We start from the raw sequence: 57,671 nt of genomic DNA on the forward strand, positions 1-57,671 counted from the left end.
CATTCATTCTTGATATGGGGTGGCGGATGCTGACGCATCGGCATATCGAAGTGTTCCGCTCGGTGATGATCGCCGGTAGCGTGACCCGGGCGGCCGAGCTCTTAAGCACCTCGCAGCCCACCGTCAGCCGTGAGCTTGCGCGCATGGAGCAGGGCATCGGCTTTGCGCTGTTCGAGCGCGTGCATGGGCGGCTGCGCCCCACCATGCCGGCGCTGGCGCTCTACGATGAGATCCGGCAGTCCTATGCCGGTCTGGAGCGCGTGGCGTCGGCCGCCGCCCGGCTGCGCGCGTTCCGGGGCGGGCAGTTGTCGGTGATCGCCTTGCCGGCGTTTTCGCATTCCATCCTGCCGGACGCGTTTCGGCGCTTTCATGACCGGCATCCCGGCGTCAGCCTGTCGCTCGAGGCGCAGGAGTCGCCGTTTCTGGAGGAATGGCTGACCGCGCAGCGATACGACCTGGGCTTGACCGAACATGACGCCGCGCCCGCCGGCACGCGCGTGCAACTGCTGTTGCAGGTGGATGAAGTCTGCGTGCTGCCTGACGGGCATGCGCTATTGGCTAAACCGGAAATCGAGTTGGCCGATTTCAACGGGCAGGCCTTCGTCAGCCTGTCGTCCAGCGACCCCTACCGGATCCAGATAGACGAAGCCTTCGCCGAGGCAGGGGTGCTGCGGCGGTCCATTGTGGAAACGCCCACCGCCGTGTCTGTGTGCACGTTCGTGCGTCAGGGCCTGGGCCTGGCGATCGTGAATCCGCTGACGGCGCTGGATTTCGCGGGCCGAGGCTTGCAGATCCGTCCGTTGCGGCGGTCGTTCCCGTTCCGCGTCAACGTGGTCTTTCCCGAACATCGCCCCGCGAATCCGCTGGTGGACGCGTTCATGGCGTCATTGGCCGCGGCGGCCGACGCCATCAAGGGCCGGTTGGCATCTGGCATGGCGCAAGGCGCCGCGTAGGCCGGAGGCTTTGACGCCGACGGTCTACTGTCTTGGTCGTGTTTCGAGCAGGCAACAAAAAAGGATGCCCTGGGGCATCCTTCTTCATTTGCCGTATTCATGACGCCCCAAAAAGCAGGGGCGGCAGAATCTTAGGCCAGCGCCTTGATAGCGGCAGCCAGGCGGCTCTTGTGGCGAGCGGCCTTGTTCTTGTGGATGATGTTCTTGTCAGCCACGCGATCGATCACGCTCGAGGCCTTCTGGAACACTTCGCCAGCCGAAGCCTTGTCGCCAGCGGCGATGGATTGGCGAACGCGCTTGATGGCGGTGCGCAGCATCGAGCGCAGGCTGGAATTGTGCTTGTTGCGCTCAACGGATTGGCGAGCGCGCTTGCGGGCTTGGGCGGTATTGGCCATGTTGCTATATAAGTTGAATTCGGCAAAGTCGAACATTGTAGCAAGTCCCTGCGGGATTGCAAGCTTTTAATGTTTGATCTGTCGATGAAGCGCCCGTCAACCGGGCGGGGGGCGCTAAGGGTTAAGGTTCCTGGGCCGGAGAACCCGTCGCTGGAAAATATTCCAAGCTGGAGCACTCTTAGCTGGACAACCCTGGCGGATGGTCCTCAAAAAGCCTTGAGGAAAAACCCGCGGCGCCTACTGGATAAAAACACGGTACTGAGTATACAACGAAGCGGGCCGCAGGCACAGGCCTGGGGCATGGCGTTGTCAGGCGGCGACGTTGATTGACACGAACCACGGCGTAAAGCGCCGCACGCTGATCGGCATCATGTCTTCAAGCGTGTCGAGCGCGGCATTGGTGTCGTCCAGCGGGAAATGGCCCGACACGGGCAAACCGCCGGCGGCCATCGAAAGGCGCAGCGTGCCGGTGCGGTAAGGCCGCAGCGCCGCGATCACCTCGGCCAGCGGTCGGCCGCGGGCATCGACCCAGCCGGATTCCCAGGCGGCTTCCGCCATGAGTTCGGCGCGAGGCGTATCCATTCGGGACGCATCAAAACGGGCGCCGGTGCCGGCGCGCACGGTACCGTGCGCGCCCGACATGGTTTCCACTTCGACTTCATGTTCGTGCACCACGACGACGGTGCGCTGCGCCTGTTGGCGCACCATGTAACGGGTGCCCAGGGCGCGCACGGTGCCTTCGGCGGTCTGCACCAGGAACGGGCGGCGCGCGTCGGGCGCGACGGAGACCGTCACGGCGCCATCCAGCAGTCGGACTTGGCGGTACGCGGGCGTGAAGTCCAGATTGACGCGGCTGCGCGCATCCAGCAGCAACTGGCTGCCGTCCGACAGCACATACCGGCGCCGCTCGCCCGTGGCCGTGGCGGCATCCGCCGCGACATTATTCAGGGGGTAGAAGGCATTGCCGACATAGGCAGCGCAAGCGCCGGTACTGGCGAGCGCCAGCGCGCCGGTCAAAAAGCGGCGGCGGGCCGGCATGATGGCCGGGGGCGGAGGGATCAGGGGCTGCGCGGACGATCCGGCGGCGTACCCGGCAGGGTAGGCATCGCCAAGCCGGCCGAACGACGATCCTGAAAGCGTGCCTGTCAGTTGCTGCCAGGCATTTTCATGGACGGGATCGGCCGCCCGCCACGCCAGGAAGTCGTTGTAGTCCTGCGCAGTCGCTTTGCCGGACCGCAGCAGCAGCAACCAATTGATCACTTGGTCCGCCATGGGTTGTCCTTGGGCGTACTTCACTTCATCATCCCGCATGTGGTGCTGGCGGGGATCCTTTCGATGGCAATTTGTAAATAATAAAGGTTTTTTACCAAAGATTACGGCCTGATTGTCAATTCTTGACGAATCTACGGCAAAAAAGCCGGCGGAAGCCGGCTTTTTGATGGGGAGGGTGCCCGAAGGCCTGAATTTATCGGGTGGGGCGTCGTCCAAAGTCCTTAAGGCGGAAGCCAAAGAGTAACAACGTTCCGAAGTAGACCAGCCCGCTGGCAGCCAGAACACCGCCCAGCCATGCCGCCCGCAGGCCCGCATGGGCCTGCATGGCGATCCAGTCGATCCGCCCGTCCGCGTACCAAAGCAGCGCCGACAGCGCGGCCAGCGCCGGGATCAGACGCAGCACAAACACCGCCCAGCCGGGGGCCGGCTGATACATGCCACGGCGTCGCAGGCCGATCAGCAGCGCCAGCGCGTTCAGGCAGGCACCCAGCCCAATGGCCAGGGCCAGGCCGGCATGGGCCATGAGCGGCACCAGCGCCACGTTCATCAACTGCGTCAAAACCAGCACGCCGATGGCGATCTTGACCGGCGTCCGGATGTCCTGCTTGGCGTAAAAGCCGGGTGCCAGGATCTTCACCGACAGCAGGCCGATCAGCCCAACGGAATAGGAAATCACGGCCAGGCGGGTCTGCAGCACGTCCTGGGCAGCGAAGGCGCCGTAGTGAAACAGCGTGGCGACCAAGCCGTCCGACAGCAGCGCCATGCCCACGGCGGCGGGCAGGCCCAGCAGCAGGACCAGTCGCAGGCCCCAGTCCAGCAGGGCGCTATAGCCGCCGTGGTCGTCTCGCGCGTGGGCGGCCGACAGGCTGGGCAGCAGCACCGTGCCCAAGGCAACGCCCAGCAGCGCGGTGGGGAACTCCATCAGGCGGTCGGCGAATGACAGCCAGGTCACGCTGCCCGGTGTCAGCCAGGTGGCGATGTTGGTGTTGATCAGCAGGGAAATCTGCGCGACCGACACACCAAGCGTGGCAGGGGCCATCTGCTTGAGAATGCGCTGGACGGTGGGATCGGCCCACGCCTCGCGAAAGCGGAGCGAGAAGCGCGGTGTCAGGCCCAGCCGCGACAGGGCGACCCATTGCACCGCCAGCTGCGCCACGCCGCCGATCATGACGCCGATGGCCAACGCGTAAACGGGGACGTCCATGCGGGGCGCCAGCCAGATGCAGGCGCCGATCATGGCCAGGTTCAGCAGCACCGGCGTGAACGCCGGCACGGCGAAACGGCGCCAGGTGTTCAGCACGCCCGAGGCGAAGGCGATTAGCGACATGCAGAAGATGTAGGGAAACATCACCCGCGTCATCCAGACGGCGGCGCCAAATTCGGTATCGCGGGCGGCGCCACGCAGGCCGCTGGCCATGGCGGACACGACCCAGGGGGCGGCCACGATGCCGATCAGCGTGATCAGCATCAATGTGGCCGTCAACAGCAGGGCCACGCGGTCCAACAGCGTGCGCACCTCTTCTTCGGAACGATTGTTGCGCGCGCTGCCCAAAATGGGCACGAAGGCCTGGGCGAAAGCGCCTTCGGCGAACAACCGCCGCAACAGATTGGGAATGCGGAACGCGACCCAGAAGGCGTCGGTGATGGGGCCGGCGCCAAAGGCGCGGGCAACCAGGATGTCGCGGATCAGGCCGGAAATGCGGGACAGCAGCGTGAAGCTGCTGACAGTGGCCGCCGAACGGAACAGGCTCATGGATGGACTACGTAAAAAAGGGGCCAACTGGCCCCACAAACACAATGCCCGTTGAAAGGGACCATGCCCCGCCACACACCACTTCAAACAAAAATGCCTTTTCCCCGCCGGGCCGCCCCAAGGGGAAAAGCGCCCCCCCGGGGGGCAGCAAGCGTGCGAAGCATGCGCGGCGTGGGGGCATCACTTCGGCGGCATGCGGATGGCGCCGTCCAGGCGGATGGTCTCGCCATTCAGCATATCGTTCGTGACGATGCTGTAGACCAGTTTGGCGTAGTCTTCCGGGCGGCCCAGGCGGGCGGGGAAGGGGATGCTGGCGGCCAGCGAATCCTGCACTTCCTGGGGCATGCCGAAAATCATCGGCGTGCCGAAGATCCCCGGGGCGATGGTCATGCAGCGGATGCCGGTCTTGGCCAGGTCGCGGGCGATCGGCAGAGTCATGCCGGCCACGCCGGCCTTGGACGCGGCATAGGCCGCCTGGCCGATCTGGCCGTCGAACGCAGCGACCGATGCCGTGTTGATCATCACGCCGCGCTCGCCCGTGGGTTCGGGCGTGTTGGCGCTCATGGCTTCGGCGGCCAGGCGCATCATGTTGAAGCTGCCGATCAGGTTGATCGATACGACTTTCTGGAACAGGTCCAGCGGATGCGCGCCGTTCTTGCCGACGATCTTGGCGGCGGGCGCGACGCCCGCGCAGTTCACCAGCCCAAACAGGGCGCCCAGTTCAAGGGCGGCGGCCACGGCGCTCTTGCCGTCGGCTTCTTGCGTCACGTCGCAATGGACGTAGCGCTGGCCGAGTTCCTTGGCCAAGGCCTGGCCCGGCTCGTCCTGGACGTCGGCGATGACGACCTTGGCGCCATTTTCCACCAGCATGCGCACGGTGCCTGCACCCAGGCCGGATGCGCCGCCCGTAACGATGAATACCTTGCTTGCGATTTCCATGTCTCTACCACCAGATCAGTTCAAGGGGATGAATGCGGCGCGGCGGGCGCCGAATGTGACAAGGCCTTCGGGCCGGTGCCGGAACGCGTTGCGTCCAGCCGGCGCCGAAGGCCTGCAAGCCATCAAGGCGCCAATCAGCTCTTGACGGCCTCGAAGAGGCGCGACTTGATTTCGTCGACGGCGCCCACGCCCGAGATCTTGCGGTACTTCGGGGCTTCGGCGGCGTTTTGCTGCGCCCAGGTCGAGTAGTAGTCGACGAGGGGGCGCGTCTGTTCGCGGTACACGGACAGGCGGTGGCGAACGGTCTCTTCGCGATCATCGTCGCGCTGGATCAGTTCTTCGCCGGTGATGTCGTCGCGGCCTTCCACTTTGGGCGGATTGAAGCGCACGTGGTAGCTGCGGCCGCTGGGCTGGTGCACGCGGCGGCCGCTCATGCGTTCGATGATGTCTTCTTCGGGGACTTCGATTTCCACCACGTAGTCCAGCTTGACGCCGGCGCTTTTCAGCGCGTCGGCTTGCGGGATGGTGCGGGGGAAGCCGTCGAACAGGTAGCCGCTGGCGCAGTCGGGCTGCTTCAGGCGGTCCTGGACCAGGCCGATGATGATCTCGTCGGAAACCAGACCGCCGGCATCCATGACCTTTTTGGCTTCAATACCCAACGGCGTGCCCGCCTTCACCGCGGCTCGCAGCATGTCGCCGGTGGAGATCTGGGGGATGCCGAAGTGCTGGGTGAGAAACGCGGCCTGGGTGCCTTTGCCGGCGCCGGGAGGTCCGAGCAAGATAAGACGCATGAGTGCTCCTGATGGGGTTTATTTTTTGTGATCCGGGGGATTATGCCGCAACGCAGCAGCCAATGCGGGGCTGCGCCATGGGAAATAACCCTTATATCTGTTTGCTGTAGACCAACCGGACGCGCTCCAGGTCCGCCGGGGTGTCTACCCCTGCGGCAGGAGGGCTGAATGCCCGGTGTACGACGATGTTGTGGCCATGTTCCATGGCGCGTAGCTGTTCCAGCGACTCGAACCGTTCCAGCACGCCTTGCGGCAGGGTCGGGAAGCGGCGCAGGAAGGACACGCGATAGGCGTACAGGCCGATGTGGTGCCAAGCGGGCAGCCCTTCGGCCAGCACGCGTTCGCCCGTGGCCAGCGCATCGCGGGCCCAGGGAATGGGCGCGCGCGAAAAATACAGCGCGCGGTCGTTGGCGGCGCAGACCAGCTTGACGACACTTGGGTTGAACAGCGCTTCGGCGTCGGCCAGCGGGCAGGCGCAGGTGGCGATGTCCGTGTCGGGGTTGGCTTGCAGCTTGGCCGCGACGGCGTCAATGAGTTCGGGTTCGATCAGCGGTTCGTCGCCCTGGACGTTCACGACAATGGCGTCGTCGGGCAGGCCCAGCTGATCCACCGCTTCCGCCAGGCGGTCGGTGCCGGTGAGGTGGTCGCCGCGCGTCATCAGGGCAATCAGGCCGTGTTCGCGCGCGGCAGCCTGGACGCGGACGTCGTCTGTTGCGATGTAGAGCTGCGACGCGCCCGACTGGGCGGCACGTTCGGCCGTGCGCACGACCATCGGCTTGCCGGCGATGTCGGCAAGCGGTTTGTCGGGCAGGCGGGTCGAGGCGGTCCGCGCCGGAATCAGGGCGATGAAGCTCACGGTGGGGCGCGTCAGGTGGCGGTGGGGGTGTCGTCCAGCGCGCGGGCTTCCGACTCCAGCATGACGGGGATGCCGTCGCGCAGCGGAAAGGCCAGGCGGTCGGCGCGGCAGACCAGTTCGGCTTGTTGCCGGTCGTGTTCTAGGCGGCCCTTGCACAGGGGGCAGACGAGGATGTCGAGAAGTCGGGATTCCATGACCACGATTCTAAAACAGTTTTGGGCACGGGCACGGGGGGGTCCGCCCGGGCGCCCACCGTCTTCTAGCCGGGGGCACGCTGGCGCAGGGCCTCGGCCAGCCAATCGAACAGTTGCGGGTCCGAGAACGCGGCTTGCACCGGGACCTCCCACAAGCGGGTGTCGCGCAAGGCGGAGCACTTGATCGCGTCCTTTGACGTGACGAGGATCGCGTCGGCCGTCATCGCCCGGAAGGGCGAATCGGCGTAGTCGTGGTGGTCGGGCAGGGGAAGCGTCGCGGCCAGCGTGATGCCGGCGGCGCGCAATGTGGTGAAAAACCGTTCGGGGTTGCCGATGCCGGCCGCGGCAGCGATGCGGGGCTGCCCGGCATAGGCGGACAGCGGGCGCGTGGCGCCGCCTTCGATCTGGCGCGCGGCTCCCGGCTCGAGCCACATCCGCACCTGGCGTGGGCGTGCGGCGCCAATGGCGGGCGGGCGGCCGTCGGGCGTGCCGATATTGGTGACCACCGCGTCCACGTCGTGCAGGCGGCTGGCAGGTTCCCGCAAGGGGCCGGCGGGCAGCAGGCGGCCATTGCCCACGCCGCGTTCATCTTGCACCACGATTTCGATGTCGCGCGCCAGCGCCAGGTGCTGCAGGCCGTCGTCGGACACAATCACGTCCACCTCGGGGTGGGACTGCAGCAAGGCCTGGGCTGCCAGGGCGCGTTTCGGGTGCACCGAAACGGGGGCGCCGGTGGCGCGAGCGATCAGGGCGGGTTCGTCGCCGTACCGGGCGGCCTCAAGCGCACCGGTTCCGACGCGCGCGGCCGGGCCGATTTTCACGCCGTAACCGCGGCTGACCACGCCCGGCGTGTAGCCGCGCGCGCGCAGGCCTTCGACCGTGGCGATCACCATTGGCGTCTTGCCCGTGCCGCCCACGTAGACATTGCCGATCACCACCACCGGCACGGGGGCGCGGTAAGCGGGCCGGGAGCCATCCAGGTATTGCCTGCGCTTGCGCGCCACCGCCCACGCGGTCAGCGCGGACAGGGGCAGCAGCAGGCTCGAAAGCCAACCGCCATGCTGCCACTGGCGAGCCAGCAGCGACGCAGAAGGGCGCGTTGTGGTCACCGGGAGGTTTGGGCGGCGAAGTTGACGCGGCCGATGCCGGCCAGCCGGGCGGCCTCCATGATGTTGATCACGGATTGGTGGGTGGCTTGGGCGTCGGCGTTGATGACGACGAGGGGTTCGGGTTTGCCGGCCGCGGCCTGACGCAGGGCGTCCGCGATTTCAGGCGGCGTGGAAACGTCGATCAGGGTGCCGTTCAGGGCGTAGCGCCCGTCCTGGCTGACGGCGACTTCCAGCGCCGGCGGCGTGTCTTGTTCGGACGAGGCCTGGGGCAACGTCACCTTCAGCTGCGTGAAACGTGCAAACGACGTGGTGGCCGCCAGGAAAATCAAAATGACCAGCAGGACGTCGATGAGCGGAATCAGGTTGATGTCCAGCTCATCGCGGTCGCCCCGGGAGCCTCGGAAATTCATGAACGGCCCTCGCGAGGGGCCGGCGCCGAGGACACCGCGCGAACCAGGCGCGACGCGGACTGCTCCATGGAACTCAGGTAGCCGTCGACGCGGCTGCGCAGGTAGCGGTGCGCGATCATGGCGGGAATGGCGATCAGGATGCCGAAACCGGTGTTGTACAGCGCGATCGAGATGCCGCGCGCCAATTGCGCCGGGTCGCCGCCGCCAGGCGTGTAGGAACCGAAAATCTCGATCATGCCGACCACGGTGCCGAACAGGCCCATCAGGGGGGCTACGACGGCGATGGTGCCGATAGCGGGAATGTAGCGGCTGAGGTCATGGGCGACCGCGCGGCCGGCGTCTTCGACCACGTTGCGCAGTTCTTCGCGCGGCAGGTGACGGTGCCGCATCACTTCTGCCAGCACGCGGCCCAGCGGCGAGTTGCGTTCAAGCCGATTGATCGCTTCGGGGGTGTCCTGGTGATTGCGCAGCATGTCGGCCACTTGCTCGTTCAGGCCGCGGGGCAGGATCAGGCTGCGGCGCAGGGAGAGAAAGCGCTCGAAAATCAGCGCCAGACCCAGCACGGATGTCGCCAGCAAGGGCCAGATAGGCCAGCCGGCCTCGCGCAAAATGGAAAGCAAAGCGTTCAACTCCCGGGGGAAGCCAAGGCGCGCGGGATGGTGCGCATCGGCATCTGATCAAGCCGAAACTGTAACGGTGCGGCGGGGTTGTGGCAAGGCGGGTTGACCCCGGAATTATCCACAGAAATTGTGGATAATTCTGTGCAAAACTCTGCCGGAAGGCTTGTGGGCACAGGGCTTGCGCTTGTTTGCTTCAAATTAGCGCAGCGGCGCTTGTGTAAAAATCTCATATAAATCAACGGATTGCACGGAGATTGCTGGCTGTCTGGGCCGTTGCTGCAAAAAATGGTGGACGCGGTATCATTGCGCCCCGCTACGTATGCCCTGTGGACAGGTACGCATCGGAAAGCCTTATGACAATTGAACTTGCAGTCACAAACAACGTATTTACGCGGGATATCCTGACAGTTGCCCAGCTGAACCAAGCAGTAGGGCAGTTGTTGGAGCGCAGCATTCCGGCGATATGGGTTCGCGGAGAGATTTCCAACTTCACCGCGGCGGCTTCCGGGCATTGGTACTTCACGCTCAAGGACAGCCGGGCCTCGGTGCGTGCTGTCATGTTCCGCAGCCGCGCCAGCGCTGTAGGCTTCGTGCCCCGGGCGGGGGACCAGGTCGAAATCCGGGCCCGGGTTTCCCTATACGAGCCCCGCGGCGACTACCAGTTGCAGGCTGACGCGATGCGCCGGGCCGGGCTGGGCAACCTATATGAAGCGTTTCTGCGCCTGAAAGAGCAATTGGCCTCCGAAGGGCTGTTCGACCCCGCCCGCAAGCGCGATCCGGTCCGTTTGCCGCGCGCCATCGGCGTGGTGACCTCGTTGCACGCGGCGGCCCTGCGGGACGTCTTGTCAGCGCTTGCCCGGCGCGCGCCGCAGGTGCCCGTCATCATCTATCCGGCCCCGGTTCAGGGCGCCGATGCCGCCAGCCGGCTGGCGGCCCAGGTCCGCATTGCTAACGAGCGCGCCGAGGTCGATACCCTGCTGCTGGTGCGCGGCGGGGGCAGTATCGAAGACCTTTGGAGCTTCAACGACGAAGATCTGGCGCGTCAGGTCGCGGTCAGCGAGATTCCCGTGATCAGCGGCGTCGGGCACGAGACCGACTTCACCATCGTGGACTTCGTGGCCGACGTGCGCGCGCCGACCCCCACCGCAGCCGCCGAACTGGCTTGCGTCCCCCGTTCCGAATTGTTGGGCCGCGTCATGCAGACCGCCCAGGCGATGGCGCGCGGCCAGCAGCGCCGCCTGGAACGCGCCGCCCAACGCCTGGACCGCGCGGCGGGCCAGTTGGTGTCGCCGGCGCAGCGCCTGGAACATCAGCGGGAACGTTTGAACAGCTTGCGCTTCCGCCTGGCCTCGGCCTGGTCCGGTCCGCAAGGCAGGCGCGCCGCGCGGGTCAACCTGCTGGCCCAGCGCTTGACGCACCGCGTGCCCGATACCGGCCGCGCCGCCGACCGTCTGGCAGGGGCCATGCGTCAACTGGGCCAGGCGCATGCGCGTCTGCTGGTCCAGAACCGCAACCGAGTGGCTGCGGCCACGGCGCAATTGCGGGCGCTGGACCCGGGCAACACGTTGTCGCGCGGCTATGCCATCGCCCGCGACGCCGACGGCCGTATCGTGCGCGACGCGGCGGCTTTGGCGGCCGGACAGCCATTGGACCTGAGCTTTGCGCAAGGCGGCGCCCAGGTCGCCGTCCTGCAAACCCGCAAGACGCGCGACGTCAACTGACGTGAATGCCGGCCGGCGATCCGGCCGCCCGGCCAGGAAGGAGGGCGGTGCGGACTCCTTCGCCGCAATCCCAGGTGATGCAACCCAAGGCGAGGCAATGCGGCACTACAAAAGCGTGGACTGGATGGCGGGCGTGCTGGCCGGAATGGCGATCGCGTCGGGGCATGTGGCGGTGGCGCAGACCGCGCCAGCCGTGGCGGCCGTGGAATCGGAAGGCGTGAAGGCCGACCCGACGCGGGTCGAACCCAGTCCAGCGGAAAAGGCGGTACGCCAGGCGCCCAATGCCTGCGATTGCGATTCGCCTTATCGGGAATACAAAGACGCCGATACGCCGCCGACCGCAGCGCTTTTCTCCGCGGTTGGCGCCAGCGACGAGACAGCATTCCTGGCGGCCCTGGCTCAGGTGGACCGCCCGGGCGACTACGCTTTGGACGGCGTGCCGTTGCTGCATGCGTTGCTGATGCCGCCCCGCGCATTGCGTGCCCCGGACGTCTACTGGAGCATTACGGCGGAAGACGCCGCGCGCATCCGCAAGGCTCACCAGGCGATCCTGCCGGCCCGCATCCGCATGCTGGCTGCGTTGCTGGCGACGAAGCCGGCGCTGGATGACGTGACCTACTCGTCGCGCCGTCCGCCGTTGCACCTGGCCCTGCTGTACGGCACGCCCGCCATCATGGACCTGCTGTTGGCGGCGGGCGCCAAGCCGGATCAGCACGGGGACGAAAACCGCACGCCGCTGGAGTTCCTGCTGAACCGCGATTTCGAGTTCGCGGTGCGGATGACTTATCTGCCTCGCCTGGTGGATCGCGCGTCCATGACGCAGATGGTGCTGGCCTTGTTCAAGGCGGGCGCGGCCAAGCCCTATGCGGGTGTCGAGCCCGACGTCGCGGATTACCTGGCCTGGGGCCCCATGGTGGAAATGACCGAGGGCGCGGAGCCGTTGCGCGCGCTGGCTGCCACGGGCACCAAGCCGGCATACGAAGACGGCCTGACCGCGTTGGCGCTGGCGGGCTATCTGGGCAACAGCGGCGCCGTGCCGGTGCTGATGGCGCTGGGCCCGCGCCATATTCCCGCAACGGGTTACGGCCAGAGCGGCGAGCGCGACGTGTGGCTGGATGCGGCGCAAGCCGCCGTGGAAGGCGGCCACCCCGAAATTGCGACGCAATTGCTGCGCGCCGGCATGCCGTTCGCGCAGAGCGGCCCGCAGACCGGGTCGAGGGACCTGATTTTTGGCAAACTGGAAACGACGATGCGGCCCATCATGAACCTTGCCGCGCTGCGCGGAGACGTGCGGACGCTGCAACGCTTATTGGCGCTGGGCGCGCCGGTCAACGGCGATCCGCAGGAGCAATACGGCAATACGCCGCTGGCCGATGCGGTTCAGGCTCGCCAGACCGCCGCCGTGACGATGCTGCTGGCGGCAGGCGCGGATCCCATGGCCAAGCGCGAAGGCTACGACGCGAAGTCGGCGGTCGACGTCGCGGTGCAAGCAGGTGACGCGGCAACGCTGCGGCAATTCGCCGATGCCGGGTTCGACTTGAAGACGTTGGGGGCGGGCGCGATCCGGCAGGCGTTGGAAAACCGCGACGGGGCATTGGCCTTGATGTTGATCGAGGCCGGCGTGCCGGTTGATTCCAAGGCCGGACAGGCTGGCAAGACGGACGCCGCTGGCGAGGCGCGCGGCCGCGCCGAGCCGCCGCTGTTGCTGGCCGTAACGTCGGGTCAGGCGCCGGTCGTCGATGCGCTGCTGGCCAAGGGAGCAGACCCCGCAGGGCTTGCGGCCGACGGTGAAAGCGCCTTGTATTGGCTGATCGGCAGGCAGGACACCGCGATGCTGGATCGTTTGCTGCGCGCGGGCGCCAGGCTGGACGATCCACGGTTGCCGCGCGCGCCGGCGCCGTATGCCTTGTTGAACGCCGCCGTGGCCTCGGGCGATATGGCGCTAGTCCGGCGAATCAGTCAGGCCACGGGCCAAGCCGTGGCGGATGCCTGCTTGCCCGAGGGCGGCGAATTCAACCTGTTGGACAAGCCGGGATACTTCGCCCAACTGCAAGCAGCAGGTTTCACCGGCACGCCGAATGCGTGCGCGCGCGACGCCGCGCCGTTGCCGCAACGCATCGTGTCGCAGTTGCTGCACGACCGCCAATTGATCGTAGCGCGCCACGCGACGGTGGTGCAGTTGCTGCGGCAATTGAAGGCGTCGGGCGCGGATCTGGATGCGCCGCAGGACGATGGCGATACGCCGTTGAACGTGGCGATACAGCTAGGTCGCCGGGATCTGGCCGATGCGTTGCTGTCGGCGGGTGCTCGTCCGGATTCGGCGGATGCCGCGGGCCGAACGCCGGCCGGGGTTGCGAGGGAAACTGGACAACCTGGCATGCGGGCGTTGCTGGAGCGCTATGGCGCGCGCTTTGACGACACCGCCACGCCAGCCGTGCCCGACAAGCGCGGCGGCGCCAAGGCGTCCAGCAAAGCCGCCGCCGGCCTGCCCGGGCACTACTGGCTGCGCGGCATGCGGGAAGTGGGCAGTGAAATCCTGTTGTCGGAAGATGGCCGTTTTGATTACATGATGACGTATGGCGCGGTCGATATCGTGGCTCGCGGCACCTGGCGCAGCGATGGCCGGAAGGTATTCCTGGATACGCCGCCGATCGCGCCGTTCACCGCGATCGCTGGCGTGCGCGCCGATACGCGGCCGGCCGAGCCCGGCCAGTTGACGGTGCGCGTCTACTACCGCGACCGCCCCGTGAAGATCGATGTGGCAATGTCCTCGGCCGACGAAGACTTTGGCGGCGGTCCGCGCCAGTCGGAAGGCTTGGATGGTGTCAGCGCGCCGATCGCGCCAGGGGCCTTGAAGGCCTTGGCTGTATTCGTGCCGCTGCCTTCGGGCGCGCGTTGGCACGAGGTGGACGTCAGCAAGATCGATGCCGCCACGCGGGCTATCCGCGTGGATGTCACGGTGCCCGAATCCGCTGCGGGAACGCCGCTGCACAAAACGTTCACGCTGCACAAAGACGGCGCGCTGGTCGAGTCGGACGGCGGTCGGGAATTGCGATACGAGAAAGAGTAGCGTTTACAAAAACAAGACACGCCAAAGTCATTAGCTCATGTGTCCGTTAACCCCGCGCAGGCACGGGTTTAACAAGGTATCCTCATTAGTTGCCGATACAATTGAACGGCTTGATCGTGCACTCAACAGAAGGAACCAACACATGGCACATACTCTTCCCCCCCTGCCTTACGAACTGGACGCGCTGGCTCCGCACATCTCCAAGGAAACGCTGGAGTTCCACTACGGTAAGCACCACCAGACGTACGTCACGAACCTGAATAACCTGATCCCGGGTACGGAATTCGAAACGCTGTCGCTGGAAGACATCGTGAAGAAATCCTCGGGTGGCATTTTCAACAACGCCGCTCAAATCTGGAACCACACGTTCTACTGGAACAGCCTGGCTCCCAAGGCCGGCGGTGCACCGTCGGGCAAGCTGGCTGATGCCATCAACGCCAAGTGGGGCAGCTTTGATGCTTTCAAGGAAGCGTTCAACAAGTCGGCAGCCGGCAATTTCGGTTCGGGCTGGACGTGGCTGGTCAAGAAGGCCGACGGTTCGGTCGACATCGTCAACACCAGCAACGCCGCCACTCCGCTGACCACGGCCGACAAGCCGCTGATCACCTGTGATGTCTGGGAACACGCCTACTACATCGACTACCGCAACGCGCGTCCCAAGTACCTGGAAAACTTCTGGGCGCTGGTGAACTGGGAGTTCGCCGCCAAGAACTTTGCCTGATCGGTAAAGTTGCCAGATTCCGCGGAGCAAGCTCCGCGGCGCTTGAAGAGAAACCCCTCGCCCGCCCGAGGGGTTTTTCTTTTTTGTTCAGGAGAAATTCAGCTTTCAAAATCCTGTCGATTGTCGAATTCATTGTGGGGAAATGACGAGAAAACATCCTTTTCTTTAGGGTTTTCCCTAGAATCCCGTGCCGCTATTGTTGCCACCAGTCTGCGGCTGAACCCCGGCGCCGACGACCGCGGCCTGCCGCCCATAAACCGGGGTATCTATAGGGAAGGGAAGCATGTTGCGGTTATTTTCGGGCTTGCGCATCGGGGCGCGCCTATCGGGCGCGTTCTTGCTCGTCGCGTTGATCGGCGGCGCCATCGGGGCCTTTGGCGTGTGGGGACTGTCACGCATCAATGAAATGAACGACCGGCTTTACGACACCGAGCTGCGCGGCATCTCGGACTTGAAGGAAGCCAATCTCAACCTGATCTACGCGGGCCGCGCTCGCAGCGGCTATCTGGCCGCCACAAGCGATCAGGACCGCCAGGCGTTGAAGAAGCAATTCGACAATGCCGTCAAGACCATGGACGTGTTGCGCGACAAAGCGGCTGCCAATTTCCATGCGGAAGAGGGCAAGCGCTTGTTGGCCCAATTCACGGAAACCGAGCAGGTTTGGAAGCGCGAGTCGGAGGCGTTCTTTGCCGCCGCGCAATCGCAATCGCTGACGCAGACGGATCCGCGCGTGGCGGAAATCGAGAAGCGCGTGATCGCGTCGTCGCAGAAGCTGGACGACTTGATGACCGACCTGGCGGTGGGCAAGGAGAAGACCGCGGCGCAATCCGTACAGGAGGGCACGGATCTGTACGGCGCGGTGCGCGCGGTCATGATCGGGCTGGCGGTGGCCGGCGTGGCTATCGGCATGCTGCTGGGCTGGCTCGTGACACGGGGTATCGTGCGCCCGCTGGAGCAGGCCGTCAACGCGGCGCGCCAAGTCGCCGCAGGCGACCTGACGACGAACATTCAAGTGTCCACCCGGGATGAAACCGGCGACCTGATGAGCGCGCTGAAGGCGATGAACGACAGCCTGGCGCGCATCGTCGCGGATGTGCGCGATGGCTGTGAGAGCATCGCCTCGGCTTCGTCGCAGATCGCGCAGGGCAACTCCGACCTGTCGCAGCGCACGGAAGAACAGGCGTCGTCGCTGGAAGAAACCGCGGCGTCGATGGAAGAACTGACTAGCACCGTGCAGCAAAACGCGAACAACGCCAGCGAAGCCGACCGCCTTGTCAACCAGGCATCGACGGTTGCGGTGCGCGGCGGCGAAGTGGTCGAAGGCGTGGTGCAGACCATGAGCGCCATTTCCGACAGTTCACGCCGTATCGCCGATATCACGGGCGTGATCGACGGCATTGCGTTCCAGACCAACATTCTGGCGCTCAACGCTGCCGTTGAGGCGGCGCGCGCCGGCGAGCAGGGCCGCGGTTTTGCGGTGGTGGCTGGCGAAGTGCGCACGTTGGCGCAACGTTCCGCCGTGGCGGCCAAGGAAATCAAGGCCTTGATCGACGAGTCCGTCACGCGTGTCGAAGGCGGCACGCGCCAGGTCGATGAAGCCGGCCGCACCATGCGCGAAGTAGTCGATAGCGTGCGCCAAGTCGCCGTTCTGGTGCGAGAGATTGCCAGCGCGTCGGAAGAACAGTCCTCGGGCATCGGCCAGGTCAACCAGGCCGTGGCGCAGATGGACACGGTCACGCAGCAGAACGCCGCGCTGGTGGAAGAGGCCGCCGCGGCCGCGGCCAGCATGCAAGAGCAGGCGTCCCGTTTGGCGCAGGAAGTGCGCCGATTCAAGGTGGACGCAGGCGGCGCGCCAGTGCGTCAAGCGCAAGCCCGGCTGGTGCAGGCCGTGCCGGCCACGGCGAGAAAGCCGGTGTCATCGGCGGCGCGCCCGGCGCTGGCGCAATCGTCCGACGACGACTGGTCGACGTTCTAAGCGCGCCGCCGCGCAATGCGGCGACGGTTGTCCTGCCCGGCGCCATGCCGGTTGTGGGCTGCGGGTCAGGTTGGAATGGTAAGGTTAGCCACCTTCTGCCGCCTGCCCGCAGCCCATGAGCCTGACTGATTCATTTCGCCGGATCTCCGCCGGCGTTCGCCGCCTGATGCGCCGCAAAGTGCGCCAAGCCAATCGCCTGTCGCGCAAGAGTCTCCAAATGCTCTTGTTGCTGGGGGGCGCGGGCCTGGTGGCCCTGATGTCGTTGGGCTTTGCCTATCTTGCCGACAAGGCGCTGGACTGGAATCGGGAGTGGGTTGGCCATAGCGGTTGGCTCGCGTTGCTGGTGCTGCCGTTCAGCCTGGCCGGTTTGCGCTGGCTGACCCTGCGCTTCGCACCCAATGCGTCGGGCAGCGGCATTCCCCAAGTCATCGGCGCGTTGTCATTACCGCCCGGCGCCAGCCAAAGCAGCCTGGTGTCTTTGGCGCAAGCCCTGTGGAAGATCCCGCTGGCGTTCTTCGGCATGCTGGCCGGCGCGTCGATCGGCCGCGAAGGCCCGTCGGTGCAAGTCGGCGCCGCGCTGATGCTGGCCTGGGGCGACTTCTGGAAGCGACGCGGCGTGCAGCTGCGCGGCTTTCACGCCAACGAGCTGATCGCCGCAGGCGCCGCGGGCGGGCTTGCCGCGGCGTTCAATGCGCCGCTGGCCGGCGTCATTTTCGCCATCGAAGAACTGGGCCGGGGCACGGTGCTGCGCTGGCAGCGGCTGGTGTTGATCGGCGTGCTGGCCGCGGGGTTTCTGGTGGTGGCGGTGCAGGGCAATAACCCGTATTTCGGCGTGTTCGGTGGTGCGCCGCTGGCGCATGGCATGGTCATGTGGATCATTGTCTGCGGCACCATCAACGGTGCGCTGGGCGGCATCTTCGCGCGCCTGCTGGGCAAGGGTGCGGCGGGCGCCGCGCCCGCCGCATGGCGCGCCTGGATTCGCGCGCATCCCATCTGGACCGCCTTCGTCATGGGGCTGATCCTGGCCGTGATCGGGCTGTGTACCGCCGGCAGCGTCTACGGCACGGGCTACGGCGTGGCGGCCGACCTGCTGTCGGGCCACGATACGGCGCCCGTCGGCTTTGGCCTGGCCAAGATGGCGGCCACCGTGGCCTCGTACTGGGCGGGCATTCCCGGCGGCATTTTCACGCCGGCCCTGACCACCGGCGCCGGCATCGGCCAGCACATCTGGGAATTGGCGGGCGAGGGCGTCGACCAGCGCGTGCTGGTGCTGGTGTCGATGGCCGCCTTCCTGGCCGCCGCCACGCAGGCGCCGTTGACGGCCAGCGTGGTGGTCATGGAAATGACGGGCAGCCAACCCATGCTGTTCTGGCTGCTGGTGGGTTCGCTGCTGGCCTCGGGCGTGTCGCGCCAGTTCTGCCCGCAACCTTTCTATCACCTGGCGGCGGGGCGTTTTCGCCGGCAGGCCATCGTAGACGCCGGACGCGCCGTGAAAGCCGACATGGAAGCGAGTCCCGCGGGCGCAAAATCGCGTACGCCGTAATCGCCATGCACCGGAACCGTGCGTCCATGATGCACGATCAGGGTGAACACCTACTGGACATTGTCCATGTAGCGGACATGATCGGCTTGCACCAATTTGGCGCGAAAATCGCTGCGTTAACATCGGGCGATCCCGTTTTTCTCACTTCACTCCGAGCTTCTCATGACCGTGAATGCCTTTATTTGTGATGCGATCCGCACCCCCTTCGGCCGCTACGGCGGCGCGCTGGCAAGCGTGCGCCCCGACGATCTGGCTGCCGTCGCTATCAAGGCGCTGGTGGCGCGCAACCCCGGCGTGCGCTGGGAAGAGCTGGACGACGCGATCATGGGTTGCGCGAACCAGGCCGGTGAAGACAACCGCAACGTTGCCCGCATGGCGACCCTGCTGGCCGGTCTGCCGATCGAAGTCCCCGGCGCCACCGTCAACCGCCTGTGCGGTTCGGGGCTGGATGCCATCGGTACTGCCGCCCGCGCCATCCGCGCCGGCGAAGCCGGCCTGATGCTCGCGGGCGGCGTTGAAAGCATGAGCCGTGCGCCGTTCGTCATGGGCAAGGCCGACAGCGCGTTCTCGCGCAATGCCGCCATCTTCGATACGACCATCGGCTGGCGCTTCATCAACAAGCTGATGAAGGCGCAATACGGCGTGGACTCCATGCCCGAGACCGCCGAGAACGTCGCCGACGATTTCAAGATCAGCCGCGAAGACCAGGACTTGTTCGCGCTGGCCAGCCAGCAAAAGACGGCCCGCGCGCAAAAGGAAGGCGTGTTCGACGCCGAGATCGTGCCGGTATCGATTGCCCAGAAAAAGGGCGATGCCATCATCGTCGCCAAAGACGAGCACCCGCGCGAGACCAGCCTGGAATCGCTGGCCAAGCTGAAGGGCGTGGTTCGTGAAGGCGGCACCGTCACGGCCGGCAATGCGTCGGGCGTGAACGACGGCGCTGCCGCGCTGCTCCTGGCCGACGAAAAGGCCGCTGCCCGTCACGGCCTGACCCCGCGCGCCCGCGTGGTCGGCATGGCCACTGCTGGCGTCGCGCCGCGCATCATGGGCATCGGCCCGGCGCCCGCCACGCTGAAGGTGCTGGCCCAGACCGGCCTGACGCTCGACCAGATGGACGTGATCGAATTGAACGAAGCCTTCGCCGCCCAAGGCCTGGCCGTGATGCGCCAGTTGGGCTTGGCCGACAACGATCCGCGCGTGAACCCCAATGGCGGCGCAATCGCCCTGGGCCATCCGCTGGGCGCCAGCGGCGCGCGTTTGGCCACCACCGCGATCAACCAGCTGCACCGCACCGGTGGCCGCTACGCGCTGTGCACGATGTGCATCGGCGTGGGCCAGGGCATCGCGCTGATCATCGAGCGCGTCTAACGCAAAAGTGTTGTTTTTTCCCGCCGTTTTTCAGGCAGGGAATGAAAAGGGAGCCCCGCGGGGCTCCCTTGTTGCTTCCGGGCGGGGGCTGCCGCCTCGGGATGGCGCCGCTCAGGGCAGGCCGTCGATTTTCCGTCCCGCCTTGATGCCATGCTCGGCGAACCAGCCTTGGGCCATTTCCAGGGCGTAGCGCACGGGTTTCTTCGCGCAGTGCGGGTCTTCGGTCTGGGGCGCCATGTCGTCGATATTGACGATCGTGCCGTCGTCGGCGATAAAGGCTATCGAAAGCGGCAGAAGCGTGTTGCGCATCCAGAAACACTGCACGTCGGGCTGTTCGAACACGAACAGCATGCCTTCGTTGCCGGGGAGTTCTTTGCGGAACATGAGTCCGTCGCGGCGCGTGGCATCCGTATTGGCGACTTCTGCGCGGATAATATGGATACCCGCCGAAAGCTGGGTGGTCGGCAACGGCGCCTGGGGCCCGGTCTGTGCTTGCGCGCCGGCGCTCAAGGCCAGCGCGGTCGCGGCGATTGCCGAAGCAGATAACGCTTTCCGTACTGCTGACTTAAAGAACGCTGTCTTGAACAACGTGCGACTGACAGGGAACAACACAGCATTCTTCAGCATGGCCTGGCTTGGTATTAGGGAAAATAACAAGGCGGGGCTCGAAAGCCCCGCCTGAATTAATGGCGCAACCTTACCGTTGCACTTTAAGGGTAACTCAGGCAGCAGTGATATTAAGCGCCTGTTTGCCTTTGGGCCCCTGAATGATCTCGAAGGCCACTTTCTGGCCTTCTTTCAGGGTTTTAAAACCATTCATCTGGATGGACGAAAAGTGGGCGAACAAATCTTCACCGCCGTCGTCGGGCGTAATGAAGCCGAACCCCTTTGCATCGTTGAACCATTTGACGGTGCCCGTCGATTTGGGATTGTCCCCTTGGACGGCGGTTGCGGTCGTATCAGACATGCGGACTGCCTCATTGAATCGTATGTTGACAGAAGGGCATCGCGGTCAAGACCCCTGTCCCCCCTCCGGCTTCCTGGCAGATTTTCGATGAGTTGAAAACCCCAGAATGCGCTGATAATGCGCTGCTTTTCTTCGCCTCGTCAAGTATGGAAACTACGTATTTCTGCGTGTAATTTTGCGTAAGTTACACGTTAGGCGTCCCCAGTTTAAATAGAATAGCCGCCCTATGAGTTCTACCTTGGATACCCAGCATGATTTGGCCGTCGAGAAGGCACCGGCACGCGCCGCGCCGCCTCCGATGTATCAGGTCCTGTTGCTGAATGACGACTACACGCCGATGGAATTCGTCGTGAAAGTCCTGCAAAAGTTCTTCAATAAGAATCACGAAGAGGCCACGCGGATCATGCTGCAAGTGCACCACGAAGGGCGCGGAGTATGCGGGGTGTATCCCCGCGATCTCGCCGCGACCCGCATTGCCCAAGTCGGGCAGTATGCGCGGGCGCGCCAGCATCCCCTTCAATGCGTGATGGAACCCGTTTAATAACTAAAGAAGCGCCGCCAGCGATGGCGGCGTTGTGCTGTCCGCAATTTGCAGGAAAGTAGTATCCGCGTACCGGGAAGCGCGCGGACTTGTTGGTCGGCAGCTCCGCCGCAAAGGAGCATTGAATTTGAGTAGGCGGAGGGGTTTGCCGTGAGTGGAAAGATAAGCAAGACCTGGCTGGCGGTAGCCGGCGTTGTGGTGCTGGCTGGCGCCATCGGCGCGGGCTGGTGGATGGGTAAGGACCGCCAGGCGGTCGCACCGGCCCCCGCGCCCGCCGCATCCTCCCCTGCGGCCAATCCGGCGGCCGCGCCCGCTTCGGGCGATAAACCCGCGCTGCCGGCCAGCGCGACGGTCGGGTCGGCCGACCCCTTTGCCGCGCTGACGTGCCAACCGCGCCAATATAACGACGCGCTGTCGCTGTCCGTCACGTTCACGCAGCCGGTGGATGGCAAGGCCAATCTGGATGCCTTCCTTCAGGTAACCGATGTCGGCGCCATCTCCGGCAAGGAAGATCAGGATAGCGAATCGTCCGCGTCCCCCAATGATCAGCCTGCCTCGGTCAAGCCGGGCGACTCCGCGCCCAAGGGCAAGATCGTGAAGGGCAACTGGATCGTGGGCGACAACCCGCGCATGGTGTACTTCCCCTACGTTCAACCGCAGCGCAAATACGCGATCACGGTGCGCTCGGGCCTGCCCGGCGTGGGCGACAAGGTCGTGCTGGCTGAAGCGTCGAATTGCGAAGTCAACACGCAGGCCATGCCGCCGTCGTTCTATTTCGCCAGCCGTGGCGTCGTGCTGCCGGCCGGCCAGAATGGCGGTTTGCCCGTGGCAACGGTCAACGTGTCCGAAGTTGACGTGCAATTCCTGCGCGTGGCGCCGGACCGCGTGCCGGAACTGTTTGAATCTGTCCTGGGCATCGGCCGCAACACGGCTGCAGAGGCCGACGACGACGATGGCGGCCAATACGACGAGGAAGACGGCTGGCGCTATTCCGACAATCGCAGCCTGAAGGGCTCGGTCAGCAATTGGGACCTGGACCGTCTGAATTCGTTGACGACCAGCGTCTACCAAGGTCGGTTCCTGACGGACGACAAGCCCAACCGCCGCCATGTGACGTTCCTGCCCGTTGAAGGCGTGAAGGAACTGCAAGAGCCCGGCATCTATATCGCGGTGATGAGCCAGCCTGGCCGTTTCCGCTACGAATACCAGGTCACGTACTTCTACGTTAGCGATATCGGCTTGCATGCCCGCCGCTACACCGATCGCATTGAAGCCTATTCCGTGTCGTTGAAAACCGGCCAGGCCATTTCGGGCGCCACGTTCGAACTGGTGGACGGTGCCGGCAAATCGTTGGCCAAAGCCGCTGCCGATGCGCAAGGCCACGTCCGTTTCGAAGGCAGTTTCACCAATGCGCGCGTCATCCGCGCCTCGCGCGACAAGGAAATGACCGTGCTGGCGCTGGCGGAACCGGCGCTGGATCTGTCGGAGTTCGACACGGGCGGCCATGTTTCGCGCCCGAACAATCTGTTTGTCTATGCAGGCCGCAACCTGTACCGCCCGGGCGAAACGTTCAACGTGTCGGTGCTGCCGCGCGACCTGGACGGCCGCATGCTGACGCCGGCGCCGCTGACCGCCACGATCAAACGCCCCGACGGCCGCGTGGTGCAGACGACCCTGTGGCAGCCCAAGAAAGATCTGGTGGGCTATGTTGAACGCGCGATCGATCTGCCGCTGGATGCGCAGACCGGTTCGTGGCTGCTTGAACTGCGCGTGGACCCCACCTCGCGCGCGCCTGACGCGTCGTGGAAATTCCAGGTTGAGGAATTTCTGCCCGAGCGCATGAAAATGGCGCTGACTTCCGATCAGGAGGTACTGTCGCCCGATGAAGAACTGACCGTGAATGTGCAGGGCGACTATCTGTATGGCGCGCCCGCCGCGGGCAACCGCCTGCTGTCGACCTTCCAGGTCAAGCGCGACCGCTTCGCCCTGGCGCAGCAATTGCCGGGCTTTATCTTCGGCGATGTGGCCGACGATTCGCGTCGCACCTTTGGCGAATTGCCCGAGGCGGCGCTGGACGACAAGGGTTATGCCCAGGTCGAGGTCAACCCGAACACGTCCGGCACGCATTCGCCCATGAAGGTTCGCGTGTCGGCCAGCCTGCTGGAATCCGGCGGCCGCCCGGTGGTGCGCTCTATCGAGCGCAGCGTCTGGCCTGCCGACAAGCTGATCGGCGTGCGTCCGCAATTTGATCGTGACGTGGCCCGCGAAGGCGCGCCGGCCGGTTTTGAGGTGATCCGGGCAAATGCGCAAGGCAAGATCGAACCGCTGGCCCAGGCCCAGATGCGCTTGTTCCGCGAAGAGCGCCAGTATTACTGGCGGTTTGACGACCAGCGCGGCTGGAACAGCGGCTATACCGAAACCGATGAGCTGGTCGATTCGCGCGAGATCGCGCTGAACGACCGCGCTCAACTGACCGTTCCGGTCAAGTGGGGGCGCTACCGTCTGGAACTGAGCGATCCGGAAACGGGCCAGACGATGCGCTACCGCTTCTATGCGGGCTGGAACGCGCAGGACGCCGATGCGATGGGCAACCGCCCGGACCGCGTGCAGATGAAGCTTGAAGGCGTGCCGGCCAAGCCGGGCGACACCGTCAAAGTCACGCTGACCCCGCCGCACGATGGCCAGGCACTGGTCACTGTTGAAGGCGACCGCATGTTGTGGTCCACGTGGGTGGCCGTGAAGGCGACCGGCACGCAGATCGAGATCCCCATCAACAAGGATTGGAAGCGTCACGACCTGTACGTGGCCGCTGCCGTGTTCCGTCCTGGCAGTGAAGGGGACCGCGTGACGCCGGCGCGCGCGCTGGGCCTGGCGTTCCTGCCGATCGCCAGTGCAGATCGCAAACTGGACGTCAAACTGTCCGCGCCGCCCAAGGCCGTGCCCGAGAACAAGACGACTGTGCGCGTCAAGGTGGACGGCGCCCAGGGCAAGCAGGCCACGGTGACCCTGTCCGCGGTGGACGTGGGTATCCTGAATATCAACCAGTACGCCACGCCGGATCCGCTGGACTTCTTCTTCGGCAAGCACCGTTACGCGCCCGAATTGCTGGACATGTACGGCAAGCTGATTGAAAAGATGGACGGCACCAAGGGCAAGCTGAAGTGGGGCGGCGACGCCGCCATGCGCGGCGACAGCAAGAGCCTGCCGAAGAAGGTCAAGCTGGTCGACCTGTTCTCCGGCCCGGTGACGCTGAACGCGCAAGGCGAAGCGGATATCCCGCTGGACCTGCCCGATTTCAACGGCACGCTGCGCCTGATGGCCGTGGCGTTCACGGCTGACAACTACGGCAGCACCGACACCGAAATGGTGGTGGCGGCGCCAATCGTGGCCGAGCTGAACACGCCGCGTTTCATCACCCCGGGCGACCAGGCCGCGATTGCGCTGGACGTGACCAACCTGAGCGGGGCTGAACAGAAGATCACGGTCAAGCTGGAAGCGCTGGACCCGTTGGCGATTCCTGATGGCGTTCGCACGCTGACGCTGAAGGACAAGCAACGCACGACCTTGCGCTTCAATGCGACCACCACGGGTTCCTACGGCCTGGGCCTGATGCGCCTGACCGTCGACGGGCAGGGCGCTGGCAAGCCCGTGCACATCGTGCGCGAGTCCGTGCTGCAAGTGCAGCCGGCCTATGCCGGCGAACGGCAAGTGCGCCGTGTAAGGCTGAACCCGGGCGAATCCAATTCGCCGCAGGCGTCGTGGGTGTCTTCATACTATCCGGACTCGGCCTTGATCAGCATGACGGTGTCGAACCGTCCGCCGTTCAATGTGAACCGCCTGGTCGAAGGCCTGCTCGCCTATCCGTATGGCTGCACCGAGCAGACCATCAGCCGCGCTTTGCCGTGGGTGCTGATCGACGAAGATGTCGCCAAGCAGTTCGGTTTGAAGCCGCGCACGCAAGTCGAGCGCGCGACTCAGGTCTCGGGCGCCATTGCCCGCCTGTCGGGCATGCGCAACGCGGTGGGCTCCTACAACTTGTGGAGCGGTTCTACCTCGCGTGATGTCTGGCTGACGGCCTATGCGGTCGGTTTCCTGCAGGACGCGCGCGACAAGGGCTTTGAAGTGCCCGAAGCCACGCTGGACCGGTCGCGCCAGTGGCTGCTGGAGCAAGTGCAACAGACGTCGAACGGTTTCGGCACGTGGTCCGTGAACCTGCGCCGCAACGTCGAGGCTGGCCGCATCGACGGCAGCGACGCCAACATCCTGCGTGAAGACCATCGGCGCTTTGCCGGCCTGTCGACCGCGGTGCTGGCGCTGGCGCGCGACAAGAAGGCGCCGCTGTCGACCGTGCGCCAGCTGTTCGACAACTACCAGGAGCGCGCGCGTTCGCCGCTGCCGCTGATCCAGCTGGCTGCCGCGTTCAAGCTGATGGGCGACGAAGGGCGCATGAAGTCCGCGCTGGACGCCGCGATGACGCGTGAATACGGGTTCCCGCGCCGTAACTACAACGCCTACTACGACGAATGGCTGGGCGACTACGGCAGCAGCGTGCGCGACTACGCGTTGGCGTATGCGCTGGCGAACCAGTACGGCTTGAAGCACGACCGCCTTGAAAACTTGATGACGCAATTGACGGCGCGTCTGGGCAATCGCTCGTACCTGTCGACGCAGGAACGGATGGCGCTGTTGCTGGCCGCCCGTGCGGTCGGCGGCGACAAGGGCACGCCGTGGGAAGCCTCGCTGACCGTCAATGGCGCGCGCAAGCCGCTGGACGGCGGCAAGAGCGACCAGATGGTGGCGCTGTCGGCAGCGGATCTGGCGAATACGCAGCTGGTCAACACCGGTTCGCAATCGCTGTTCGTGGAATACGACATCCAGGGCAGCCCGACCGTTGCGCCCAAGCCGCGCAACGACGTCATCCAGTTGAAGCGTGGCTGGTACCGTCCGGACGGCAAGCCGTGGGACGGCGGCACGTTGCAGACCGGCGACATGCTGGTGGTGTGGGTGCAGGCCTCGGCCAACCAGAGCATCCCTGATGCCCTGATCGAGGACCGCGTGCCCGCGGGCTTCGAAGTCGAGAACCTGAACCTGTCGCAGAGCCCCGAGATGCAGGAATGGACGATCGGCGGACGCCGCGTGGCGGAAGCCATGGCGGATTCCAACATCAAGCATCGCGAGTTCCGCGACGACCGCTATGTGGCTGCCGTGTCCCTGGGCCGCAGCAAGGTTGACGTGTTCTATCTGGTGCGTGTCGTGACCCCGGGCCGCTATGCGGTGCCGTCGACGGTGGCCGAAGACATGTACCGTCCCGAAATCCGGGGCGTGGGCGAGCAATGGAGCACGGTCGAAATCCGCGACCGCGGCGCCAAGCGTCCTTGACCGCCGCCGCCACCCCCGCGACGGGCGCCCAGCGCGCTCGTCGCTGGCGGCGGCGCGGCATCATCGCGGCCAGCGTGTTGTTTGCGCTGGCCGCGTTGTTATTCGTGCTGGACCGCCTGTATCCGCTTCCCGCCATTGACTCGGGCGGGGCGGCCGTCGTCGTCGCCGCCGACGGCACGCCGCTGCGCAACTATCCCAGCCGGGACGGCATCTGGCGCTACCCCGTCAAGCCGGCTCAGGTGTCGCCCAGCTATCTGGACACCTTGCTGACTTATGAGGATCGCTGGTTCTACTGGCACCCGGGTGTGAACCCGGTGGCGCTTGCGCGCGCGGGCTGGCAATGGGCCACCAACCGCCGCATTGTGTCGGGCGGATCCACGTTGACGATGCAGGTCGCGCGGCTGATTGATCCGCAGCTGGCGGGCAAGCCGTCGCGGTCGATGTCGGCAAAATTGCGCCAAGCCTGGCGCGCCGTGCAGTTGGAAATGCACTACAGCAAGGACGAGATCCTGTCGCTGTATCTGACGCATGCGCCGATGGGCGGGATCGTTGAGGGCGTGGAAATGGGGTCGCGGCTGTGGCTGGGCAAGCCGGCCCGCGACCTGAGTCCGGCCGAGGCCGCCATGCTGACCGCCTTGCCGCAGGCGCCGTCCCGCTTGCGGCCCGACCGGCATCCCGAAGCCGCCCAGGCCGCCCGCGACAAAGTGCTGGACCGGATGGCCGAACTGGGCCGTTGGACGCCTGCCGAGGTGGCCGACGCCAAGATCGAGACCGTGATCGCGCCGCCGTTGCGGTCGCGTTGGCTGGCGCCGCTTGCCGCGCAGCGGCTACTGCAAGAGGCGGGCGGCCGGTCGGCCAAGCGCCGTCCGGGAGATCGCCCGCCGCTGGTGGCTTCCACGCTGGACGCGGATATGCAGGCATCGGTGGAACGTATGTTGCTGGATCGCGTCGATAGCCTCCCGCCCAAGGTGTCGATGGCTGTTCTGGTCATGGACAACGACACGCTGGAGGTTAAGGCTTACGCAGGATCGGCAGATTTTTCCGACGATACCCGTTATTCCCATGTGGATATGGTGCGCGGCGTGCGTTCGCCGGGTTCTACTCTGAAGCCGTTTTTGTATGCGCAGGCGCTGGATGAAGGCCTGATCCATTCCGAAAGCCTGCTGATCGACGCCCCCATGTCGTTCGGCGGCTACGCGCCGGGCAACTTCCAGGCGGCTTTTTCGGGCCCGATCAGTGTGTCGCAAGCGCTGCAGCGGTCGTTGAATGTGCCGGCCGTGGACTTGCTGGACCGCGTCGGACCCGTCAGTTTCGCCTCGGTGATGGCAGCGGGCGGTGTCCGGTTACGTTTGCCTGCCGGTGCGGCACCGAATTTAAGCTTGATTTTGGGCGGGGGTGGCACCACATTGGAAGAACTGGTCGGCGCTTATCGGGCGCTGGCCCGGGACGGAATCTCCGGCCGGCCGCGTCTGCGGGCGGAGCAGCCTCGGATCGAGTCCCGTATGATGAGCGCTGGAGCCGCCTGGATCGTCCGCGATATCCTGGAGGGCGGCGGGCATCCCGACCGGCCTTTCTACCAGTCGGGTAGCCCGGCCCGTCGGCTGGCCTGGAAAACCGGGACCAGCTTCGGATTCCGGGACGCCTGGGCGATTGGAGTGACCGACAGATGGACGCTTGGCGTCTGGGTCGGTCGCCCGGATGGCACGCCGAACCCCGGATTTTTCGGGGCGAATGTGGCGGCGCCGCTACTGCAGGATATTGTGGCGGCGTTACCGGAAGGGGCGCAGCAGGTGCGCAGCCGGCCCGAAACGGTGCAGGCGGCAGTCACATGTTGGCCATTGGGTTACCGGCTGGGCAGCGTGCCCGGGGGCGAATGCCCTGAACAGCGCGCGGCCTGGCTGCTGAATGATACGGCGCCGCCGTCATTTGCCGGCTATACCGATGCCACGCAGGGGCCTTTGCGCCTGGGTGGCGTGGCGAACGGTTCGGTATTGCGGCCCGTGCCCGGTAGCAAGCAGGTGGCGCTGGATGTAGATGTGCAGGGCGCCGAAGGCGAAGTATGGTGGATGCTTGACGGGCGCGTGGTGAATCACGGCGCGTCGAGTCATCCGTTTAAATTGGTGCTGGCGCAAGACGGCCGGTATACGCTTACCGTCATGGATACACAAGGCCGCCACGATAGAGTGGTTTTTGAAATCGCTGGCGTTACGCCATGATCGGCATAGAATATGAATCGTGTATTTGACCGCTTCGATGCAATACGGAGGAAGCGTGATTTCTCAAGAGCTTGAAGTCAGCCTGCATATGGCTTTCGTCGAGGCCCGTTCGGCCCGACATGAATTTATTACCGTCGAGCACCTGCTGTTGGCACTGCTCGATAACGCTTCGGCTGTCGAGGTTCTGCGCGCTTGCGCGGCGAACCTGGACGACTTGCGCCGCAACCTGCGCCAGTTCGTCTCGGAGAACACACCCGTGATCCCCAGTGGCGCCGAAGTCGACACACAGCCGACGCTAGGTTTCCAGCGCGTGATCCAGCGCGCCATCATGCACGTTTCCGCAGGGGGCACCGGCAAGAAACCGGTCACTGGCGCGAATGTGCTGGTGGCCATATTCGGCGAAAAGGACTCCCACGCTGTGTATTACCTGCAACAGCAGGGCGTGACACGGCTGGATGTGGTCAATTTCCTGTCGCATGGCATTACCAAACAGCCCCAGGTGGAGTCCGCCGCCGTGCAGAAAGAGCAGCAGACCAATGGTGAAGAGCAGGGCGAATCGCGTCAGTCGCCACTGGACCAGTACGCCACCGACTTGAACGCCGCTGCGCTGGCGGGCCGCATCGATCCCCTCATCGGGCGCGAGCACGAAGTCGAGCGCGTGATCCAGGTGTTGTGCCGCCGCCGCAAAAACAACCCGCTGCTGGTTGGCGAGGCCGGCGTGGGCAAGACCGCCATCGCCGAAGGCCTGGCCTGGCGCATCACGCGTGGCGAAGTGCCCGAAATCCTGCAGGCGGCCCAGGTCTTTTCGCTGGACATGGGCGCGCTGCTGGCCGGCACCAAGTACCGCGGCGATTTCGAACAGCGTCTGAAGGGCGTGCTCAAGCAGATCCGCGGCAACCCCGATGCGATCCTGTTCATCGATGAGATCCACACGCTGATCGGCGCCGGTTCGGCGTCGGGCGGCACGCTGGACGCGTCCAACCTGCTGAAGCCGGCCCTGTCTTCCGGGCAGCTCAAGTGCATTGGCGCGACCACGTACACCGAATATCGCGGCGTGTTCGAAAAGGACCACGCGCTGTCGCGCCGGTTCCAGAAAATCGACGTGCCGGAGCCCAGCGTCGAGCAAACCGTGCAGATCCTGCGCGGGCTGAAGAGCCGCTTTGAAGAACACCACAGCGTGCGCTACTCGGCTGCGGCCTTGTCGGCGGCCGCCGAACTGTCCGCGCGCTTCATCAATGACCGTCATCTGCCCGACAAGGCCATCGACGTGATCGACGAGGCCGGCGCCGCACAGCGCCTGCTGCCGCGTTCGCGTCAGAAAAAGGTGATCGGCAAGGTGGACATCGAAAACATCGTGTCCAAGATCGCCCGCATTCCGCCGCAGTCCGTTTCCAACGACGACCGCAGCAAGCTGGCCACGCTGGACCGCGACCTGAAAACGGTCGTGTTCGGCCAGGACGGCGCGATCGATGCGCTGGCCGCCGCCATCAAGATGGCGCGTTCGGGCCTGGGCAAGCCGGAAAAGCCGATCGGCGCGTTCCTGCTGTCGGGTCCCACCGGGGTGGGCAAGACCGAAGTGGCACGCCAACTGGCGTTCACGCTTGGGGTCGAGCTGCTGCGTTTCGACATGTCGGAATACATGGAACGCCATGCGGTATCGCGCCTGATCGGCGCGCCGCCGGGATATGTCGGGTTCGACCAGGGCGGCCTCTTGACCGAAGCCATCACCAAGCAGCCGCATTGCGTGCTGCTGCTGGACGAAATCGAAAAGGCCCACCCGGATGTGTTCAACATCCTGCTGCAGGTCATGGACCACGGCACGCTGACCGACAACAACGGCCGCAAGGCGGACTTCCGCAACGTCATCCTGATCATGACGACGAACGCGGGCGCCGAAACCTTGAACCGTCCGTCGATCGGGTTTGCCAATTCGCGGATGCTGGGCGACGAAATGGCGGAAATCCGCCGTATGTTCACGCCTGAATTCCGCAACCGCCTTGATGCGATCATTCCGTTCGCCGCGCTGGACCGCGAGGTCATCCTGCGCGTGGTGGACAAGTTCCTCATGCAGCTGGAAGACCAATTGCATGAGCGCCGCGTGGAAGCCGTGTTCACCACGAAACTGCGCGAACACCTTGCCAAGGAGGGGTTCGACCCGCTCATGGGCGCGCGTCCCATGCAACGTCTCATCCAGGACACCATTCGCCGCGCGTTGGCCGACGAGCTGCTGTTCGGCAAGCTGGTCGATGGCGGTTCGGTCACGGTCGACCTGGACGATGCGGGCAAGGTGACGCTGGACTTCGACGACAGCGGCAAGCCGCCTTCGTCGGATGCGCCGGATAAGCAGGAAGTTGAACTGATCGACTGATGACCGCGGACCGCCAGCCGCTGATCGAGTGCGAACACTGCGCAAGCGTTTATCGCCGACATCAGCTTGAACCTGGAGAGACTGCCAATTGCGCCCGCTGCGGAGCCACACTCTGGCGATACAGCGGGCTTACTTTGTCCAATTGGCTGGCCCTCGCCATCACCGCCCTGATTATCTTCGGGGTGGCCAACGCCTATCCGGTCGCTTCCATGTCCGTTCAGGGCATGGTGCAGCAAGCATCGCTGCTGGACGCGATTTCCATCACCTGGCGCCAAGGCCATTGGGTGGTCGCCGTCATGACGGGGCTGGCCGGCTTTGCGTTGCCTCTGCTGCAACTGACCGTGTTGCTCTGGGTGCTGGGCCCCTTGTCGCAAGGCCGCGAACCTGCCGCCTTCCGGGGGGCGATGCGCCTGTTGGGCGTGCTGCGGCCGTGGTGCATGGTGCCCGTGTTCCTGCTGGGCGTGCTGGTCGCGGTGGTGAAACTGGCCGGGATGGCCGCGGTGTCGCCGGGCATCGGGCTGGGCGCATTTGGCGTGCTGACCATTCTTCTGACCATGCTGGGACGGCTGTCGCCGCATGTGCTGTGGCGTTTCGCGGAATCTTCGGGCGTGGCGCCCGTGCACATTCCTGAAAGTGCGCCCGATACGGTGCTGGCCGGCTGCCATGTCTGCGGCCAAGTGCAGGCGCTGCCGCGCGACGCGGACCCCGAAGAAGAACACCATTGCGTGCGCTGCGACGCGATGGTGCATTATCGCAAGCCGGATCATTTGGCCCGCACGTGGGCGCTGCTGTTGGCGGCGGTCGTGTTCTACATTCCCGCCAACGTGCTGCCGGTCATGCAGGTCAGTTCGGTGCTGGGCGACAGTGCCCATACTATTCTGGGCGGTGTGGTCGAGCTTTGGGAAATGGGCTCCTGGGACATCGCGCTGATTGTCTTCATCGCCAGCGTCGCCGTGCCGTTGACCAAATTGCTGGCGCTGATACTGCTGTTGTTGACCGAGCAATGGCGCAGCACGACCAATTTGCGTCCGCGTACCCGCTTGTATCAAATGGTCGAGTTCATCGGCCAGTGGTCGATGCTGGACGTTTTTGTCGTTATATTGCTGGCGGCGCTGGCCGATTTTCAGGGACTGATGGAAATCAGCGCCGGCGCGGGCGCCGCGGCCTTTGGCGTGGTGGTGATCCTGACCATGCTGGCCGCCATGAGCTTTGATTTACGGCGCAGTTGGGATCTTGAAGGCGAGAGCGAGATCGAGGCGCCTGAGGTCGCGGGTAGGGCTTCCCGGGCCCAGGCGCAGCCGCACACGCGGGGGCCAGTGGCGCCCGTCGCAAGTAAAGAAGTGGGCTAGCAATAACCGGGGTTCCCCGCTTAAGAAGAAAAAGGAAAATTGATGTCCGACCAAGCTCCTGGATCCGGTGAGGAAAAGCAGTACCAATCGCCGACCATTTCGCGCAAGCAGAAGAGCCGGATCTCATGGATCTGGCTAGTGCCGATCGTGGCGGCGCTGATGGGCATATCGCTGGTCGTGCGCACCTGGATGCAGGCCGGTCCCGACATTTCCATTTCATTCAACACGGCCGAAGGGCTGGAAGTGGGCAAGACCCAGCTGCGTTACAAAGACGTGAACATCGGCACGGTCAAATCCATCGGTTTCAATAGCGATCGCAGCAAGGTGGTCGTGAAGGCCGAACTGGCCAAGGAAGTAGCCGACCTGGCGCGGGAAGGCACCAATTTCTGGGTGGTTCGGCCGCGCTTGGACGTAAGCGGCGTGTCGGGGTTGGGCACGCTCTTGTCGGGCGCGTATATCGGCGTGGATGCGGTCGAAGGCAAGAACGGGTCTACCAGCAAGGCCACCAAACTGAATTTCGAAGGGTTGGAAATCCCGCCCGCGGTTACGCATGACCGCGCGGGCAAGCGCTTCGTGCTGAAGGCATCCGACCTTGGGTCGCTGGACATCGGTTCACCGGTCTACTTCCGCCGCATCAATGTGGGCCGCGTGATCGGCTACGCGTTGGACAAGACCGGCGGGGCGGTGAACGTCGAAGTGTTCGTCGACGCGCCGAACGACAAGTTCGTGACCAATGGCACGCGCTTCTGGAATGCCAGCGGCGTGGACTTAAGCGTTAACGCGGATGGATTGAAGGTGCGCACGCAGTCGCTCGTGTCGATGGCGGTGGGCGGCGTGGCGTTCGAGCCCGTCCAGACCGCCCGCGACGGCGCCGCGCCAGCGCCCGCAGACGCGAAGTTCGACCTGTATCCCACCGAGTCGGCCGCCCGCGCCAACCCGGATGGCGAGGCCTTCCCGATCCGCATGCGCTTTGATCAGTCGATCCGGGGGCTGACGGTTGGCGCGCCGATCGACTTCAACGGCATCACGTTGGGCAACGTCACGCAGATCAACCTGGACTTCGACCCGGTTTCCAAGCGCTTCTATTCGCTGGTGGATGCCACGCTGTATCCGGAACGCCTGGGCCGCGTGTACGAAGAAGTGCGCAACCGCGCGGTGCAGGATGGCGACGTGGCGGGCCACCGCTTGCTGGGCGTGATGATCAAGCACGGCCTGCGCGCGCAACTGCGCACGTCCAACCTGCTGACCGGCCAGTTGTATGTCGTACTGGATAATTTCCCGAATGCCAAACCGGTGGAGTTCACGCCGTCGGATCCCGCCATCATCCCGACGATTCCGGGCAATCTTGACCAGTTGCAGCAGCAGGTCAGCAATATCGTCGCCAAGATCGAGAAGATTCCGTTCGACAAGATCGGCGAAGACCTGCGCACGACGCTGTCCAGCACGTCCAAGCTGATGAACCGCCTGGACAAGCAGGTGGCGCCGGAAGCCCAAAGCATGCTGAAGCAGGCCAAGGAGTCGATGGCGAACATCAATGCGATGCTGGCCTCGGACGCGTCCTTGCCGGTCAATACCGAAAAGGCAATGCAGGAACTGAGCCGCGCGGCGCGTTCGCTGCGGGCCTTGGCGGACTTCCTGCAATCGAACCCCGAAGCCTTGCTGCGCGGCCGCGGCAATGACCCGATTCCCGGCGCAGGCCCTGTCAGGAACTGAAGAACATGACTATTTCTCCGATGCGTACCGTCCTGTCTTTGCTGATTGCCGGCGCTGCCCTGGCGGGCTGCGGCTCGTCGCCGCCGGTGCACTACTACACCCTGCAGGGGCCGGCTGCCTCGGCGCCAGCGTCTGCCACGGCGCCGGCGGGCTTCTTGATCGAAGTGCAGCCCGTCAGCCTGTCGACTCAGGCGGACCAGCCGCAGTTGATGGTGCGTACCGGCGACGGCAGCGTGTCGGCGCTGTATTCGGAACGTTGGAGTTCGCCGCTGGGCGACGAGTTGCGCGGCGCACTGTCGGATGCGCTGAAGCGTGAACTGGGCGCGCTGGACGTGCAAGCGGTCAAACCCGGTCCGGGCGCCGCCGTGTGGCGCGTGCAGACGGACGTGCAGCGTTTCGACCTGGTATCGGGCAGCATGGCGCAATTGGACGCGACGTGGCGCGTCCGGCCCGTCAATATGAAGGGCGCGGGCCTGCTATGCCGCAGCCTGGTCACGGAATCCGTTTCGGACGCCGGCGTGCCGGCGCTGGTTGCCGCGCAGCAACGCGCCGTGGTCAGTCTGGCCGGGGTGATGGCTTCGGCGATGCGCGGGCAGGCCCCCGCCGGCTCGGGGTCTGTGCAGATGCTGGGGTGCTCGGCGCTGAAAGACTGAGAAAACTGCATGATCTCAGATGGTTAACCTAGGGTTAACCTTAATACAAACGCGGTTGCAACCTGTCTAGCATACGGTCCTACCCATGCTGGGTTCTTTTCGGATCCAGTATTACCTTTGCCATGCGACAGGAAGCAATCTCTTATGGCCAGCACGACCCTTGGCGTCAAAGTCGATGACGCACTACGCGACCGCCTGAAGGCGGCCGCGCACAAGCTCAATTGCACGCCGCATTGGCTGCACAAGCAGGCGATCCTTGCCTACCTGGACAAGATCGAGCGCGGCCATCTGCCTGCCGAAATGTCGCATCTGGGCATGGACGCAGGCACGGAAGACGAGGCGGGCGACAGCCAGTCGGCGCCGACGCCGCCGTTCTACGAATTCGGCCAGGACGTGCAGCCGCAGTCGGTGCTGCGCGCGGCGATCACCGCGGCCTACCGCCGCCCCGAGCCGGAATGCGTGCCGCTGCTGCTGGGCCAGGCCCGCATGCCGAATCTGGAGAAGGTTCACGCAATGGCCACCGACCTCGTCAAGAAGCTGCGCGGCAAGCGCAGCGGCGGCGGCGTCGAAGGGCTGATCCAGGAATTTTCCTTGTCCAGCCAGGAAGGCGTGGCGCTGATGTGCCTGGCTGAAGCGCTGCTGCGCATCCCCGACCGCGCCACGCGCGACGCGCTGATCCGCGACAAGGTCGCCCGCGGCGATTGGAAGTCGCACATGGGCGGTTCGCAATCGTTGTTCGTCAACGCCGCGACCTGGGGCCTGATGATCACCGGCAAACTGGTGGCCGTGAGCAGCGAGCAGTCGCTGTCCAAGGCGCTGACCCGCTTGATCGGCAAGGGCGGCGAACCGCTCGTGCGCAAGGGCGTGAACATGGCCATGCGCATGATGGGCGAACAGTTCGTATCGGGCCAGACGATTTCTGAAGCGCTGGCTAACAACCGGAAGATGGAAGCGCGCGGTTTCCGCTATTCGTATGACATGCTGGGCGAAGCCGCGACCACGGCCGAAGACGCCGACCGCTATTACGCGTCTTACGAGCAGGCCATCCATGCCATTGGCAAGGCGGCGGCCGGCCGCGGTATCTACGAAGGCCCCGGCATCTCGATCAAGCTCTCGGCGCTGCATCCGCGCTATTCCCGCAGCCAGCGCGAACGCGTTATCGCGGAACTGCTGCCGCGCGTGAAGGCGCTGACGGCGTTGGCCCGCAGCTACGATATCGGCTTGAACATCGACGCCGAAGAGGCTGACCGCCTGGAGATCTCGCTGGACCTGCTGGAGGCGCTGTGTTTTGCGCCCGAGCTGGACGGCTGGAACGGCATCGGCTTCGTCATTCAGGCCTACCAGAAGCGCGCGCCGTTCGTCATCGACTACGTCATTGACCTGGCCCGCCGCAGCCGCCACCGCGTGATGGTGCGGCTGGTGAAGGGCGCTTACTGGGACAGCGAAATCAAGCGCGCCCAGGTGGACGGCCTGGAAGGCTATCCCGTCTACACCCGCAAGCTCTACACCGACGTGGCCTACCTGGCTTGCGCGCGCAAGCTGCTGGGCGCGCCGGAAGCCGTGTACCCGCAGTTCGCCACGCACAACGCCTACACGCTGGCGGCGATCTATCAACTGGCGGGCCAGAACTACTATCCCGGCCAATATGAGTTCCAGTGCCTGCACGGCATGGGCGAACCGCTGTACGACGAAGTGGTCGGCCCGTTGGCCCAAGGCAAACTGAACCGCCCCTGCCGCATTTATGCGCCGGTCGGCACGCACGAAACACTGCTGGCCTACCTGGTGCGCCGCCTGCTGGAAAACGGCGCAAACACCTCGTTCGTGAACCTGATTGGCGACGACACCATTCCGGTCGAAACGCTGGTGGCCGATCCGGTGGAGGCAGCCTCGCGCATTGTGCCGTTGGGCGCGCCGCACGAGAAGATCGCGTTGCCGCGCGAACTCTACGGCAATCCGCAGCAGGGCGCACGCGCCAATTCCGCCGGCCTGGACTTGACCAACGAACACCGGCTGGGATCGCTGTCCGCCGCGTTGCTGGCCAGCGCCGGCACGCCGTGGCGCGCGGGCCCGATGCTGGGCGAGGGCGACCAGGCATGGGACGCGGCGCGCGCCATTGAGGTGCGCAACCCCGCCAATCTGCGCGACGTCGTGGGCCACGTGATCGAGGCGCAAGCCGACGAGGCCGACGCCGCGTTGCGCGCCGCCGCCAACACCGCGCCCATCTGGCAGTCGACGCCGGTGGCAGAGCGGGCGCAGTGCCTGCGCCGCGCCGCGCAATTGCTGGAAGAGCAGATGCAGACGCTGCTGGGCTTGATCGTGCGCGAAGCCGGCAAGTCGCTGCCCAACGCCATCGCCGAAGTGCGCGAAGCCGTGGATTTCCTGCGCTACTACGCCGACCAGGCAGAACAGGAATTCAGCAACGACACGCACCGCCCGTTGGGCACGGTGCTGTGCATCAGCCCGTGGAACTTCCCGCTGGCCATCTTCACGGGCCAGGTCGCGGCCGCGCTGGCCGCCGGTAATACCGTCGTAGCCAAGCCCGCCGAACAGACGCCGCTGATCGCCGCGCAAGCCGTCGCCATCCTGCGCGCGGCCGGCGTGCCCGCGGGGGCCGTGCAACTGCTGCCCGGCCGTGGCGAAACCGTGGGCGCTCAACTGGTGGCCAGCCCCGCCGTGCGCGGCGTGATGTTCACCGGGTCGACCGACGTGGCGCGCATTATCGCGCGCACCCTGGCCGATCGCCTGGACGACGATGGGCACACCATCCCATTGATCGCCGAAACGGGCGGCCAGAACGCGATGGTGGTCGATTCGTCCGCGCTGTCCGAACAAGTGGTGTTCGACGTGCTGAGCTCCGCCTTCGATTCGGCTGGCCAACGCTGTTCGGCGCTGCGTGTGTTGTGCGTGCAGGAAGACAACGCCGACTACGTGCTGACGATGTTGCGCGGCGCGATGCGCGAGCTTAGCGTGGGCAACCCGGACCGCCTGTCGGTGGACGTGGGGCCCGTCATCGATACCGAGGCCCGCAACGGCATCCAGCGCCACATTGAAACGATGCGCACTGCGGGCCATCGCGTTGACCAGGTGGAGCTGAACGGCGAGTGCCGCCATGGCACCTTCGTGGCCCCCACGATCATCGAGATCGACCACATCAGCGAACTGACGCGCGAGGTGTTCGGCCCGGTACTGCACGTGGTGCGCTACAAGCGCGAGGAACTGGATGCCTTGCTGGATGCCATCAACGGCACCGGCTACGGCCTGACGTTCGGCGTGCATACCCGCATCGACGAAACCATCGCGCACGTGACGGGGCAGGTCCACGCCGGCAACGTCTACGTCAACCGCAACATCGTCGGGGCGGTCGTGGGCGTGCAGCCCTTTGGCGGCGAATGCTTGTCCGGCACCGGCCCCAAAGCGGGCGGTCCCCTGTATATGTATCGCCTGCTGGGCACGCGTCCGGCGGGCTTGCCGCCGGCGCTGGACCCGACCGCGCCGTTGCCGCAACGCATGGCGTTGCCCGGTCCTACCGGCGAGACCAACACCTATATGGTCGAACCGCGTGGCGCCGTGTATTGCGTGGCGGCCACCGAAGCCGGCGCGCGCGCGCAGTGGTCGGTGGCCCGCTTGACAGGCAACCATGCCTGGTTCGCGGATACGCCGGCCGCGCAGGCGTTGCTGGCCACGCTGGATGCCGAGCAGCAAGGGCAGGCCGGCATTCTGGCCGACGACGAGGTCGATCAGGCGGATTACCAAGCGGTGCTGTTCGAGGGCGACGGCGATGCGCTACAGGCGCTGAACCAGCGCATCGCGCAGCGGCCGGGCGCCATCTTGTCTGTGCATGGGCTGACGTCCGATGCCCTCGCGGCAGGGGCGGCTTACGTGCCGGAACGCTTGCTGACCGAACGCTCCATCAGCGTCAATACGGCCGCGGCAGGGGGCAACGCCAGCCTCATGACCATCGGCTAAAAAGTGACCGCGCGGTAACCTCCAAGGGGTCGGGGGTTATCGCCGAGTAACCAAGGGTTATCTCCAATATCGGCCAAGGTTGCACTGGAAGCAAAATCCGGTCGCACCTCAAGTACGGTTGTCGCAACCCGGCATCCGGACTTTGCAGAAAATGCATGCGCAGGACCTGGCCACCGCCGGGCCTGCGGTAGTAAAAGAAACCAAAAACCTGGCTAAAAGCTCAGGTATAACAAGGCCTTAAGTCCGACATCCCGGAGGGTTCCCCATGAAGTTCCGCACCACTTTGAAGCTTCTCGCCGCCAGCATCGCCGCCGTCGGCATGACCGCCGCCGCGCAAGCCGCCGACATCAAGCTAGGCTTCGCCGCGCCGCTGACCGGCCCGCAATCGCACTACGGCGAGGACATGCAGAACGGCCTGAACCTGGCCCTGGAAGAAGCGAACAAGAAGGGCATCAAGGTTGACGGCCAGCCGGCCAAGTTCGTGCTGGTGTCGCGCGACGACCAAGCCGATCCGCGGGTGGGCGTGCAGGTGGCGCAGCAACTGGTCGACCAGGATGTCGTGGGCATCCTCGGCCACTTCAACTCGGGTACGACGATTCCCGCGTCGCGCGTCTATCACGAGGCCGGCCTGCCGCAGATCGCCATGGCGACGTCGCCCGAATACACCAAGCAGGGTTACGAAACCACGTTCCGAATGATGACCAGCGACACGCAGCAGGGCGCCGCGGTCGGCAAGTTCATGGTGCAGAACCTGAAGGCCAAGAAGGTCGCGATCATCGATGACCGCACCGCCTATGGCCAAGGCCTGGCTGATGAAGTCGAAAAGGCCGTCAAGGCTGCCGGCGGCGAAGTGGTCCGCCGCGAATACACGACGGACAAGGCCAACGACTTCACGGCCATCCTGACCAACATCAAGGGCTCGGCGCCCGACGCGATCTTCTACGGCGGCCTGGATGCGCAATCCGGCCCGATGAAGCGCCAATTGGCCACCCTGGGTTTGAAGGCGCCGCTGGTGTCGGGTGAAATGACCCGCAGCGATACGTTCATCAAGCTGGCCGGCGACGCCGCCAACGGCACCTTCGCGTCGCTTGCTGGCGTGCCGCTGGACAAGATGGCCGCAGGCAAGGATTTCGAACAGCGCTATCAGGCCCGCTTCAAGAAAGCCCCCGGCGTCTATGCGCCCTACGCCTATGACGGCGCCTGGAACATGATCAGCGCCATCGAGCAGGCCGGCTCGGCCAAGCCCGAGAAATACCTGCCCGTGCTGGCCAAGCTGAACCGCAAGGGCGCCACCAGCGAGCACATCTCTTACGATGCCCGCGGCGATCTGAAGGAAATCTCGGTCACCATCTACGAAGTCAAGAACGGCAAGTGGGAGATGGTTGAAACGATGGTCAGCCAAGCCAACTAAGGCGGGTTGAACAGGGCGGACTCCGGCCATGCCGGCATCCGCCCGCTCTGTCCGCACGCGCCGCCCGGCGTGTGCGGCGCGCATCCCGCGCCCGGCCCGTGACGGCTCCGGCCGCGCGGCTCGCGCGACTTTTCCAGGCTTATTTCCGCGGCCCCTATGGATATCTTCATTCAACAACTGATTAACGGCGTCACGCTAGGCAGCGTGTACGCCCTGGTCGCCCTTGGCTACACCATGGTGTACGGCATCATCGGGCTGATCAACTTCGCGCATGGCGACGTCGTCATGATCGGCGCCATGGCGGCCACCACCATCGCCATCTCGCTGGTGGGCGGCGATCCCGGCGTATCCGCGTTCGTGGTGCTGGGCGTGGGCCTGCTGGTATCCGTGCCGTTGTGCATGGCGGTGGGCTGGACGGCGGAGCGCGTGGCCTACCGGCCGCTGCGCCGCGCGCCGCGCCTGGCGGCGCTGATCACGGCGATCGGCGTGTCCATCATCCTGCAGAACGTGGCGATGATGGGCTGGGGCCGCAACTATCTGAACTTCCCGCAGGTGCTGTCGCCCCATGTATTCGAATTCGCCGGCGCGCGCATGAGCTCGTTGCAGATCGCCATCGTGGTGATCGCGGCGCTGATCATGGGCGGCCTGCTGGCCGTGGTGCACAAGACCCGCTTGGGCACCGCGATGCGCGCCACCGCGCAGAACCGCGAAGTGGCGGGCCTGATGGGCGTCAACATCAATACGGTCATTTCGGCGGCGTTCCTGATCGGGTCGGCGCTGGCCGCCGTGGCGGGCATGATGGTCGCCACCTATTACGGCGTGTCGCAATACACGATGGGCTTCATGCTGGGCCTGAAGGCCTTCACGGCCGCGGTGCTGGGCGGCATTGGCAACATGGTGGGCGCGATGGCCGGCGGTTTGCTGCTGGGCATCATTGAATCGCTGGGCGCCGGGTATATCGGCGACCTGACCGGCGGTTTTCTCGGCAGCCATTACCAGGATGTGTTCGCGTTCTTCGTGTTGGTGCTGGTGCTGATCTTCCGTCCGTCCGGCCTGCTGGGCGAACGTGTGGGGGACCGCGCATGAACGCCACGTTGAAAACCAGCGGGCTGTCGACCCGCAACCTGATCGGCATTGCGCTGATCGGTATCGTGCTGGCGGTGTTGCCGTTCGTGATCGGCATGGCCGGCCAGAGCTGGGTGCGCATCCTGAATTTCGCGTTGCTGTACGTGATGCTGTCGTTGGGCCTGAACATCGTGGTGGGCTTTGCCGGCCTGCTGGATCTGGGCTACATCGCGTTCTACGCGGTGGGGGCTTACACCTGGGCCTTGCTGGCGTCGCCGCACTTCGGGCTGCATCTGCCGTTCTGGGCGATCTTGCCGATCGCGCTGGCCGTGGCGTGCCTGTTCGGCGTGCTGCTGGGGGCGCCAACGCTGAAGTTGCGAGGCGATTATCTGGCGATCGTGACCTTGGGCTTCGGGGAAATCATCCGCATCTTCCTGAACAACCTGAACGCACCGGTCAATATCACCAACGGGCCGCAGGGCATCAATCGCATCGACACCTTCAAGGTGGGCGAGTTCGCGTTTGGACGGACGGAAAGCTTGTTCGGCATCCGGTTCACCGGCCCGGAGAAATACTACTACCTGCTGCTGGCGCTGACGCTCATCATCATCGTGGTGTGCGTGCGCCTGCAGAATTCGCGTATCGGCCGCGCATGGGAAGCCATCCGCGAAGATGAGATCGCCGCCAAGGCGATGGGCATCAACACCCGCAACATCAAGCTGTTGGCGTTCGCGATGGGCGCCTCGTTCGGCGGCGTCGCGGGTGCGCTGTTTGCATCGATGCAGGGCTTTGTCAGCCCCGAGAGTTTCTCGCTGATGGAATCCATCTCGATCCTGTGCATGGTGGTGCTGGGCGGCATGGGGCACATCCCCGGCGTGATCCTGGGCGCCCTGATCCTGGCGGCGTTGCCAGAGTTCCTGCGCGCGGTGGTCGAACCCTTCCAGCACATGGTGTTCGGCGCCGTGGTGTTGGACCCCGAAGGCATCCGCATGCTGCTGTTCGGCTTGGCGATGGTGTGCGTCATGCTGTTCCGCCCGGCGGGCCTGTGGCCGTCGGCGGTGCGCAAGCGCGAACTCGCGACCAAGGCGCAAGGAGGCGGGGCATGAGCAAGTTGCTGCAAGCGCAGGGCCTGGGCAAACGCTTCGGCGGCCTGCAGGCCTTGTCCGACGTCAGCTTCGATATCGAGCAAGGCGAAATCTATGGGTTGATCGGCCCGAACGGCGCGGGCAAGACCACGCTGTTCAATGTGCTGACCGGCCTGTACATCCCGGAAGAGGGCAGCTGCACCTTCAACGGCGTGTCCCTGTCGGGGAAGAAGCCGCACGAGGTCGCGTTCGCGGGCCTGGCGCGCACCTTTCAAAACATCCGCCTGTTCGCCAATCTGTCCGCCATCGAGAACGTGATGATCGGCCGCCACATGCGCACCAAGGCCGGCGTGCTGGGCGCGGTGCTGCGCACGCGCGGCACGCGTGCCGAAGAGGCCGCCATCGAGGCGCGGGCGCAAGAGCTGCTGGATTACGTGGGCATCGGCCATCGCGCCAACGACGTCGCGCGTTCGCTGCCTTATGGCGACCAGCGGCGTCTTGAGATCGCGCGCGCGCTGGCGACGGATCCCAAGCTGCTGGCGCTGGACGAACCTGCGGCGGGCATGAATGCGTCGGAAACGGTGGTGCTGCGCAAGCTGGTCGAGAAGATCCGCGGCGATGGCGTCACGGTCTTGCTGATCGAACACGACATGAAACTCGTCATGGGGCTGTGCGACCGCGTGCTGGTGCTGGAATACGGCAAGGTGCTGGCGATGGGCAAGCCTGCCCAGGTGCAACGCGATCCCAAGGTTATCGAAGCGTACCTGGGCGCCGGCGCGGCCCAGGATCCGCTGATTCACAAGGAGAGCCCGGCAACATGACGGCATCCCAACCCTTATTGGAACTGCGCGGCTTGCAGGTGGCCTACGGTGGCATCCGCGCCGTGCGCGGAATCGACTTGCGCGTGGATGAAGGCGAGCTCGTGTGCCTGATCGGCGCCAACGGCGCCGGCAAAAGCACCACGTTGCGCGCCATCTGCGGCCTGGTGCCGCTGGCGGGCGGCGAAGTGGTCTACGGTGGGCAATCGATTGGCGGCCAGAAGTCGCATGAACTGGTCCGCAAGGGCCTGGTCATGGTGCCCGAAGGCCGCGGCATTTTCGGCCAGTTGACCATCGAGGAAAACCTGGCGATGGGCGCGTACATCCGCCGCGATGCCGCGCAGATCCGCCAGGACACCGACCGCGTCTTCACGTTGTTCCCGCGTTTGGCCGAACGCCGCAAGCAAGCGGCAGGCACCTTATCCGGGGGTGAGCAGCAGATGGTGGCGATGGGTCGCGCGATGATTGCGCGCCCGAAGCTGCTGTTGCTGGACGAGCCGTCGATGGGCCTGGCGCCTTTGATGGTCGAGAAGGTCTTCGAGGTGGTTCGCACCATCGCCAGCGAAGGCGTGACGATCCTGCTGATCGAGCAGAACGCGCGCCTGGCGCTGGAAAATAGCCATCGCGGCTATGTGATGGAGTCGGGTGAGATCATCCTGTCCGGGCCCGCCGGCGACATGTTGCACGACCCCAAAGTGCGCGCGGCCTATCTGGGCGAGGTCGAGTAGGGCTTCGAGCTTGCGGGTGTCCGGGTTCTTTGGCCGCCGAGGCCTCCCTGCGTCATTCCGATGCTCACCCCGGTGGGGCTGCGCTTCGGATGACTCCGGGATCCTCGGCTGACGGCGGCCTCATGCGTTGGTTTTGGACCCCGTTCATGGGCAGATGCCGTGAGCCGGTGGCCGGGCGGAGGGATCCGAAGCGCAGCCCCACGGGGGCGAGCATCGGAATCCCGCAGTTCGGACGCCGGCGGTTCAAGAACCCTGCCTCACAAAGAAGAACCCTGCCTCACAACACCGACCGTCAGTCATCCCGCCCAAAACGTTCTAAGCCGGTGCGCGTTCACGGTCCACGGCCATGACGACGCCGGCTTCGACCAGTGCGTCGATTTCCTGCTGGCCGTAGCCGAACTCCCCCAGGATCGCGATGGTGTCTTCGCCCAGCCGAGGCGCCGCGCGGTGATACTGCGCAGGCGTCGCCGACAGTTTCACCGGCATGCCGACGGTGCGCACCTTTCCGGCGACCGGGTGATCCTGTTCCACCACCATGCCGCGCGCCAGCGTCTGCGGATGCGACAGCGCCTGCGCGATCGAATGCACCGGTCCGGCGGGCACGCCGGCCTCGTCGAAAACGTCCAGCCATTCCTGCGCGCTGCGCGTCTCCAGGATGGTCGACATCTCCGCCACCAGTTCGTCGCGGTTATTCATGCGATCGCGGTTGCGTGCGAAGCGCGGATCGTCTGCCCATTCGGGCTTGCCCAGCGCTTGCGTGATGCGCTGCCAGTTCTTTTCGTTCGCGCCGCCGATGATGATCCAGTCGGTGCCCGTCGGAAACGCCTGGTAGGGCGCGCTGAGCACATGCGCCGATCCGGTGGGGCCGGGCGACACGCCACTGCCGAAGTAGATCGCGGCGTGCCAATACAGCTGCTGCAGGCTGGCCTCCAGCAATGAGGTCTCTACGATCTGGCCTTCACCAGTGCGCTGCTTGTGCTGATACGCGGCCAATACGCCAAACGCCGCCAGCAAGCCCGCATTGATATCGGCCACGGAGTTTCCCGTGCGCAACGGCGGGCCGCCGGGTTCGCCGGTAATGGCCATCAAGCCCGAAAACCCCTGCGCCACCAGATCGAACCCGCCTTTGTCGGCGTAGGGGCCGGTGGTGCCATAGCCCGAGACGGCGCAATAAATCAGGCCCGGGTTCTCCTTGCGCAGGGTGTCGTAGCCCAGGCCCAGCTTTTCCATCGTGCCTTTGCGGAAGTTCTCGGTCACGACGTCGGCGTCCCGGATCATGCGCAGCAAGACCTTCTTGCCTTCGGGATGTTTCAAGTCCAGCGCGATGGCGCGCTTGTTGCGGTTGAGCATCAGGTAGGGCGCCGAGATGCCGTTGATCTGCGGGTCGCGATATTGGCGGGAATCGTCGCCGCCATCGATTTTCTCGACCTTGATGACGTCGGCGCCAAGATCGGCCAGCATCATCCCGCAAGTCGGGCCGGCCATGATTTGCGACAGCTCGATCACGCGCATGCCGGCCAGTGCGCCGGCGGGCGCATCGGCATTCGCGGGTAGCGGGCGGCCGGGGCCGCGGATATCGTTATGCATGCATGTTCCTTGATGTCTGATTCAACGGCCGCTGAATTGCGGTTTGGCCTTGGCCAGGAAAGCGCGGTAGCCGGCGCGAAAATCCTCGGTGTCGAAGCAGTCGAAGGCTTCGTCGCGGTCGGCGTCGGTCAGTGCTTTGCCCTGGACGAGGTTGCGCACGAATTTCTTGTGCCAGCGCGCCACCAGCGGCGCCCCGTCGGCAATGCGGCGCGCGGCGGCCCGGGCTTGCTCGGCCACCTGGCCGTCCGGCACGACGCGCGTGACCACACCCAGGCGCAGCGCTTCGGCGGCGTCGAAAATCGTCCCTTCCAGCAGCACTTGCAGCGCGGTCGTCGGTCCGACAAGACGCACCAGCGGCGCCAGTTCCGAGTACGACATCACCAGTCCCAGGTTCTTGATCGGAATGCCGAACCGCGAGCTTTCACCGCAGATGCGCAGATCGGCCAAGCTGGCGATTTCCAGTCCGCCGCCGACGCAGATGCCGTGGATTTGCGCGACCACGGGGTGGCGGCAACCGCCGATGGCTTCGATCGTCCGGCGCATGACGGCGCCGTATTCCACTGCCTGCCGCTTGTTGCTGCGCGCGGTTTCGAATTCGCTGATGTCGTTACCCGGCGAGAACGCCTTTTCGCCCGCGCCCCGCAGCAGTACGCAGCGCACGCCGTCGTCGCGGTCCAGTTCCAGGAAGATGTCGCCAAGCAGGCGCCAGCCGTCGATCGTGAACGCGTTGAGCTTTTCCGGGCGGTTCAGCACCACGGTCGCGATGTCGCCGTCGCGTTGCAGCAGGATGGGCGAGGAGTCGGGGGTAGGGGTAGCGCTCATGGTGTTCCTTTTGTCAGGCGCGGGGGCGGGCCCCGCAAGGGATCATTGCTTCGTCAGGCCAAGGCTGGCGGTGAGCTTGCCGTACTTGGCCCATTCGTCTTGCACATAGGCGGCGAAAGCCGCGGGGGTCTGCGGTCCGCCGCCCAGATCCATTCCCTGCTCGGCCAGCTTGGCCGCGATCTCGGGGTCTGCCAGGGTCTGCGCCAGCGCCCGGTCCAGCTTGTCCAGGATCGGCCGGGGCAGCTTGGCGGGCGCCAGCACGGCGTACCACTGCACGATGTCCAGGCCCTTGATGCCGGATTCGGCAAGCGTCGGCACATCGGGCAGCCGCTTGCTGCGTTGCGCGCTGGTCACCGCCAGCGGGCGCAGCTTGCCCGCCTGGATCTGGTTGATCGCGCCGGGCAGGGTGTCGAAGTTCATGTCCACGCTGCCGCCCAGCAGGTCGGTCATCGCCTGGCCGCTGCCCTTATACGGAACGTGCTCCATCGACACGCCGGCGATCTGCGAGAAACGCGCGGCGCTCAGGTGTTGGGGGCTACCCATGCCGGACGAGGCGTACAGCAGTTGCTTGGGCTTGGCCCGGGCGTCGTCCACCAGGTTCTGGACGGTGGCATAACTGCGTTTGGCCGGATTCACGACCAGCACGTTGGGCACTGAACCGATGTAGCGCACTGCGGTGAAATCGCGGATCGGGTCGATGCTGGACTGCACGACATAGGGGGCGGCGACCGTGGATTGCATATTGGCCAGCAGCAGCGTGTAGCCGTCCGGGTCGGCCTTGGCGACGTAGTCGGCCGCGATCAATCCGGACGCGCCCGGCTTGTTTTCGACCACGATCTGCTGGCCCAGCAACGTGGACAGGCGCGCCGAAACGATGCGGGCCGACACGTCGGTGCCGCCGCCCGGCACAAAGCCGACGACCAGGCGGATGGGGCGTTCCGGCCACTTCGCCGGGTCTTGCGCCAGGGCGGGGCCGGCGGCGGCCAGGCTGGTTGTCAGCGCCAACGCGCGTGTCCAGCCGCGAACATGCTTGTTCATATGGAGTCTCCTTGGTGGATGAAGCCTGCCCGGGTGTTGCTTGATTTATGATGGGGTCAGGTTGGTATGCCTTTGGTGTCTGGTATACCAGATACAAAAATAATCGATGTTGCGAGCGTGAACAACCCATGGCTAACCCTGAAAGCCTGATGTCGGACGTATCCGTCCCTGATTTGGCCATCCACCATCCCACCTTGCCGGCGGTCGTCGCCGAGCGGCTGCGGCAACTGATCATCGACGGCACGCTCAAGCCGGGCACCTGGCTTAACGAGCGCGACCTGTGCGAACAACTGAAGATTTCACGCACGCCATTGCGCGAGGCCTATCGGATGCTGGCCTCGGACGGTCTGGTGGCGTTGCAGCCCAAGCGCGGGGCGATGGTGATCGAGTTGTCGGCGGACGACATCGAGAACATCTTCGATGTGCTGTCCGTGCTGGAGGGGTTGGCGGTGCGCAGCGCGGCCGAGCGCGCATCGGACACAGAGCTTGCCCAGATCGCGGATCTGCATGCGCAGATGCTTGAAAACTACGAGAAGCGGGATATCCGGGCGTATTTCGCGGCCAGCATGGGCACGCACATCGCCATCAACCGCGCCGCCCACAATCCGGCGCTGACGCAGTCCTATGACCGCCTGAACCTGCAAGTTCAGGCGTTGCGCTACAAGTCCAATTTCGATCTTGACGAATGGACGACGGCGGTCGCGGACCACGAGGCGTTCGTCCAGGCCCTGATGGCGCGCGACGGTAAACGCGCCGAAACGTTGATCCGCAAGCATGTGGGCGGCAAGAAGGCCTACAACCTTCGTGGCCGCCCGGGCGCGGCGGGCAAATCCTGAACCGAACCGACCGGATCAGGCCGGCTGTGCCGCCAACTGCTTTCTACCGATCCGCAGCGCGATCACGGCGGCGACAAGGCCCGTGATGCCCGAGATCACGAAGGCCATCATGTAGCTGCCTTGCGCTTCGCGGATCGCCCCGGCCATCCAGGCGGCGCTTGCCGCGCCCAGTTGGTGGCCGGCGACGATCCAGCCGAACACGATTGCCGCGTCGCGCTCGCCGAAGGCTTCCGTCGTCAGGCGCAGCGTGGGCGGCACCGTGGCGATCCAGTCCAGACCGAAAAAGATCGCGAAGATCGACAGGCTGTAGAACGAGAAGTCGGAATAGGGCAGGTAGATCAGCGACAGGCCGCGCAGCGCGTAGTAGACGAACAGCAGCTTGCGCGGGTCGTAGCGGTCGGTCAGCCACCCCGAGGCGGTGGTGCCAATCAGGTCGAAAATGCCCATGATCGCGAGCAGACCGGCGGCCTGCACTTCCAACATGCCGTGGTCGCCGCACAGCGCGATCAAGTGCGTGCCAACCAGGCCGTTGGTGGTGAAGCCGCAGATAAAGAATGTGGCGAACAGGAACCAGAACGTGGGCGTCTTGGCAGCGCGGGCCAGGGCGCCGAAAGTGGCCGCCACCATGCCGGTGCGCGGCGCGGCGGGCGCCGGCGCCGCATTCGGGTCGCTGCCGAACGGCACCAGACCGACGCTGGACGGACGGTCGGGCACCAGCCACCAGGCCAGCGGCACCAGCGCGGCGGCGGCGGCCGCCACGGTCCAGACCACCCGGGTCCAATCGCCGGACGACGCCAGCGTGGCCAGCACGGGCAAAAAGACCAGCGTGCCGCTGGCGGTGCTGGCCGTCAACAGGCCCATGACCAACCCGCGGTGCTTGGTGAACCAGCGGTTGACGATCGTGGCGCCCAACACCGACGCCACGGCGCCGGAGCTGATGCCCGAGAACACGCCCCAGGTCATCATCAGGTGCCACGGTTCGGTCATGTAGGCGCTGACGGCGCTGGAGGCCGACATCAGCAGCAGGGCGCCAATCAGGATGCGGCGCAGGCCGAAGCGTTCCATCGCCGCAGCGGCGAAGGGGCCGATCAGCCCATAAAGGAAGATGCCGACGGCCGCGGCGAACGAAATCGAGCTGCGGCTCCAGCCAAAGGCTTCTTCCAGCGGCACCAGCAAGACGCTGGGAGACGACCGCAGCCCGGCCGACACCAGCAATGACAGGAAAATGACCGCGACCACGACAAACGCATACTTCTGGCCGGCACGGCGGAACGGGATAGGGGGCTGGGCTATACTCATGTTACTGACCGGTACGTATTGAGGTTTGCGAATAGTACGTACCGGTCAGTAACATCGTCAAGCACTATTTGATGGAGACCCGAATGGCCAGCAAACCCACCGCCCCGTCCGTGACGCAGGACGCCCCGGCACCCAAACCCCTGCTGGCGGCCGACCGCATCCGCAAGACCGCGCGCGAAATGTTCTATCGCGACGGGATCCGCGCGGTCGGGGTAGACGCCATCGTGACCCAGGCTGGCGTGACCAAGCCCAGCCTGTACCGCAGCTTTTCATCCAAGGACGAACTGGCGGCCGCCTATCTACGCGATTACGACGCCGAGTTTTGGGCGCGTTTCGACGCCGCCTGCGCCGCCCATCCGGGTGACCCCAGGGCGCAACTGCTGGATTACCTGTCCGGGTTGGGCAAGCGCGCCGTGCAAAACGGTTATCGAGGCTGCGGCCTGACCAACGCAGCGGTCGAGTATCCCGAATCCCAGCATCCGGCCCGGGCAGTCGCCGTTGAACACAAGCTAACGTTGCGCCGCCGCTTGAACGAGATGGCGGCGGGCATGGGCGCGACCGATCCCGGCGCGCTGGCCGATGGTTTGCTGCTGTTGATCGAGGGCGCGTTCGTTTCCAGTCAACTGTTCGGCGAGGGCGGGCCGGCGGGACGGGTCGCCGACATGGCCGATAAGCTGATCCAGGCCCACCTTCCCCGCTAAAAGGCGTATTGCGCCGCACAATAACGGTGCTTAATGTGGTGCCGGATGCACCGTAATGGTGGTGTTTGTACCCATTGCGCAACGAACAAAATAATGGTTGAAATTTACGTTGCAACGCAGCAAACGCGGATCTAACATGAATTCGTGTTGTTCCACATCGCGCTTTCTCAAGGAGAGAATCATGAGCGATACCGCGTTGAAAAATGCCCGTATGTCGGATGCGCTGGAGCGGTCCTTGATCCGCGAGGCCGTCAAAGCGGAAACCCTGTCCGGCCCGTTTGCCCGTGGCAGCTGGCTGCGCTTGAAAGCGCGCCTGGCCTCGTGGGGTGGCGCCGTCGGCGAAGTGCTGCACGACATGGACGCCGGCCGGCAGCAGCATCCGGTCATCTCCGCCCGCCACTAAGCAAGAAGCGGTCAGCTAAAAAAACGCCAGCAGATGCTGGCGTTTTTTTTGGCCGATAGGACCTGTGCGGGGCGGCAACCAGGGCACGCCCTAGACCGTCATGTCGACCAGCAGGTACCCGTCCAGCACCACGATGCCGACGGTTGCGCTGATGGCGGCCCAGGCCCAGGCGCCGCGTAGCGCGTACTGGCCCATCACGCCCTTGCGGCAGGCAAGCACCACAAGCGGTCCCAATGCGAAGGGCAACGCCAGGCTAAGGATGACCTGGCTTAGCACCAGCAGTTCGTCGGGATCCTTGCCCCCCGTGAAGATCAGCAGGCCGACAGCGGTGGCGCCCGCCACCAGGCGGGTTATCAACGCGCGGCGACGGTCGGACCAATTGCTGCGGATCTGGAAGCCCTTGGACAGGATGCGGCCAGCCAGCACGCCCGTGATCGTGGAGCTTTGGCCGGCGGCATAGAGCGCCACGGCGAAGACGATGGCGGCGCCGACGCCCAGCGTCTGGCCGATCACGGCGTGAGCGTCGTCCAGGCTGGAGACGATCAGCCCCGACCCTGACAGCGAGGCCGCCGCCACGATCATGATGGCCGAATTGATCAGCATGGCCACGCCAAGCGACACGATGGTGTCGTTGCGGGCCAGGCGCATCGCCATGTCCCGAGCGGCCGATGGTAGCGCTTTCGCGCGTTCCGCCAGCGAACCGGAGTGCAGATAGAGATTGTGCGGCATCAGCGTCGCGCCCAGGATACCCAGGGCAATCAGGAAGCCCTGCGGATCGCGCAGGGCGCGGCCGGTTTCCGTCACGCCTTGCGCGACGTCCGTCCACGCCGGATTGGCCTTGAACAGCAGGAACACGAATGACGCGGCCACCACTGCCAGCAGCAGGGCGATGACGCGTTCATGGCGGTCGGCGTTGCCGCGGGTCAGCGCCAGCACCGCGAAAGTGCCGACACCGGTCACGGCCACGCCGGCGATCAGGGGCAGGCCGAACAACAGGCGCAATGCGATCGCGCCGCCGATCAGTTCGGCCAGCGCCGTGGCCAGGATGGCGGCTTCGCCGGCCAACCAGGCGGCCTTGGACCAACCGCGCGGCAGGTGCCGGGCCGTCAACGTGGCCAAGTCTTGTCCGGTGGCCAGCGCCAGGCGCGATACCAGGATCTGGAACCCCAGCGCCAGGAAGGCCGAGGTGATGACGACCATCAACAGCCCATAGCCGAAGCCGCTGCCGCCGGCGATGTCGGTGGCCCAGTTGCCCGGGTCAATGTAGCCAACCGCCACCAGGATGCCCGATCCGACCATGCGCCGCAGATTCGCCGATACCTGGGCGTCTTGCGCAAGGGCGGCTTTGCCGCCTGATATCGCGTAGATGAATCCGGTCATGCGACACTCCTGAGAATGGTTCTCATTTTCTAGAAGTGCGCGTCGGCCGTCAAATTGATTTTGGGCAAGGCGGGGATAGGGGTGCCCAATGGCGCGCCGCCCGCGCGCGCCATTTCAGAAAGATCAGGACTTGAGCTTGGCGTCCATCGTGATCTTGGCCTTCAACACCTTCGATACCGGGCAGCCGGTTTCGGCCTTGCGGGCGGCTTCCTCGAAGGCTTGCGCGGTGGCGCCGGGGATGACGGCTTCCACGGTCAGGTGGACGGCGGTGATGGAGAACCCGTCGTCCACTTTGTCCAGCGTCACTTCGGCCTTGGTGTCCAGGCTGGTGGCGACCAGGCCGGATTCGGACAGGATGTTGGACAGGGCCATGGTGAAGCAGCCGGCATGGGCGGCGCCCAGCAATTCTTCGGGGTTGGTGCCCGGGGTGTCGCCGAAGCGAGTATTGAAGCCGTAGGGCTGGCTTTTGAGCGCGCCGCTTTGCGTAGAGATCGTGCCCTTGCCAGTCTTCAGATCGCCCGACCAGGCGGCGGATGCGGTTTTCTTCATGGTGACTCCTGTTTGAGGGGGGCGCGCCCGTGTGGCGCGTCGGGTGCAGGGATGCGATCCGCCGCGGCGGGCGGCGCACGTTGCCGAAGGCGGCATCGTCGATGATACGGCGAGCGCGGGCAGCGGACGCGGAATCCGCCCGTGCGCAACGGCAAGCCGATGTAACGCAAGCCGATGTAACGGCGTGCCCAAGCGAGCGAGTCGCATCAGGCAAAATAGCGGCATCGCTTCCCCTTCACCCGAGAGCCGTTGTCATGTCCCGCCATTTCCTACGCTACGCCTGCGCCGCCGCGCTGGTCTTTCCCGTTTTGTCCGTCCAAGCCGAAGTCGTGATCGGCGTGGACGTATCCACCACGGGCCCGGCCGCCGCCATTGGCATCCAGACCAATAACGCGATCCGCTTGTGGCCGAACACCCTGGGCGGCGAACCGGCACGATACGTGGTGCTGGACGATGGCACCGATGTCAGCCGCGCGGTGAAAAACCTGCGCAAACTGACTTCCGAAGACAAGGTCGACGCCATTGTCGGCCCCAACACCACGGCCGCCGCGCTGGCCGGCCTGGACGTATTGGCTGAAACGAAGACCCCGATGATCGCGCTGGCCGCCTCCAGCGTCATTGTGGAACCCTTGTCCGACCCGAAGCGCGCCTGGGCATTCAAAATGCCGCAGAACGATTCGCTGATGGCGACCGTGCTGGTCGAAGACATGAAGAAGAAAGGCCTGAAGAACGTGGCCTTCATCGGTTTCGCCGATTCGTATGGCGATAGCTGGTGGAAGGAGTTCACCGCCGCCGCGGGCAATGACCTGAAGATCGTGGCGCAGGAGCGTTTCCAGCGCACCGATGCGTCGGTGGTGGGCCAGGCGCTGAAGGTCATCGCCGCCAAGCCGGACGCGGTGCTGATCGCGGGCGCGGGCACGCCGTCCGCCTTGCCGCAGAAGACGCTGCTGGAACGCGGCTACACCGGCGCCATCTATCAGACCCATGGCATCGGCACGCTGGAATTCCTGCAGGTCGGCGGCAAGGACGTCGAAGGCACCTTGTTCCCGACGGGGCCCGGAGTGGTGGCGCGCGAACTGCCCGACAGCAATCCGGTCAAGAAGGTGGCCGTGGCGTTTGCCGACAAGTACGAAGGCCAGTATGGCGCCAACACGCTGACGCAGTTCGCGGGCGACGCTTATGGCGCCTGGATGCTGCTGGATTCGGCAGTGGCCCGTGCGCTGAAAACGGGCGCCAAGCCCGGCACGCCGGAATTCCGCATGGCCTTGCGCGATGCCCTCGAGAACACGCGCGATTTGGTAGTGCCCAATGGCGTGCTGAATATTTCGAAGGACAATCATCAGGGTTTCGACGAGCGTGCCCGTGTGATGGGCGTGGTCAAGAACGGCCGTTTTTCGTACTCGCAGTGATCCGCTTGGCCGCAGGCCAGCCAGCATCAGCGGCAGAAGCCGGTATAAAACACTACGTTTCGTAGCATTTGCTGACGCTCCATAGGGCATCGGTTCCTAAAAGCAGGCTTACGCCTGCTTTTTTACGCCCATATCATTCGTATCGAAATCATTTAATAGCGTATTATTTTTAGTGAAGCCATGCACCTAGAAATAGATTTGGGAGAAAAAATCGATGACCCTGTTCCGATCCAGACGCTTGTTGTTGGCCCTGAGCCTGGGCGTGTTGGCCGCGTGTTCCGACTCGGGCGCCGATAAGGCCGCCCCGGCGGCGGGCGGCGCGGCAACGGGCGCTGTGAACACGTTGGAAGCGGCCAAGGCCGCCGGCAAGATCCGCATCGGCTATGCCAATGAGGCGCCATTCGCCTATATGGACCGCAAGGAGGCCAAGATCACGGGGGAATCCGTCGAGATCGCCCGCGTGGTGCTCAAGCGCATGGGCATCAACGAAGTGGAAGGCGTGCTGACCGAATTCGGTTCGCTCATTCCCGGCCTGGCCGCCAAGCGTTTCGACATCATCGCCGCCGGTATGTACGTCACGCCGGAACGTTGCCAGCAAGTGGCGTTCTCCGATCCCACGTATGGGGTGGGGCAGGCATTCCTGGTTAAACAGGGCAATCCCAAGAACCTGCACAGCTATGAAGACGTGGTGAAGAACCCCGACGCCAAGCTCGGCGTGGTAGTGGGGGCGATCGAAGGCGAGTACGCCGAGAAAGTGAAGATTCCAGCGGGCCAGGTCGTGGTGTTTCCGGACGCCGTCAGCGCGCTGTCCGGCGTGCAAGCCGGTCGGGCCGACGCCTATGCCGCCACCGGGCTGACCGTCAACGACCTGATGGGCAAGACGCAGGCCGGCAGCGACTTGGAAAAGGCTGATCCGTTCACGGACCCGGTGATCGACGGCAAGGACGTGCGCGGCTACGGCGCCTATGCCTTCCGCACCGACGACAAGGCGTTCGCCGATGCCTTCAACGCGGAACTGGCCAAGTACCTTGGCACCGACGAGCACAAAAAACTGGTGGCGCCGTTCGGCTTCACCGACCAGGAGCTACCCCAGGGCATGACGGCCGCGAAGCTCTGCGCCGGAAAGTAAGGGGGCGCGGATGTCACTTGTTTCAGAGCCCATCGCGGAGCTGCTGCCGCCTTTGCTTGAAGGGCTGACCGTCACGCTCCAGGTCATGGCGGGCGCCGTGGTGCTTGCGGTGCCTCTTGCCTTGGTGGCGGGCATCGGGCGCCTGTCGCCGTTGCGCCCGGTGCGCTGGCTGGCGTCGACCTATGTCGAGGTCTTCCGCGGCACATCGGCCCTGGTGCAGCTGTTCTGGTTCTATTTCGTGCTGCCGTTGTTTGGCGTCCAGTTGCCGGCCATGTTGGTGGGCATCGTGGTGCTGGCGTTGAACGCCGGCGCGTATGGGGCCGAAGTGGTGCGCGGCGCCATCCGCGCCGTGCCGCCCGGCCAGCGCGAGGCGGGGGTGGCGTTGAACTTGACCCGCGCGCAGATCATGCGCCGCATCGTCGTGCCGCAGGCGGTGCCCGCCATGCTGCCGCCCGCCGGCAACCTGCTGATCGAATTGATGAAGAACACGGCGCTGGTGTCGCTGATCACCATTGCCGACCTGACCTTCCGCGGCCAGTTGCTGCGCAGTGAAACGCTGCGCACGACCGAGATCTTCGGCTTGATGCTGCTGCTGTATTTCGCGGTGGCCTTGCTGATTACGGCGGGCGTTCGCCTGCTTGAGCGGAGGGCCCGCATCCGATGACACCGATATTCGACTGGTCTTTCGCGCTGGAGATCCTGCCCACGCTGGCCTCCGCCCTGGTCATCACCATTCAGGCGACGGTGCTGGGCATGCTGGTGGCGGTGACCCTGGGTCTGGTGCTGGCGATGCTGCGGCGTTCGCGGCTGCACATCCTGTCGCTGCCTGCGGCGTTCGTGATCGAGTTCGTGCGCAGCACGCCACTGCTGGTGCAGATGTACTTCCTGTTCTACGTGCTGCCGTTGACGGGGGTGCAGATGTCGCCGCTGACGACGGGCATCGTGGCCCTGGGCGTGCATTACGCGACGTACTGCGCCGAGGTCTATCGCGCTGGCATCGAGGCGGTTCCGCGCGGGCAATGGGAGGCGGCCACCGCCTTGAACATGTCGCGCTGGCGCACGGCGGTGGGCGTGGTGCTGCCGCAGGCGATCCCGCCCGTGGTGCCGGCGCTGGGCAACTATCTGGTGGCGATGTTCAAAGACACGCCGCTGCTGTCGGCCATCACCGTGGTCGAACTGTTGCAGCAAAGCAAGATGATCGGGTCGGCGACGTTCCGGTACACCGAACCCCTGACGCTGGTGGGTCTGCTGTTCCTGGCTCTGAGCCTGATGGCGGCGTGGGGCGTGCGCGGCCTGGAGGCCCGCCTGCAACGATATGGAGGAAAACGATGAGCGCCAGCTTGAACATCAAGAACCTGCACAAGCGCTACGGAGAGCTGGAGGTGCTGCGCGGGATCAATCTGGAGATTCCGGCGGGCCAGACGGTGGCGGTGATCGGCCCGTCGGGTTCGGGCAAGTCCACCTTGCTGCGCGTGCTGATGACGCTGGACCGGCCCACCAGCGGCGATATCGAGGTCGATGGGCAATCGATGTGGAAGGACGAGCAGGGCCGTCCCGTGGGCGCCAATTCCGAACACCTGCGCCGCGTGCGCGGCAAGATCGGCATGGTGTTCCAGCACTTTAACCTGTTCCCGCATATGACGGCGCTGGGCAACGCGATGGAAGCGCCGGTGCATGTGATGGGCCTGCCAAAAGACCAGGCGCGGGAACGCGCCGTGGAGTACCTGGATATGGTGGGGCTGGGCGACAAGCTGGACGTCTATCCCGCCCAGTTGTCCGGCGGTCAGAAGCAGCGCGTGGGCATCGCCCGCGCCCTGGCCATGTGTCCTGAGATCATGCTGTTCGACGAGGTGACATCGGCGCTGGACCCCGAGCTGGTGGGCGGCATCCTGCAGATCCTGCGGGATTTGTCGGCCCGCCGCAGCATGACCATGATCATCGTGACCCACCAGATGAAGTTCGCCGAGCGCAGTTCGGACCGCACGCTGTTCTTCGATGAAGGCAATATCGTCGAGGACGCCGAATCCTCCGTGCTGTTCAGCCAGCCGAAAGAGGCGCGCACGCGGCAGTTCCTGGAATGCGTGATCGAAGGGCAGTAGCCGCGCCGCTTAACCCTGACGGGGGCGTTGGGATTGGGATGGGCGACGGCGGCGGGCGCTATGCTCTAGCGTCCAATGGCCCGGAGGCCCCAGCATGAGTCACCTGTTCAGTCCCACGGCGGTCGGTAACGTCCCGCTTGCCAACCGCATCGTTATCGCGCCCATGTGCGAATATTCGGCCGAAGACGGCTGTGCCACCGACTGGCACATGATCCATCTGGGCCATCTTGCCTTGTCGGGCGCCGCGCTGCTGTTCACCGAAGCCACCGCCGTCGAACCCGACGGCCGCATCTCTCCGGGGGACCTGGGCCTGTGGTCCGACGAGACAGAGGCCGCGTTAGGCCGTGTGGTGGCCGCGATACGCCGCTATTCGCCCATCAAGCTGGGGATTCAACTGGGCCATGCGGGGCGCAAGGCTTCCAGTGATGCGCCCTGGAACGGCGGGCAACTGGTGCCGCCCGCCGATGGCG

Annotated in this window: 47 protein-coding genes (1 of these 47 cut by a window edge); 29 read left to right on the forward strand and 18 right to left on the reverse strand. The window is 65.0% G+C overall.

Annotation, left to right across the window (positions count from 1 at the left end; genetic code table 11):
- The first annotated feature begins 26 nt into the window (after positions 1-26).
- Entirely contained in the window at positions 27-953 is a 927-nt protein-coding gene (locus ACI0FO_RS20890; RefSeq protein WP_416029760.1) for a LysR family transcriptional regulator, read from the forward strand.
- Positions 954-1,084: 131 nt separating this feature from the next.
- Here ACI0FO_RS20890 and rpsT read toward each other — a convergent pair whose 3' ends face one another.
- The 10 genes from rpsT to ACI0FO_RS20940 form a co-directional block, all read right to left on the reverse strand.
- On the reverse strand, positions 1,085-1,348 hold the full coding sequence (gene rpsT / locus ACI0FO_RS20895) for a 30S ribosomal protein S20 (protein ID WP_006225453.1): 264 nt from the start codon (positions 1,346-1,348) through the stop codon (positions 1,085-1,087).
- 309 nt (positions 1,349-1,657) lie between these two features.
- The gene (locus ACI0FO_RS20900; protein WP_416029762.1) at positions 1,658-2,620 is read right to left on the reverse strand and encodes a FecR domain-containing protein; all 963 of its coding nucleotides are present in this window, start codon (positions 2,618-2,620) and stop codon (positions 1,658-1,660) included.
- A gap of 193 nt (positions 2,621-2,813) precedes the next feature.
- Positions 2,814-4,373 (reverse strand): murein biosynthesis integral membrane protein MurJ, encoded by a 1,560-nt coding sequence (gene murJ, locus ACI0FO_RS20905; RefSeq protein ID WP_416029764.1) that lies wholly within the window; start codon positions 4,371-4,373, stop codon positions 2,814-2,816.
- Positions 4,374-4,553: 180 nt separating this feature from the next.
- On the reverse strand, positions 4,554-5,312 hold the full coding sequence (locus tag ACI0FO_RS20910; protein ID WP_416029766.1) for a 3-hydroxyacyl-CoA dehydrogenase: 759 nt from the start codon (positions 5,310-5,312) through the stop codon (positions 4,554-4,556).
- 134 nt (positions 5,313-5,446) lie between these two features.
- Positions 5,447-6,103: an adenylate kinase gene (gene adk, locus ACI0FO_RS20915; protein ID WP_416029768.1), complete on the reverse strand. Its 657-nt coding sequence runs from the start codon at positions 6,101-6,103 to the stop codon at positions 5,447-5,449.
- 91 nt (positions 6,104-6,194) lie between these two features.
- A complete protein-coding gene (kdsB, locus tag ACI0FO_RS20920; RefSeq protein WP_416029770.1) occupies positions 6,195-6,959 on the reverse strand; it encodes a 3-deoxy-manno-octulosonate cytidylyltransferase in 765 nt (254 codons plus the stop codon).
- A gap of 11 nt (positions 6,960-6,970) precedes the next feature.
- Positions 6,971-7,153 (reverse strand): Trm112 family protein, encoded by a 183-nt coding sequence (locus ACI0FO_RS20925; protein ID WP_416029771.1) that lies wholly within the window; start codon positions 7,151-7,153, stop codon positions 6,971-6,973.
- A gap of 65 nt (positions 7,154-7,218) precedes the next feature.
- Entirely contained in the window at positions 7,219-8,262 is a 1,044-nt protein-coding gene (lpxK, locus tag ACI0FO_RS20930; protein ID WP_416029773.1) for a tetraacyldisaccharide 4'-kinase, read from the reverse strand.
- On the reverse strand, positions 8,259-8,672 hold the full coding sequence (locus ACI0FO_RS20935) for an ExbD/TolR family protein (RefSeq protein ID WP_006225461.1): 414 nt from the start codon (positions 8,670-8,672) through the stop codon (positions 8,259-8,261). The genes lpxK and ACI0FO_RS20935 overlap by 4 nt, the downstream gene beginning before the upstream one ends.
- Positions 8,669-9,292 (reverse strand): MotA/TolQ/ExbB proton channel family protein, encoded by a 624-nt coding sequence (locus tag ACI0FO_RS20940; protein WP_416029776.1) that lies wholly within the window; start codon positions 9,290-9,292, stop codon positions 8,669-8,671. The genes ACI0FO_RS20935 and ACI0FO_RS20940 overlap by 4 nt, the downstream gene beginning before the upstream one ends.
- Positions 9,293-9,645: 353 nt before the next feature.
- Here ACI0FO_RS20940 and xseA point away from each other — a divergent pair, with 353 nt between their 5' ends.
- The 6 genes from xseA to pcaF all read left to right on the forward strand — a co-directional run bounded on the left by xseA (position 9,646) and on the right by pcaF (position 19,690).
- Complete coding sequence (gene xseA, locus ACI0FO_RS20945) at positions 9,646-11,013, forward strand: exodeoxyribonuclease VII large subunit (RefSeq protein ID WP_416029778.1); 1,368 nt, start codon at positions 9,646-9,648, stop codon at positions 11,011-11,013.
- Between the two features lie 97 nt (positions 11,014-11,110).
- On the forward strand, positions 11,111-14,083 hold the full coding sequence (locus ACI0FO_RS20950; protein WP_416029779.1) for an ankyrin repeat domain-containing protein: 2,973 nt from the start codon (positions 11,111-11,113) through the stop codon (positions 14,081-14,083).
- Positions 14,084-14,225: 142 nt separating this feature from the next.
- On the forward strand, positions 14,226-14,804 hold the full coding sequence (gene sodB / locus ACI0FO_RS20955; protein WP_105556338.1) for a superoxide dismutase [Fe]: 579 nt from the start codon (positions 14,226-14,228) through the stop codon (positions 14,802-14,804).
- Positions 14,805-15,087: 283 nt separating this feature from the next.
- On the forward strand, positions 15,088-16,779 hold the full coding sequence (locus ACI0FO_RS20960) for a methyl-accepting chemotaxis protein (RefSeq protein ID WP_416029781.1): 1,692 nt from the start codon (positions 15,088-15,090) through the stop codon (positions 16,777-16,779).
- 115 nt (positions 16,780-16,894) lie between these two features.
- Positions 16,895-18,322 carry a chloride channel protein gene (locus ACI0FO_RS20965; RefSeq protein ID WP_416029783.1) on the forward strand — a complete coding sequence of 476 codons (1,428 nt, stop codon included), beginning with the start codon at positions 16,895-16,897 and terminating at the stop codon, positions 18,320-18,322.
- Positions 18,323-18,484: 162 nt separating this feature from the next.
- Positions 18,485-19,690 (forward strand): 3-oxoadipyl-CoA thiolase, encoded by a 1,206-nt coding sequence (gene pcaF / locus ACI0FO_RS20970; RefSeq protein ID WP_105556335.1) that lies wholly within the window; start codon positions 18,485-18,487, stop codon positions 19,688-19,690.
- Between the two features lie 111 nt (positions 19,691-19,801).
- On the opposite strand, the gene ACI0FO_RS20975 is transcribed toward pcaF, so the two are convergent.
- Together ACI0FO_RS20975 and ACI0FO_RS20980 are read right to left on the reverse strand one after the other, a co-directional pair.
- On the reverse strand, positions 19,802-20,317 hold the full coding sequence (locus ACI0FO_RS20975) for a DUF192 domain-containing protein (RefSeq protein ID WP_416029785.1): 516 nt from the start codon (positions 20,315-20,317) through the stop codon (positions 19,802-19,804).
- Between the two features lie 94 nt (positions 20,318-20,411).
- Entirely contained in the window at positions 20,412-20,657 is a 246-nt protein-coding gene (locus tag ACI0FO_RS20980) for a cold-shock protein (RefSeq protein WP_006220277.1), read from the reverse strand.
- A 226-nt stretch (positions 20,658-20,883) separates the two neighbouring features.
- Between ACI0FO_RS20980 and clpS the strand changes: the two genes are divergently transcribed.
- The 13 genes from clpS (at position 20,884) to ACI0FO_RS21045 (ending at position 43,949) form a co-directional block, all read left to right on the forward strand.
- Positions 20,884-21,198, forward strand: a complete 315-nt coding sequence (gene clpS / locus ACI0FO_RS20985) for an ATP-dependent Clp protease adapter ClpS (protein WP_006220276.1) — start codon at positions 20,884-20,886, stop codon at positions 21,196-21,198.
- Positions 21,199-21,429: 231 nt separating this feature from the next.
- Positions 21,430-26,577 carry an alpha-2-macroglobulin family protein gene (locus ACI0FO_RS20990; protein ID WP_416029861.1) on the forward strand — a complete coding sequence of 1,716 codons (5,148 nt, stop codon included), beginning with the start codon at positions 21,430-21,432 and terminating at the stop codon, positions 26,575-26,577.
- Positions 26,574-28,793: a penicillin-binding protein 1C gene (gene pbpC, locus ACI0FO_RS20995; protein WP_416029787.1), complete on the forward strand. Its 2,220-nt coding sequence runs from the start codon at positions 26,574-26,576 to the stop codon at positions 28,791-28,793. Before ACI0FO_RS20990 ends, pbpC begins: the two co-directional genes overlap by 4 nt.
- Positions 28,794-28,848: 55 nt before the next feature.
- The gene (gene clpA, locus ACI0FO_RS21000; RefSeq protein ID WP_006227890.1) at positions 28,849-31,161 is read left to right on the forward strand and encodes an ATP-dependent Clp protease ATP-binding subunit ClpA; all 2,313 of its coding nucleotides are present in this window, start codon (positions 28,849-28,851) and stop codon (positions 31,159-31,161) included.
- Positions 31,161-32,510, forward strand: a complete 1,350-nt coding sequence (locus ACI0FO_RS21005) for a paraquat-inducible protein A (RefSeq protein WP_416029790.1) — start codon at positions 31,161-31,163, stop codon at positions 32,508-32,510. The genes clpA and ACI0FO_RS21005 overlap by 1 nt, the downstream gene beginning before the upstream one ends.
- A gap of 42 nt (positions 32,511-32,552) precedes the next feature.
- Entirely contained in the window at positions 32,553-34,223 is a 1,671-nt protein-coding gene (locus ACI0FO_RS21010; RefSeq protein ID WP_416029792.1) for an intermembrane transport protein PqiB, read from the forward strand.
- 5 nt (positions 34,224-34,228) lie between these two features.
- On the forward strand, positions 34,229-34,876 hold the full coding sequence (locus ACI0FO_RS21015) for a PqiC family protein (RefSeq protein WP_416029793.1): 648 nt from the start codon (positions 34,229-34,231) through the stop codon (positions 34,874-34,876).
- Between the two features lie 144 nt (positions 34,877-35,020).
- A complete protein-coding gene (gene putA, locus ACI0FO_RS21020) occupies positions 35,021-38,842 on the forward strand; it encodes a trifunctional transcriptional regulator/proline dehydrogenase/L-glutamate gamma-semialdehyde dehydrogenase (RefSeq protein WP_416029795.1) in 3,822 nt (1,273 codons plus the stop codon).
- A gap of 265 nt (positions 38,843-39,107) precedes the next feature.
- On the forward strand, positions 39,108-40,253 hold the full coding sequence (locus tag ACI0FO_RS21025) for a branched-chain amino acid ABC transporter substrate-binding protein (protein ID WP_332008241.1): 1,146 nt from the start codon (positions 39,108-39,110) through the stop codon (positions 40,251-40,253).
- A gap of 234 nt (positions 40,254-40,487) precedes the next feature.
- Positions 40,488-41,339, forward strand: a complete 852-nt coding sequence (locus tag ACI0FO_RS21030; protein ID WP_409516543.1) for a branched-chain amino acid ABC transporter permease — start codon at positions 40,488-40,490, stop codon at positions 41,337-41,339.
- The gene (locus tag ACI0FO_RS21035; RefSeq protein ID WP_416029797.1) at positions 41,336-42,424 is read left to right on the forward strand and encodes an ABC transporter permease subunit; all 1,089 of its coding nucleotides are present in this window, start codon (positions 41,336-41,338) and stop codon (positions 42,422-42,424) included. The genes ACI0FO_RS21030 and ACI0FO_RS21035 overlap by 4 nt, the downstream gene beginning before the upstream one ends.
- On the forward strand, positions 42,421-43,224 hold the full coding sequence (locus ACI0FO_RS21040) for an ABC transporter ATP-binding protein (protein ID WP_105556323.1): 804 nt from the start codon (positions 42,421-42,423) through the stop codon (positions 43,222-43,224). The genes ACI0FO_RS21035 and ACI0FO_RS21040 overlap by 4 nt, the downstream gene beginning before the upstream one ends.
- Positions 43,221-43,949 carry an ABC transporter ATP-binding protein gene (locus ACI0FO_RS21045; protein ID WP_416029799.1) on the forward strand — a complete coding sequence of 243 codons (729 nt, stop codon included), beginning with the start codon at positions 43,221-43,223 and terminating at the stop codon, positions 43,947-43,949. The genes ACI0FO_RS21040 and ACI0FO_RS21045 overlap by 4 nt, the downstream gene beginning before the upstream one ends.
- Positions 43,950-44,264: 315 nt before the next feature.
- Here ACI0FO_RS21045 and ACI0FO_RS21050 read toward each other — a convergent pair whose 3' ends face one another.
- The 3 genes from ACI0FO_RS21050 to ACI0FO_RS21060 are packed head-to-tail and all read right to left on the reverse strand — an operon-like array spanning position 44,265 to position 47,396.
- A complete protein-coding gene (locus tag ACI0FO_RS21050) occupies positions 44,265-45,536 on the reverse strand; it encodes a CaiB/BaiF CoA transferase family protein (protein ID WP_416029801.1) in 1,272 nt (423 codons plus the stop codon).
- A 21-nt stretch (positions 45,537-45,557) separates the two neighbouring features.
- On the reverse strand, positions 45,558-46,358 hold the full coding sequence (locus tag ACI0FO_RS21055; RefSeq protein ID WP_416029803.1) for an enoyl-CoA hydratase-related protein: 801 nt from the start codon (positions 46,356-46,358) through the stop codon (positions 45,558-45,560).
- A gap of 42 nt (positions 46,359-46,400) precedes the next feature.
- Positions 46,401-47,396 (reverse strand): Bug family tripartite tricarboxylate transporter substrate binding protein, encoded by a 996-nt coding sequence (locus ACI0FO_RS21060; protein WP_416029805.1) that lies wholly within the window; start codon positions 47,394-47,396, stop codon positions 46,401-46,403.
- 128 nt (positions 47,397-47,524) lie between these two features.
- Between ACI0FO_RS21060 and ACI0FO_RS21065 the strand changes: the two genes are divergently transcribed.
- Positions 47,525-48,232 carry a GntR family transcriptional regulator gene (locus ACI0FO_RS21065; RefSeq protein WP_416029807.1) on the forward strand — a complete coding sequence of 236 codons (708 nt, stop codon included), beginning with the start codon at positions 47,525-47,527 and terminating at the stop codon, positions 48,230-48,232.
- 15 nt (positions 48,233-48,247) lie between these two features.
- Here ACI0FO_RS21065 and ACI0FO_RS21070 read toward each other — a convergent pair whose 3' ends face one another.
- Entirely contained in the window at positions 48,248-49,531 is a 1,284-nt protein-coding gene (locus tag ACI0FO_RS21070; protein ID WP_416029808.1) for an MFS transporter, read from the reverse strand.
- Positions 49,532-49,614: 83 nt separating this feature from the next.
- Here ACI0FO_RS21070 and ACI0FO_RS21075 point away from each other — a divergent pair, with 83 nt between their 5' ends.
- Positions 49,615-50,232: a TetR/AcrR family transcriptional regulator gene (locus ACI0FO_RS21075; RefSeq protein WP_416029810.1), complete on the forward strand. Its 618-nt coding sequence runs from the start codon at positions 49,615-49,617 to the stop codon at positions 50,230-50,232.
- Between the two features lie 181 nt (positions 50,233-50,413).
- Positions 50,414-50,635, forward strand: coding sequence for an XRE family transcriptional regulator (locus tag ACI0FO_RS21080; protein ID WP_416029812.1), 222 nt, complete (start codon positions 50,414-50,416; stop codon positions 50,633-50,635).
- A 90-nt stretch (positions 50,636-50,725) separates the two neighbouring features.
- On the opposite strand, the gene ACI0FO_RS21085 is transcribed toward ACI0FO_RS21080, so the two are convergent.
- Positions 50,726-52,015, reverse strand: coding sequence for an Nramp family divalent metal transporter (locus ACI0FO_RS21085; protein ID WP_416029814.1), 1,290 nt, complete (start codon positions 52,013-52,015; stop codon positions 50,726-50,728).
- A 123-nt stretch (positions 52,016-52,138) separates the two neighbouring features.
- Positions 52,139-52,564 carry an OsmC family protein gene (locus ACI0FO_RS21090; RefSeq protein WP_006227908.1) on the reverse strand — a complete coding sequence of 142 codons (426 nt, stop codon included), beginning with the start codon at positions 52,562-52,564 and terminating at the stop codon, positions 52,139-52,141.
- Between the two features lie 254 nt (positions 52,565-52,818).
- Here ACI0FO_RS21090 and ACI0FO_RS21095 point away from each other — a divergent pair, with 254 nt between their 5' ends.
- The 6 genes from ACI0FO_RS21095 to ACI0FO_RS21120 all read left to right on the forward strand — a co-directional run.
- Positions 52,819-53,973 (forward strand): ABC transporter substrate-binding protein, encoded by a 1,155-nt coding sequence (locus ACI0FO_RS21095; protein WP_416029816.1) that lies wholly within the window; start codon positions 52,819-52,821, stop codon positions 53,971-53,973.
- A 214-nt stretch (positions 53,974-54,187) separates the two neighbouring features.
- Positions 54,188-55,102 carry an ectoine/hydroxyectoine ABC transporter substrate-binding protein EhuB gene (gene ehuB / locus ACI0FO_RS21100; RefSeq protein WP_416029818.1) on the forward strand — a complete coding sequence of 305 codons (915 nt, stop codon included), beginning with the start codon at positions 54,188-54,190 and terminating at the stop codon, positions 55,100-55,102.
- A 10-nt stretch (positions 55,103-55,112) separates the two neighbouring features.
- Complete coding sequence (gene ehuC / locus ACI0FO_RS21105; RefSeq protein WP_416029819.1) at positions 55,113-55,766, forward strand: ectoine/hydroxyectoine ABC transporter permease subunit EhuC; 654 nt, start codon at positions 55,113-55,115, stop codon at positions 55,764-55,766.
- On the forward strand, positions 55,763-56,434 hold the full coding sequence (gene ehuD / locus ACI0FO_RS21110) for an ectoine/hydroxyectoine ABC transporter permease subunit EhuD (protein WP_416029821.1): 672 nt from the start codon (positions 55,763-55,765) through the stop codon (positions 56,432-56,434). The genes ehuC and ehuD overlap by 4 nt, the downstream gene beginning before the upstream one ends.
- Positions 56,431-57,201 carry an ectoine/hydroxyectoine ABC transporter ATP-binding protein EhuA gene (gene ehuA / locus ACI0FO_RS21115; protein WP_416029823.1) on the forward strand — a complete coding sequence of 257 codons (771 nt, stop codon included), beginning with the start codon at positions 56,431-56,433 and terminating at the stop codon, positions 57,199-57,201. The genes ehuD and ehuA overlap by 4 nt, the downstream gene beginning before the upstream one ends.
- A 94-nt stretch (positions 57,202-57,295) precedes the next feature.
- A protein-coding gene (locus tag ACI0FO_RS21120) for an NADH:flavin oxidoreductase/NADH oxidase (RefSeq protein WP_416029825.1) crosses the window boundary here: on the forward strand, positions 57,296-57,671 show its start. The gene runs 737 nt beyond the window's last position; 376 of the gene's 1,113 nt are visible here — the first part of the coding sequence; the start codon lies at positions 57,296-57,298; its stop codon lies off the right edge, out of view.

This window comes from Achromobacter marplatensis (assembly GCF_049060505.1).
GTDB lineage: Bacteria > Pseudomonadota > Gammaproteobacteria > Burkholderiales > Burkholderiaceae_B > Achromobacter > Achromobacter marplatensis_A.

Coding starts and splice junctions, on each gene's coding strand:
- ACI0FO_RS20890 (WP_416029760.1), top strand. CDS start 27: ATGCTGACGCATCGGCATATCGAAGTGTTCCGCTCGGTGATGATCGCC.
- rpsT (WP_006225453.1), bottom strand. CDS start 1,348: ATGGCCAATACCGCCCAAGCCCGCAAGCGCGCTCGCCAATCCGTTGAG.
- ACI0FO_RS20900 (WP_416029762.1), bottom strand. CDS start 2,620: ATGGCGGACCAAGTGATCAATTGGTTGCTGCTGCTGCGGTCCGGCAAA.
- murJ (WP_416029764.1), bottom strand. CDS start 4,373: ATGAGCCTGTTCCGTTCGGCGGCCACTGTCAGCAGCTTCACGCTGCTG.
- ACI0FO_RS20910 (WP_416029766.1), bottom strand. CDS start 5,312: ATGGAAATCGCAAGCAAGGTATTCATCGTTACGGGCGGCGCATCCGGC.
- adk (WP_416029768.1), bottom strand. CDS start 6,103: ATGCGTCTTATCTTGCTCGGACCTCCCGGCGCCGGCAAAGGCACCCAG.
- ACI0FO_RS20925 (WP_416029771.1), bottom strand. CDS start 7,153: ATGGAATCCCGACTTCTCGACATCCTCGTCTGCCCCCTGTGCAAGGGC.
- ACI0FO_RS20935 (WP_006225461.1), bottom strand. CDS start 8,672: ATGAATTTCCGAGGCTCCCGGGGCGACCGCGATGAGCTGGACATCAAC.
- xseA (WP_416029778.1), top strand. CDS start 9,646: ATGACAATTGAACTTGCAGTCACAAACAACGTATTTACGCGGGATATC.
- ACI0FO_RS20950 (WP_416029779.1), top strand. CDS start 11,111: ATGCGGCACTACAAAAGCGTGGACTGGATGGCGGGCGTGCTGGCCGGA.
- sodB (WP_105556338.1), top strand. CDS start 14,226: ATGGCACATACTCTTCCCCCCCTGCCTTACGAACTGGACGCGCTGGCT.
- ACI0FO_RS20960 (WP_416029781.1), top strand. CDS start 15,088: ATGTTGCGGTTATTTTCGGGCTTGCGCATCGGGGCGCGCCTATCGGGC.
- ACI0FO_RS20965 (WP_416029783.1), top strand. CDS start 16,895: ATGAGCCTGACTGATTCATTTCGCCGGATCTCCGCCGGCGTTCGCCGC.
- pcaF (WP_105556335.1), top strand. CDS start 18,485: ATGACCGTGAATGCCTTTATTTGTGATGCGATCCGCACCCCCTTCGGC.
- ACI0FO_RS20975 (WP_416029785.1), bottom strand. CDS start 20,317: ATGCTGAAGAATGCTGTGTTGTTCCCTGTCAGTCGCACGTTGTTCAAG.
- ACI0FO_RS20980 (WP_006220277.1), bottom strand. CDS start 20,657: ATGTCTGATACGACCGCAACCGCCGTCCAAGGGGACAATCCCAAATCG.
- clpS (WP_006220276.1), top strand. CDS start 20,884: ATGAGTTCTACCTTGGATACCCAGCATGATTTGGCCGTCGAGAAGGCA.
- ACI0FO_RS20990 (WP_416029861.1), top strand. CDS start 21,430: ATGGGTAAGGACCGCCAGGCGGTCGCACCGGCCCCCGCGCCCGCCGCA.
- ACI0FO_RS21005 (WP_416029790.1), top strand. CDS start 31,161: ATGACCGCGGACCGCCAGCCGCTGATCGAGTGCGAACACTGCGCAAGC.
- ACI0FO_RS21010 (WP_416029792.1), top strand. CDS start 32,553: ATGTCCGACCAAGCTCCTGGATCCGGTGAGGAAAAGCAGTACCAATCG.
- ACI0FO_RS21015 (WP_416029793.1), top strand. CDS start 34,229: ATGACTATTTCTCCGATGCGTACCGTCCTGTCTTTGCTGATTGCCGGC.
- putA (WP_416029795.1), top strand. CDS start 35,021: ATGGCCAGCACGACCCTTGGCGTCAAAGTCGATGACGCACTACGCGAC.
- ACI0FO_RS21025 (WP_332008241.1), top strand. CDS start 39,108: ATGAAGTTCCGCACCACTTTGAAGCTTCTCGCCGCCAGCATCGCCGCC.
- ACI0FO_RS21030 (WP_409516543.1), top strand. CDS start 40,488: ATGGTGTACGGCATCATCGGGCTGATCAACTTCGCGCATGGCGACGTC.
- ACI0FO_RS21035 (WP_416029797.1), top strand. CDS start 41,336: ATGAACGCCACGTTGAAAACCAGCGGGCTGTCGACCCGCAACCTGATC.
- ACI0FO_RS21040 (WP_105556323.1), top strand. CDS start 42,421: ATGAGCAAGTTGCTGCAAGCGCAGGGCCTGGGCAAACGCTTCGGCGGC.
- ACI0FO_RS21045 (WP_416029799.1), top strand. CDS start 43,221: ATGACGGCATCCCAACCCTTATTGGAACTGCGCGGCTTGCAGGTGGCC.
- ACI0FO_RS21050 (WP_416029801.1), bottom strand. CDS start 45,536: ATGCATAACGATATCCGCGGCCCCGGCCGCCCGCTACCCGCGAATGCC.
- ACI0FO_RS21055 (WP_416029803.1), bottom strand. CDS start 46,358: ATGAGCGCTACCCCTACCCCCGACTCCTCGCCCATCCTGCTGCAACGC.
- ACI0FO_RS21060 (WP_416029805.1), bottom strand. CDS start 47,396: ATGAACAAGCATGTTCGCGGCTGGACACGCGCGTTGGCGCTGACAACC.
- ACI0FO_RS21065 (WP_416029807.1), top strand. CDS start 47,525: ATGGCTAACCCTGAAAGCCTGATGTCGGACGTATCCGTCCCTGATTTG.
- ACI0FO_RS21070 (WP_416029808.1), bottom strand. CDS start 49,531: ATGAGTATAGCCCAGCCCCCTATCCCGTTCCGCCGTGCCGGCCAGAAG.
- ACI0FO_RS21075 (WP_416029810.1), top strand. CDS start 49,615: ATGGCCAGCAAACCCACCGCCCCGTCCGTGACGCAGGACGCCCCGGCA.
- ACI0FO_RS21080 (WP_416029812.1), top strand. CDS start 50,414: ATGAGCGATACCGCGTTGAAAAATGCCCGTATGTCGGATGCGCTGGAG.
- ACI0FO_RS21085 (WP_416029814.1), bottom strand. CDS start 52,015: ATGACCGGATTCATCTACGCGATATCAGGCGGCAAAGCCGCCCTTGCG.
- ACI0FO_RS21090 (WP_006227908.1), bottom strand. CDS start 52,564: ATGAAGAAAACCGCATCCGCCGCCTGGTCGGGCGATCTGAAGACTGGC.
- ACI0FO_RS21095 (WP_416029816.1), top strand. CDS start 52,819: ATGTCCCGCCATTTCCTACGCTACGCCTGCGCCGCCGCGCTGGTCTTT.
- ehuB (WP_416029818.1), top strand. CDS start 54,188: ATGACCCTGTTCCGATCCAGACGCTTGTTGTTGGCCCTGAGCCTGGGC.
- ehuC (WP_416029819.1), top strand. CDS start 55,113: ATGTCACTTGTTTCAGAGCCCATCGCGGAGCTGCTGCCGCCTTTGCTT.
- ehuD (WP_416029821.1), top strand. CDS start 55,763: ATGACACCGATATTCGACTGGTCTTTCGCGCTGGAGATCCTGCCCACG.
- ehuA (WP_416029823.1), top strand. CDS start 56,431: ATGAGCGCCAGCTTGAACATCAAGAACCTGCACAAGCGCTACGGAGAG.